This is a genomic window from Bifidobacterium pseudocatenulatum DSM 20438 = JCM 1200 = LMG 10505, from assembly GCF_001025215.1.
In the GTDB taxonomy this organism is placed as follows: Bacteria; Actinomycetota; Actinomycetes; order Actinomycetales; family Bifidobacteriaceae; genus Bifidobacterium; species Bifidobacterium pseudocatenulatum.
Map to the genome: position 1 here is coordinate 864,387 of NZ_AP012330.1, position 57,671 is coordinate 922,057.

At 55.8% G+C, this 57,671-nt stretch carries 47 protein-coding genes and 1 tRNA gene (2 of these 48 cut by a window edge); 34 read left to right on the forward strand and 14 right to left on the reverse strand.

The annotated features are described in order from the left end of the window. Positions 1-1,227: the 3' portion of a DEAD/DEAH box helicase gene (locus BBPC_RS03565; protein ID WP_004221483.1), read on the forward strand. 846 nt of this gene lie to the left of the window's left edge; the window shows 1,227 of its 2,073 coding nt (coding positions 847-2,073); its start codon lies beyond the left edge, outside the window; it ends in the stop codon at positions 1,225-1,227. Between the two features lie 141 nt (positions 1,228-1,368). Here BBPC_RS03565 and BBPC_RS03570 read toward each other — a convergent pair whose 3' ends face one another. Both BBPC_RS03570 and BBPC_RS03575 read right to left on the reverse strand, forming a co-directional pair. Next, positions 1,369-2,157 carry an ABC transporter permease gene (locus BBPC_RS03570; RefSeq protein WP_004221485.1) on the reverse strand — a complete coding sequence of 263 codons (789 nt, stop codon included), beginning with the start codon at positions 2,155-2,157 and terminating at the stop codon, positions 1,369-1,371. Continuing rightward, entirely contained in the window at positions 2,154-2,951 is a 798-nt protein-coding gene (locus BBPC_RS03575; protein ID WP_004221486.1) for an ABC transporter ATP-binding protein, read from the reverse strand. The genes BBPC_RS03570 and BBPC_RS03575 overlap by 4 nt, the downstream gene beginning before the upstream one ends. A gap of 76 nt (positions 2,952-3,027) precedes the next feature. On the opposite strand from BBPC_RS03575, the gene BBPC_RS03580 reads away from it, so the two are divergent. The 4 genes from BBPC_RS03580 to gndA all read left to right on the forward strand — a co-directional run bounded on the left by BBPC_RS03580 (position 3,028) and on the right by gndA (position 8,960). Further along, the gene (locus BBPC_RS03580) at positions 3,028-3,297 is read left to right on the forward strand and encodes a histidine kinase dimerization/phospho-acceptor domain-containing protein (RefSeq protein ID WP_152595396.1); all 270 of its coding nucleotides are present in this window, start codon (positions 3,028-3,030) and stop codon (positions 3,295-3,297) included. 138 nt (positions 3,298-3,435) lie between these two features. After that, positions 3,436-4,839: an alpha/beta hydrolase gene (locus tag BBPC_RS03585; RefSeq protein WP_033523991.1), complete on the forward strand. Its 1,404-nt coding sequence runs from the start codon at positions 3,436-3,438 to the stop codon at positions 4,837-4,839. Positions 4,840-4,863: 24 nt separating this feature from the next. Beyond that, positions 4,864-7,410, forward strand: a complete 2,547-nt coding sequence (locus BBPC_RS03590) for a bifunctional lysylphosphatidylglycerol flippase/synthetase MprF (RefSeq protein ID WP_033523992.1) — start codon at positions 4,864-4,866, stop codon at positions 7,408-7,410. Positions 7,411-7,511: 101 nt separating this feature from the next. Next, positions 7,512-8,960, forward strand: coding sequence for an NADP-dependent phosphogluconate dehydrogenase (gndA, locus tag BBPC_RS03595; RefSeq protein ID WP_033523993.1), 1,449 nt, complete (start codon positions 7,512-7,514; stop codon positions 8,958-8,960). 134 nt (positions 8,961-9,094) lie between these two features. On the opposite strand, the gene BBPC_RS03600 is transcribed toward gndA, so the two are convergent. After that, a complete protein-coding gene (locus BBPC_RS03600; protein WP_004221501.1) occupies positions 9,095-9,892 on the reverse strand; it encodes an SDR family NAD(P)-dependent oxidoreductase in 798 nt (265 codons plus the stop codon). 357 nt (positions 9,893-10,249) lie between these two features. Here BBPC_RS03600 and BBPC_RS03605 point away from each other — a divergent pair, with 357 nt between their 5' ends. The 6 genes from BBPC_RS03605 (at position 10,250) to dtd (ending at position 17,457) form a co-directional block, all read left to right on the forward strand. Next, positions 10,250-11,431, forward strand: coding sequence for a MalY/PatB family protein (locus BBPC_RS03605; RefSeq protein WP_004221506.1), 1,182 nt, complete (start codon positions 10,250-10,252; stop codon positions 11,429-11,431). Between the two features lie 131 nt (positions 11,432-11,562). Next, the gene (gene zwf / locus BBPC_RS03610; protein WP_370622439.1) at positions 11,563-13,134 is read left to right on the forward strand and encodes a glucose-6-phosphate dehydrogenase; all 1,572 of its coding nucleotides are present in this window, start codon (positions 11,563-11,565) and stop codon (positions 13,132-13,134) included. Continuing rightward, on the forward strand, positions 13,131-14,087 hold the full coding sequence (locus BBPC_RS03615) for a glucose-6-phosphate dehydrogenase assembly protein OpcA (RefSeq protein WP_022245526.1): 957 nt from the start codon (positions 13,131-13,133) through the stop codon (positions 14,085-14,087). Before zwf ends, BBPC_RS03615 begins: the two co-directional genes overlap by 4 nt. A gap of 43 nt (positions 14,088-14,130) precedes the next feature. Beyond that, on the forward strand, positions 14,131-14,922 hold the full coding sequence (gene pgl, locus BBPC_RS03620; protein ID WP_033524079.1) for a 6-phosphogluconolactonase: 792 nt from the start codon (positions 14,131-14,133) through the stop codon (positions 14,920-14,922). 213 nt (positions 14,923-15,135) lie between these two features. Then, the gene (locus tag BBPC_RS03625) at positions 15,136-16,866 is read left to right on the forward strand and encodes an MFS transporter (protein ID WP_033523995.1); all 1,731 of its coding nucleotides are present in this window, start codon (positions 15,136-15,138) and stop codon (positions 16,864-16,866) included. 120 nt (positions 16,867-16,986) lie between these two features. Continuing rightward, on the forward strand, positions 16,987-17,457 hold the full coding sequence (dtd, locus tag BBPC_RS03630) for a D-aminoacyl-tRNA deacylase (protein ID WP_004221516.1): 471 nt from the start codon (positions 16,987-16,989) through the stop codon (positions 17,455-17,457). Between the two features lie 102 nt (positions 17,458-17,559). Here the strand turns inward: dtd and BBPC_RS03635 are convergent, their stop codons facing one another. Then, positions 17,560-18,402 (reverse strand): DUF3737 family protein, encoded by an 843-nt coding sequence (locus tag BBPC_RS03635; RefSeq protein WP_004221518.1) that lies wholly within the window; start codon positions 18,400-18,402, stop codon positions 17,560-17,562. 255 nt (positions 18,403-18,657) lie between these two features. Here BBPC_RS03635 and BBPC_RS03640 point away from each other — a divergent pair, with 255 nt between their 5' ends. The 4 genes from BBPC_RS03640 to BBPC_RS03655 all read left to right on the forward strand — a co-directional run bounded on the left by BBPC_RS03640 (position 18,658) and on the right by BBPC_RS03655 (position 22,628). Continuing rightward, entirely contained in the window at positions 18,658-19,461 is an 804-nt protein-coding gene (locus BBPC_RS03640; protein ID WP_004221519.1) for an AzlC family ABC transporter permease, read from the forward strand. Beyond that, positions 19,458-19,793, forward strand: a complete 336-nt coding sequence (locus tag BBPC_RS03645; RefSeq protein ID WP_004221521.1) for a branched-chain amino acid transporter permease — start codon at positions 19,458-19,460, stop codon at positions 19,791-19,793. Before BBPC_RS03640 ends, BBPC_RS03645 begins: the two co-directional genes overlap by 4 nt. A gap of 199 nt (positions 19,794-19,992) precedes the next feature. Further along, positions 19,993-22,401 carry a carbon starvation CstA family protein gene (locus tag BBPC_RS03650; RefSeq protein WP_004221523.1) on the forward strand — a complete coding sequence of 803 codons (2,409 nt, stop codon included), beginning with the start codon at positions 19,993-19,995 and terminating at the stop codon, positions 22,399-22,401. A gap of 17 nt (positions 22,402-22,418) precedes the next feature. Continuing rightward, positions 22,419-22,628 (forward strand): CstA-like transporter-associated (seleno)protein, encoded by a 210-nt coding sequence (locus BBPC_RS03655; RefSeq protein WP_033524080.1) that lies wholly within the window; start codon positions 22,419-22,421, stop codon positions 22,626-22,628. 140 nt (positions 22,629-22,768) lie between these two features. Here the strand turns inward: BBPC_RS03655 and BBPC_RS03660 are convergent, their stop codons facing one another. After that, positions 22,769-24,004 (reverse strand): glycoside hydrolase family 3 N-terminal domain-containing protein, encoded by a 1,236-nt coding sequence (locus BBPC_RS03660; protein ID WP_167335618.1) that lies wholly within the window; start codon positions 24,002-24,004, stop codon positions 22,769-22,771. Between the two features lie 139 nt (positions 24,005-24,143). Here BBPC_RS03660 and BBPC_RS03665 point away from each other — a divergent pair, with 139 nt between their 5' ends. From BBPC_RS03665 to BBPC_RS03725, 13 genes are all read left to right on the forward strand, one after another. Continuing rightward, positions 24,144-27,410 carry a UPF0182 family membrane protein gene (locus BBPC_RS03665; RefSeq protein WP_004221528.1) on the forward strand — a complete coding sequence of 1,089 codons (3,267 nt, stop codon included), beginning with the start codon at positions 24,144-24,146 and terminating at the stop codon, positions 27,408-27,410. Between the two features lie 106 nt (positions 27,411-27,516). Then, the gene (locus BBPC_RS03670) at positions 27,517-28,029 is read left to right on the forward strand and encodes a GNAT family N-acetyltransferase (RefSeq protein WP_033524082.1); all 513 of its coding nucleotides are present in this window, start codon (positions 27,517-27,519) and stop codon (positions 28,027-28,029) included. Between the two features lie 87 nt (positions 28,030-28,116). After that, positions 28,117-28,716 carry an aminoacyl-tRNA hydrolase gene (pth, locus tag BBPC_RS03675; protein ID WP_003835284.1) on the forward strand — a complete coding sequence of 200 codons (600 nt, stop codon included), beginning with the start codon at positions 28,117-28,119 and terminating at the stop codon, positions 28,714-28,716. Further along, a complete protein-coding gene (gene mfd, locus BBPC_RS03680; protein WP_004221530.1) occupies positions 28,706-32,254 on the forward strand; it encodes a transcription-repair coupling factor in 3,549 nt (1,182 codons plus the stop codon). The genes pth and mfd overlap by 11 nt, the downstream gene beginning before the upstream one ends. Positions 32,255-32,391: 137 nt before the next feature. Further along, on the forward strand, positions 32,392-33,690 hold the full coding sequence (eno, locus tag BBPC_RS03685; protein WP_004221531.1) for a phosphopyruvate hydratase: 1,299 nt from the start codon (positions 32,392-32,394) through the stop codon (positions 33,688-33,690). Between the two features lie 78 nt (positions 33,691-33,768). Further along, complete coding sequence (locus BBPC_RS03690; protein WP_004221533.1) at positions 33,769-34,332, forward strand: FtsB family cell division protein; 564 nt, start codon at positions 33,769-33,771, stop codon at positions 34,330-34,332. A gap of 8 nt (positions 34,333-34,340) precedes the next feature. Further along, complete coding sequence (locus BBPC_RS03695; RefSeq protein WP_004221534.1) at positions 34,341-34,907, forward strand: DUF501 domain-containing protein; 567 nt, start codon at positions 34,341-34,343, stop codon at positions 34,905-34,907. 27 nt (positions 34,908-34,934) lie between these two features. After that, positions 34,935-35,930, forward strand: coding sequence for a Ppx/GppA phosphatase family protein (locus BBPC_RS03700; protein WP_022245536.1), 996 nt, complete (start codon positions 34,935-34,937; stop codon positions 35,928-35,930). 40 nt (positions 35,931-35,970) lie between these two features. Beyond that, positions 35,971-36,050, forward strand: a tRNA-Leu gene (locus tag BBPC_RS03705). Positions 36,051-36,153: 103 nt separating this feature from the next. Next, the gene (locus BBPC_RS03710; RefSeq protein WP_004221539.1) at positions 36,154-36,729 is read left to right on the forward strand and encodes a hypothetical protein; all 576 of its coding nucleotides are present in this window, start codon (positions 36,154-36,156) and stop codon (positions 36,727-36,729) included. Positions 36,730-36,762: 33 nt separating this feature from the next. Beyond that, positions 36,763-38,223, forward strand: a complete 1,461-nt coding sequence (locus tag BBPC_RS03715; protein WP_004221541.1) for an L-serine ammonia-lyase — start codon at positions 36,763-36,765, stop codon at positions 38,221-38,223. A gap of 51 nt (positions 38,224-38,274) precedes the next feature. Continuing rightward, the gene (locus tag BBPC_RS03720) at positions 38,275-38,682 is read left to right on the forward strand and encodes an FKBP-type peptidyl-prolyl cis-trans isomerase (protein WP_022245539.1); all 408 of its coding nucleotides are present in this window, start codon (positions 38,275-38,277) and stop codon (positions 38,680-38,682) included. Between the two features lie 42 nt (positions 38,683-38,724). Further along, the gene (locus BBPC_RS03725) at positions 38,725-39,204 is read left to right on the forward strand and encodes a GreA/GreB family elongation factor (protein ID WP_003835271.1); all 480 of its coding nucleotides are present in this window, start codon (positions 38,725-38,727) and stop codon (positions 39,202-39,204) included. A 125-nt stretch (positions 39,205-39,329) separates the two neighbouring features. On the opposite strand, the gene trhA is transcribed toward BBPC_RS03725, so the two are convergent. Then, positions 39,330-40,217, reverse strand: coding sequence for a PAQR family membrane homeostasis protein TrhA (gene trhA / locus BBPC_RS03730; protein WP_004221544.1), 888 nt, complete (start codon positions 40,215-40,217; stop codon positions 39,330-39,332). Positions 40,218-40,349: 132 nt separating this feature from the next. On the opposite strand from trhA, the gene BBPC_RS03735 reads away from it, so the two are divergent. After that, the gene (locus BBPC_RS03735; protein WP_033523997.1) at positions 40,350-41,837 is read left to right on the forward strand and encodes a sensor histidine kinase; all 1,488 of its coding nucleotides are present in this window, start codon (positions 40,350-40,352) and stop codon (positions 41,835-41,837) included. 102 nt (positions 41,838-41,939) lie between these two features. On the opposite strand, the gene BBPC_RS03740 is transcribed toward BBPC_RS03735, so the two are convergent. The 4 genes from BBPC_RS03740 to BBPC_RS03760 all read right to left on the reverse strand — a co-directional run bounded on the left by BBPC_RS03740 (position 41,940) and on the right by BBPC_RS03760 (position 47,118). Next, on the reverse strand, positions 41,940-42,218 hold the full coding sequence (locus BBPC_RS03740) for a WhiB family transcriptional regulator (protein ID WP_003835265.1): 279 nt from the start codon (positions 42,216-42,218) through the stop codon (positions 41,940-41,942). A 105-nt stretch (positions 42,219-42,323) separates the two neighbouring features. Beyond that, entirely contained in the window at positions 42,324-44,099 is a 1,776-nt protein-coding gene (locus BBPC_RS03745; protein ID WP_004221547.1) for an FtsK/SpoIIIE domain-containing protein, read from the reverse strand. 84 nt (positions 44,100-44,183) lie between these two features. Then, positions 44,184-45,614, reverse strand: a complete 1,431-nt coding sequence (locus BBPC_RS03750; protein WP_193345776.1) for an LCP family protein — start codon at positions 45,612-45,614, stop codon at positions 44,184-44,186. A 73-nt stretch (positions 45,615-45,687) separates the two neighbouring features. Beyond that, complete coding sequence (locus tag BBPC_RS03760; RefSeq protein ID WP_047749730.1) at positions 45,688-47,118, reverse strand: LCP family protein; 1,431 nt, start codon at positions 47,116-47,118, stop codon at positions 45,688-45,690. A gap of 263 nt (positions 47,119-47,381) precedes the next feature. On the opposite strand from BBPC_RS03760, the gene BBPC_RS03765 reads away from it, so the two are divergent. From BBPC_RS03765 to BBPC_RS03775, 3 genes are read left to right on the forward strand one after another with little or no spacing between them, the layout of a single operon-like run. Then, the gene (locus BBPC_RS03765; RefSeq protein ID WP_004221555.1) at positions 47,382-47,681 is read left to right on the forward strand and encodes a WhiB family transcriptional regulator; all 300 of its coding nucleotides are present in this window, start codon (positions 47,382-47,384) and stop codon (positions 47,679-47,681) included. A 33-nt stretch (positions 47,682-47,714) separates the two neighbouring features. Continuing rightward, positions 47,715-50,816 carry a glycosyltransferase family 2 protein gene (locus BBPC_RS03770; RefSeq protein WP_004221558.1) on the forward strand — a complete coding sequence of 1,034 codons (3,102 nt, stop codon included), beginning with the start codon at positions 47,715-47,717 and terminating at the stop codon, positions 50,814-50,816. Further along, positions 50,813-52,345 carry a DUF5719 family protein gene (locus BBPC_RS03775; RefSeq protein WP_033524000.1) on the forward strand — a complete coding sequence of 511 codons (1,533 nt, stop codon included), beginning with the start codon at positions 50,813-50,815 and terminating at the stop codon, positions 52,343-52,345. Before BBPC_RS03770 ends, BBPC_RS03775 begins: the two co-directional genes overlap by 4 nt. Here BBPC_RS03775 and BBPC_RS03780 read toward each other — a convergent pair whose 3' ends face one another. After that, complete coding sequence (locus BBPC_RS03780) at positions 52,346-52,774, reverse strand: metallopeptidase family protein (protein WP_072043551.1); 429 nt, start codon at positions 52,772-52,774, stop codon at positions 52,346-52,348. A gap of 78 nt (positions 52,775-52,852) precedes the next feature. On the opposite strand from BBPC_RS03780, the gene BBPC_RS03785 reads away from it, so the two are divergent. Both BBPC_RS03785 and BBPC_RS03790 read left to right on the forward strand, forming a co-directional pair. Beyond that, on the forward strand, positions 52,853-53,659 hold the full coding sequence (locus BBPC_RS03785) for an HAD-IIB family hydrolase (protein WP_022245547.1): 807 nt from the start codon (positions 52,853-52,855) through the stop codon (positions 53,657-53,659). 47 nt (positions 53,660-53,706) lie between these two features. Then, positions 53,707-54,429: a ComF family protein gene (locus tag BBPC_RS03790; RefSeq protein ID WP_226557254.1), complete on the forward strand. Its 723-nt coding sequence runs from the start codon at positions 53,707-53,709 to the stop codon at positions 54,427-54,429. Between the two features lie 13 nt (positions 54,430-54,442). Here the strand turns inward: BBPC_RS03790 and BBPC_RS03795 are convergent, their stop codons facing one another. The 3 genes in view from BBPC_RS03795 to glgB are tightly spaced (at most 19 nt apart) and all read right to left on the reverse strand, a layout consistent with a single transcriptional unit that may run on beyond the window. Beyond that, complete coding sequence (locus BBPC_RS03795) at positions 54,443-55,519, reverse strand: sensor histidine kinase (protein ID WP_033524001.1); 1,077 nt, start codon at positions 55,517-55,519, stop codon at positions 54,443-54,445. 19 nt (positions 55,520-55,538) lie between these two features. Then, positions 55,539-56,267: a response regulator transcription factor gene (locus BBPC_RS03800; RefSeq protein WP_004221573.1), complete on the reverse strand. Its 729-nt coding sequence runs from the start codon at positions 56,265-56,267 to the stop codon at positions 55,539-55,541. Positions 56,268-56,282: 15 nt separating this feature from the next. After that, positions 56,283-57,671, reverse strand: partial view of a 1,4-alpha-glucan branching protein GlgB gene (glgB, locus tag BBPC_RS03805; protein WP_004221574.1) — the 3' portion only. It continues 867 nt past the right edge of the window; 1,389 of the gene's 2,256 nt are visible here — the last part of the coding sequence; its start codon lies off the right edge, out of view; the stop codon is at positions 56,283-56,285.

A 57,671-nucleotide genomic window follows, 5' to 3' on the forward strand; every position in this document is an offset into this window, starting at 1 on the left:
CACGAGCTGGTGCGCACCCTCGCTTCCGGCAAGGGCCGTCGCATTCTGTTCACCCGTACCAAATTCCAGACGCAGAAGCTTGCCAAGGATTTAACGCAGAACGGCATTCCTGCGGCCGAATTGCACGGCAACCTGAGCCAGAACCAGCGTGACCGCAATCTGGCCGCCTTCAACTCCGGCGATGTGAACGTTATGGTGGCCACCGATGTGGCCGCGCGAGGCATCGATGTTTCCGGTGTGGAACTCGTAGTGCAGGTCGAACCGCCGGAAGATCCGAAATCCTTCCTGCATCGTTCCGGACGAACCGCGCGAGCCGGTCATTCCGGTGACGTGGTGACCATCATTCTGCCGAACCAGCGCCGCAGAACCCGTCGCATGATGCGTGAGGCCGGACTGACGGTCGAACCGATCGACGTGACCCCTGATTCGCCGGAAGTGTTGGAGCTCGTTGGCGAAGTGGCCGAGCCGGTGTTCGGCTGGACGCTTGAGCAGTCGCAGCCGGTAGGAAATCCGCGCCGCAGGAAGAATGGCAAGGGGGATGCCGACGGCGAACGTTCCGGCAGGCCGAACCGTTCCGGCGGGCGTAACAAGGATCGCGGCAAAGACAAGGGCGGCAAGCCGTTTAAGTCCGAACGTAAGGATCGTCGTGATCGCGACCAGCGTGAGGAGCGTAACGACAGCGCGAAGAAGTTCGAGCCGAAGAAGAACCGTGCGGAACGCCGTGCCGCCAAGTTCGAAGGTCGTGACAATCGTGAATTCGAAGCGCGTGAACATCGTTGGGAACATCCTGAAATTCAGGAGGAACGCCGCGAACAGCACGAGGAAAAGCGCAACAACAAACGTCGTGAAAAGTACACGCGCCTGCATGAGCAGCAGCGCAGCGACAATGAACAGCGCGAAACAACGAACAAGCGTAGGAACGACGGTGATTACGGCAATACCGACAATCGCAGGAAGCCGGGAAAAAAGAAGTCCGGACAGCTTGCGAAAAAGCAGGGTGCGCCAAGCAAGAAGCAGCGCAAGTCTGAAGCCCGTGCCGAGCGTCGATATGACGACGATCGTCGGTCCAAAGGCAAGAAGCATGACGAGCGTTCCTCGGACGCGAAACGCTATGACCGTCATACGGAAGTCAAGCGTGGCGGCCGTGGCGAACGTCACGACAAGCATGCAGGGCAGTCACGGCATCGCCATGCGAACATCAGGAAAGCGCCATTCCGTATGCGTTGATCGCTGAAAAGCAAAATCAAAGTTTGCGTAGCTGGCAAACAATAGAAAACGGTGTCCGCCAAAATCTATGAACTTTTGGCGGACACCGTTTTCTATTAAATCTGATCATCTATTAATTTGCTTGGCTATATGAAAAGTTGCTCAGCCTGTAATCGGATTGTATTGGTCGTCTGCAGTGAAGCACTTACGGTACGCCATCACCATAATGAGACTGTCAGCCAGAAGCGTCAACGCTGCGATGGCGGCGAGAATCAGGAACTGGTATTTCGCAGCATCGATAGGATTGCCGCCGGCGATGATCTGACCGGCCATCATGCCAGGCACCGTCACAATGCCGCTGGAAGCCAGCGAGGCGGTAGTCGGCAGCAAACCCAAACGAATCGACGAGACGATGGACGGGCGTGCGGCCTCCCAAGCGGTCGCACCCAATGCCAGCAGCGTATCCACTTCGTCACGGCGTTCCTTCATGCTTTCGAAGAACCGGCTCAATCCAACCGCCAAAGCGGACACGGTATTGCCAAGCAGCATGCCGGTCAACGGTACCACCAATTGCGGCGCATACCACGGTTGCGGGCGAATGATCAATTCGGTGACCAACGAAATCATAATGAGCATGGTGATGACCAAGCTCAAAAACACGGGACCGGCCAAGCCCCTCGGCACACCCTTGGCACGGGACAGGGTGATTTGCACGGCCGCGATCAGCATGAACATCACCAGCAGCAGCACCAGCCATGGATTGTTCGACTTGATGACGAACTCCATAATGAAACCCATGGCGCACAATTGCAGCAACGCGCGGCACGCCGACCATAGCAGTGTCTTGCCAATACCCATGCGCATCGCTTCGGAAATGCCCGCGGCCACGGCAACCATAACCAATGCGATAAGCAGACCCCAAATATCAATGGAATAGTAATTGCCGCTCATGCCTGCGCTCCTTGCATCGAATCGGACTGTGCCGCGAAATCATTGGAATCATTGGTTGCTGTGGTTCGCGGAGCATTCGCACTTTGCAATACGCCATTGGCCAGTGTAAGAATACGCGTGGCACGTCCATCCGGTGGGCGATGACGAATACGGATCACCGTCATGCCCCGCTCTGCGGCCTGAGCCATGATGGACGCCACCTTATCGGCGTTCTCATCATCCAAACCGGCGTCAACCTCGTCGGCAAGCAGCACTTTTGGCGAAGTAAGCAAGGTGCGCGCCAAACTCACGCGGGCGGCCTGGCCTCCAGACAAGTCATGCGGAGCACGCCCCAAATCAATATCCGCGCAGCCAATGGCGTCAAGCGTGGCTCGAATGCGATCATCCGGCAGTAGATCGGCGGGTTTGAGAGACTTGCCGGACGACCATTTCTTGCCGAATCCTTGCTTGCCTTCGCCCGCACGAATAGCCAATGTGAACGGTAGACGAATCGCCTCGGCCACACTCGAACCGATCAATACTGGCTTCTGCGGCAAATACGCCACCTGACTACGCCACTGCTGCGGTGTGAATTCGCTGGCAGAGCGCCCTTCAAGCTGAAAATCGCCGTTCGCATTCGGATTCAATCGTGCGAAAGCGGTAAGCAGACTACTCTTGCCTGATCCGGAAGGGCCAACCAAATCCACAATCTCACCAAGCTTCATATCAACGGATAATCCGCTGAGAATCGTGCGTTGCTCACCATCGACAGGCACGACACAGGAAACATTCGAAGCCGAAAAAACATACTGCATAATCCAACACCATACCGCTTGACTGCCGGTCGGAAGCATTGGATGCGTTTCTTAGTGTCTTCTAAGCTGGATCACATTGCATGGGAATATTGCATCTGCCAGTCACGAATTGAAAACACTGCTCGCCATCCTCTATACAAGAGCCGATCTTATTGAATTCCGCCATAAGCGAGATAAGTCCATCGACGAGCCGTTGAATGAGCTGAGATTCGATGTGGACCGCATGAACATGATCATCTCCAATCTGCTCGACGTGGTGCAGGCAGACAATCCGGAAAACACCGTCAATGCGGCACATGATGGCGTTCGAGGCGTGATCGGCAAAGGCAAGAACGCTACCGAATAGCATCATTCATTCAGCTTGCTCACAGTATTTTTCGTTGATATTCCAAGGAAAATCAGCCTCAAGGATGAGGTCGTGCCAACGTTTCGTGGACTACAACTGGCACGTTGGAAGTGAAAAATATGAAAGCAAGAAGTGAGCATGCGTGCATGGTTGGTGAACATAAGTTTGGTGGATGGCTGGTTTCCGGCAACGTTGTTTTCGATAACCGCGGTGCTGGCGGCGATACTGCTGGGTATTGCGATATGGGAGATGGTTGGCGGAAGCTGTGGCGGTGGTAAACGTGCAATTGCCGTAGTTGCGTGTCCGATGGTGATTGCGGTTATTGCCGGCATTGTCGGATTGGTGATTGCCTGGTTGCTGTCGGACGTGTTTGTGGTGTTCGGTGTTGAGCTGGGCCCGCGTGTGATCGCGTGGGCTGGTTGCAGTTGCGCGATCATCGGTTTTGCGGTCAGCCATGCGATGCTGCATAGGGGAGTGTTGCGTGCCGTCGCCGTAATACTGGTGGTATGCGCAGTGTTTTCCACCGCCACCGGCATCGATCAGGCGTATGGAGAATATGCCACCATCGGATCATTGTTCGGCCAAGACGCCTATAACGAAGCCGACCTGACGGGAATGGCGAAACGCAACGATTTGATTAGCGTCACGCAATGGAGGCAGGAAGCGGCAGACGGTAGCATCAGCGATATTCCCGCACATGGCGAAGTCAGTAAAGTAAATATTCCAGCCACAACATCGCATTTCGAAGCGCGACAGGCGCTGGTATATCTGCCGCCGGCAGCGCTTGTCACAGCCAAACACAAGCCGGCGTTGCCGGTCATACTGATGATGAGCGGCCAGCCGGGCTCTCCGGGGCGCGTGTTTGCCGCGGGCGGCATTCAAACCATGATGGACGATTACGCGCAGCATCATGGCGGACTCGCACCCATTGTTATTGCGGCCGACCAGTTGGGAGACGATTCGCATAACACCCTATGCGTGGATTCGCCGGTGTACGGCAAGGCGTTGACCTACTTGACGAAAGACGTGGTCGACTGGGTGAAAACCAATCTTCCTGCGGCACGGCAAGCACAAGATTGGGCGATCGCAGGTTTTTCACAGGGGGCCACATGTTCGCTGCAAATCGGTGCGAACCATCCGAATTTGTTCAGCACCATCATCCCCACCGGCAGCGAACTCAAACCGACCAATGGCAGTGAAAGCAGTATGATCAGCCGGTTCTTTCACGGCGATCGCACCGCATATGAGAAGCAGATTCCCATCAACGCCATTCGCAACCATGCGCCTTCGAACCAGACGCTTGTGATCGGCGCGGGGGAGCGTGATCGCGAGTCTGTGCGCAATGTCGAACTCATCGCACCGGTTGCTCAACAGGAGGGCATGCATGTTACGGCAGTCGAATCGCTCGGCAATGCGCATGACTGGCATGCCGTGCGAGACACGTTGCGGTATGGGCTTGTCGTATTCGGTTATAACACGGGACTGAGTGATGCTAAGCCGAAATTGGCTGACTATCCGAATCTTAAACGCATTTCAATCTGAATCATCGAACGGAAGTACTGTATTATGACGCAATCGCAGGAATCAACAGTGAAACCATTATTTGGCTTTCGTGCGCTTATGGCCGATCTTGCCGACTGGATTCGTGAGCATCGCATGACCTTGGGGTTTGTGCTGTTCATCACGCTGTTCAATGTCGGCATGCAGCTCGTATGCGGCATTAGACATACGCAATTTCCGCCGCAATTGTCGCGCGTGAGTTTTGACGCGCTCGCGCATGGGCGCTGGTATACCGCGCCGATTTCACTGCTGTCGGTGCCTCAGTTGGGTCGTCTGCTGATCGACATTCCACTGATACTCATCGCATTCGGCTTATGCGAAACGGTGATTGGAAAGGCGAAGACGGCATGGGTGTCGCTGATCACCACGCTTGGCGGCATAGCGCTCGGTATGGGATTATGCTCGCTGTTCGCAGGCAAAAGTCCGCAATGGCATGCGATTTCGCATGATGGTGCGATTTTGGGGCCGCTGGTTGTTGTGGTGGGCACGCTGATGTGTGCCAGCGCGTTCACCGCCATGCTGTGGCGTCGGCGTATTCGTGTGATCGGCTATAGCGTGGTGCTGATCCTGTTCCTGTATCGTGGTGAAGCCGGCGATTACTGTTTGCTGGCGTCGGCGTTGCTTGGCCATGTGCTTGGCTATTTGATGGCTTCCGAGAGTCAAGGTGATGTGTATAGGCATGGTGCCTTGTATGAGATGCGCAGGCTGATTGGTATGGCTGCCGGCGTACAGGCGGTCGGTTCGCTGGTTGCCGTTTCCTCAAGACAATCATTCGGATTGCTCTCCATGTTCGGCTTGCTGACAGGTTCCACGGAATTCGACACGGAACAAGTGTTGGATTGCCTCAACGGTTCCTCGCATGCCAACTGTTTCGCGCAATATCGTATGATGCGATTCACCATGCCCGGAAACTGGCTGGTGTCGTTGATGCCGACGCTGATGCTGCTGTTGATCGCATGGGGTCTGTATCGCGGACGCCGTATTGCCGCAGCGTTGAGCGTGCTGTTCAATGCGTGCACAGTGGTGCTTGCGATGCTGTTTTATGTGGTGCTTCCGCTGCAATATGTTGGCGATTCGCAGGCTGATGCGTTGCCTGCGTTGGCTCGTCATGGTGCGTTTCATGCGATGTTTTCCACTATGGCATTGCCGTTGATTTTTATCGTTATCGTCATTGCGTTCCGTCAGTGTTTTACGATTCGCACTAGAAGTGAGATTATGTTGCGTGCTGCGGCAGGTGCATTGTCGGCTTTTCTGTTGTTGGGATTGATGTATGCCGGATATGGGCTTGCCTCTCCCGACGATTTCAATGAAAGTCCGCAATTGATCGCATTGCTTGCCGATTATGTGCAGCGATTGCTACCAATTGGTCTGTTGAGTGGTATCGAACCTGAGTTTGTGCCCGTCGGCCGAATTTCCTTGCTGGTATATCAGTGCGTCGGTCCGGTGTTTTGGATTATTGCATTGCTTTGCGCTTGGGATTGTCTGCGAGATCGTTCCATGGTGAATGATGCTTCACGTCATCGCGTTGATGAAATCATTCCTCTTGGCGGCGAATCCATGTCGTTCATGACTACTTGGGAAGGCAATGACTATTGGTTTTCCGCAACCGGACGTTCCGCGATCGCCTATCGAGTGTCTTACGGCATCGCATTGACCGTGACCGGACCATTCGGAGATCCCAGCGAATATGCGGATGATCTCATTGATTTCGCAACATTCTGCGCACGGCATTCTTGGACGCCCGTGTTCTACAGTGTGCACGAATCGCAGCGAGCCGAACTCACCAAAGCCGGATGGGATTCGCTTGACGTCGGTACGGAAATGGTCGTCAATCCCAACGAATGGCAGACCCGAGGCAAGAAATGGCAGGACGTGCGCACCGCCATCAACAAAGCCAAACGAGACGGCATCACCGACGTGCTCACCACTTTCAAGGAGGCACCCTTCTCAGTACAAACGCAGATTCGTGAGATCTCCGCACAGTGGGCCGGCAAAAAGGCCCTGCCGGAAATGGGATTCACCTTGGGAGGCGTCGACGAACTGATCGACTCCCGGGTGCGCCTACTCTACGCGGTTGACGGCAATGGCAAAGTCCTTGGCGTAACCAGCTGGCTGCCCACCTATCGTGACGGTACGATCATCGGTTGGACGCTTGACTTCATGAGGCATCGCACCGACAGCGTCAACGGCATCATGGAATTCCTGATTGCACGCATGGCTGAACGACTACGCGACGAAGGCAACGTGGAATTCATGAGCTTATCGGCGGCGCCGCTGGCCGGTATGGGATCCAACAAAGGCGAACACGAGGAAAGCGAAGTGTTGCGTCATGCACTGCAAATGGTCGCAGACATCATGGAACCAGCATACGGATTCCACTCACTATTCCGTTTCAAACTGAAATTCCACCCCGATGAAGAGAAAGTGTATATCTGCTATCCCGACGCAGCCAAACTGCCGCAAATATCGCTTGCCGTGGCACAAGCCTACGTGCCGTCGCTCACACCTGCCGAAGCCATGCGATTCGTACGTACGATTGCGCCGCGTGATTGACATGATGTCAGACTTGAGACGGTCCATGGTTCTGGGGTAGCTCGGGTCTACACTAAAGAACGGTTCATAAAGTACTACTTTTCCTGATGGAAGGGGCCAGCATGTCAGCTGAAGCAAACGTCGGCGTAGTCGGTCTTGCCGCAATGGGCGGTAGCCTCGCACGTAACCTCGCACACCACGGCAACAAGGTGGCAGTGTTCAACCGCTCTTACGGCCGTACCGAAAAGCTCATGAACGAACACGGCAACGAAGGCGAATTCTTCCCGGCAAAAACCCTCGAAGAGTTCGTGGACAGCCTCGTCAAGCCGCGTACCGCCATCATCATGGTCAAGGCGGGAGAGCCGACCGACGCCATGATCAACGCGCTCGCCGACCTGATGGAGCCGGGCGACATCATCGTCGACGCAGGCAACGCCTACTTCCCGGACACCATTCGCCGCGAGAAGGAAATCAGCGCTCGCGGACTGCATTTCGTCGGATGCGGTGTGTCCGGCGGTGAGGAAGGCGCTCTGCTTGGACCTTCCATGATGCCGGGTGGCTCCGAAGAATCCTGGAAGACTCTGAAGCCGATTTTTGAATCCATCGCGGCCAAGGCCGAAGGCGAACCGTGCGTCACCCATATCGGTCTCAATGGTGCTGGCCACTTCGTCAAGATGGTGCACAACGGTATTGAGTACTCCGACATGCAGCTCATCGCTGAAAGCTACGATCTGATGCGTCGTGGCCTTGGCATGACTCCGGCTGAGATCGGTGACGTGTTCGAAGAGTGGAACAAGACCGAACTCGACTCCTATCTGATCGAAATCACCGCCGAAGTGCTGCATCAGGCCGACAAGAAGACCGGTGAGCCGCTGGTTGACGTGATCGTCGACCATGCTGGCATGAAGGGCACCGGCACGTGGACCGTGCAGACCGCACTGTCTCTGGCCGTACCGGTCACCGGCATCGCCGAAGCCGTGTTCGCCCGTGGTCTTTCCTCCGAAGCTGATCTACGTGAGGAAGCCGCCAAGCAGGGCTTCAATGGCCCTGACGGCAACCTGAACCTCACCGACGATGAGAAGAAGGCCTTCATCGAAGACATTCGTCAGGCACTCTACGCTTCCAAGATCGTCGCCTACGCCCAGGGCTTCAACGAGATTACCACTGCTGCCGAAGAATATGGCTGGGATATCGATCTGGCTGCCGTGGCACGCATCTGGCGTGGCGGCTGCATCATCCGTGCGAAGTTCCTCAACCGTATTTCCGAAGCGTTCGAATCAGGTGAAGCCAACGTGTCGCTGCTGTTCGCTCCGTACTTCAAGAACGCCATCGAAACCGCCGAAAAGTCTTGGCGTAACGTGGTGGCTCAGGCCGCCGTCAACGGTTTGCCTACTCCGGCGTTCGCTTCCTCGCTGTCGTACTTCGACGGACTGCGTTCCAAGCGCCTGCCCGCCGCCCTGATCCAAGGTCAGCGCGACTATTTCGGCGCTCACACCTACCAGCGTGTGGATCAGCCGGGCGCATTCCACACGCTGTGGGCTGAGCCGGGCCGCGAGGAAATCGAAGCCTGATAGACGTATTTCTGCAACGAATCTAGCGGATTAACAGATGAAAAGAGCCTCACGCTTTATGAAAAGTGTGCGGCTCTTTGTGTTGCGGCAAATATGATCAGCCGCAAGGGAAACTCGTTGAGTTGCCTCCTGAATTATTCGCGATGCTGGTTGCGTGGGTTGCCGCCATTCATGATTGCGGCGACCCGTCGCGTCAGAGCGCGGGGGAGTAGTCGTTCCGCTGCGGCTCCGGCTTTGGTGAGGTAGCCGTGGTAGGCAAGCGTGCGCCCCTGCTTCATCTTCCGATACGCGTAGGTGGCAAGCTGGTAGGCGGTGGCCGGTTTGGTCAGCGTGAAGAAATTCATGCCATGCATGTTCGCGGCCTTGGCGAACCCTGTGGATGTCGGTCCGGGGCATACGCAGGTCACACTCACACCGGTATCTCGCAATTCGTACGACACCGCTTCCGAAAGCGATCGTACGAACGCTTTCGACGCGAAATATATCGCCATATATGGGCCTGCCATCATTGAAGCAACAGAAGAGATGTTCAATATGCGTCCGTGACCCTGCTCGCGCATATCACGACCATAACGGTACGTAAGTTCAGCCAACGCGGCCATGTTGAGCTGCATCATCTCATGCTGGCGATGCCAGTCGGCGTCGAGAAAACCCGTCCAATCCGCAAAACCGGCGTTATTGACGAGATGATCCACTTCAAAACCTTGCGAAACTGTGTAATCATGCAACTGTTGCGGTGCGTCAGACTCGCTTAGATCAAGCGCAACCGTCTCCACATGCACGCCATAGCGATGTTCCAGCGTGCGCTTCACGTCATCAAGTTTGCCTTGACTGCGTGCCGTAATGATGAGATCATGCCTGTCGGCCGCAAACAATGCCGCCATCTCACGCCCAATGCCACTCGAAGCCCCCGTTATCAACGCATATGCCATAAAACCACCTTTCTTAAGTATTGATGTTCATGGTAGTCAATACGCATGCAATAACGCCATTTGCAACGCAATGGTCCGGAACTTTTCGACTGGGCTGGCTGATTGACAGTTTTCATGCACTTCTCGCATGGAAAGTAATACATCATTTACATTAGTTATTTTGGTTTGGTTCGTTCACAATGGGTGCGTCAGCATGAATGTGAAAGAACCAGTATGGAATGTTCGAAAGGCCATGTTTTTGAACTCATACAACAGGGCGGCCCGACCGACAAAGTCATTACAATGCATGTCGTGAAACCGGGATCATTCACAGCTTGCATTTGACTTCGTCCACTTGAAGTTCTTAAGTTTGATGGCATGACTTACGATTTCGACACTCCCGTAGACCGATCCGGCACGTATTCGCTCAAGTGGGAAGAGGCAGGAGATGCGCTGCCCATGTGGGTGGCGGATATGGAATTTCAAACCGCTCCACAGATTCGAGCCGCACTGCAGCAGCGTCTTGACCACGGTATTTTCGGATATTCCATCGTCCCTCCTGAATGGAATCAGGCATACGTTGACTGGTGGCACCGTAGGCATAATCTTGATATCGACCCGGAATCGCTCGTATTCAGCACCGGCGTGGTGCCGGCAATCTCCAGCATGGTACGAAAACTCACCACAGCAAACGAAAACGTGCTTATCCAAACTCCGGTCTACAACATTTTCTTCAATTCGATTATCAATAATGGATGCCGCGTGCTTGAATCACCGTTGGAATACGACGGTTCCGGACATTACTCCATCAACTGGGCCGATCTGGAATCCAAGTTGGCCGATCCGCAAACCACGCTGATGATCCTGTGCAATCCACACAATCCCGTAGGCCGAATCTGGGATCGCGACACCCTCGCACGCATAGGTGAGCTTTGCTGGAACCATCATGTGACCGTAATCAGCGACGAAATTCATTGTGATCTTACCGATCCGGGATATGATTACGTGCCCTTTGCCTCGGTGAATGAGCAGTGCGCAATGAACTCCGTGACCTGCATGGCACCGACCAAAACGTTCAATATCGCCGGTCTTAACACGGCTGCCGTAATGATTCCAAATCCCGTGCTGAGGCATAAGGTATGGCGTGCGCTCAACACGGACGAAGTGGCCGAACCGAACGCCTTCGCCATGACGGCCACGCTCGCTGCCTTCAACGAGAGCGAGCCTTGGCTTGAGGAATTGCGCGCATACTTGGCAGGCAACAAAGCCGAAGCACGAGCCATGATCAACGAATACAATGCTGCCGCGGCACCGGAACGACGCATCGCCCTGATTGAAAGCCATGCCACCTACTTGTTGTGGGTCGATTGTTCGAAACTGACGCACGATACCGCTCTGTTGTGCGAACATCTCAAGCGCAATCATCAGGTGATGTTCTCCGAAGGTGCCGAGTATGGCGGCAACGGGCATGATTTCATTCGCATCAACGTGGCCTGCCCGCGAAGCACCATGCAAGAAGGATTCAATCGTCTGTTCGCCGGATTACGTGATTTTCGGTGAATTAATATAAGACCATCGGCTGTGATATTGCTCACAGCCGCTAGGAAACGGCTGGTTTTGTGGGTTTTCACAAAATATGGAAAGGACGTTTTTCGGATGGGCACCGCCGTCCGTGACCTGTTGGCGATACTATGAGGCATATGACTGAAACTGTTTCATCCGTACTTGGCACGCCTGAAGAGTGGACGAATCCGCTGCGCGATCCGCGCGATCTTCGACTTCCACGTATTGCAGGCCCGTGCAGTATTGTGATTTTCGGCGTGACCGGCGATCTGTCACGCAAGAAGCTGCTTCCCGCCATTTATGATCTGGCTAATCGTGGCCTATTGCCGCCAAGCTTCGGTTTGACGGGTTTTGCACGTCGTGATTGGACCGAGGATCATTTCAAGGATTTCGTGAAGGAGAACGTGCAGGCGCACTGCCGCACGCCATTCAAGGAGGCGACCTGGAAGCAGCTCGCCGACGGTATTCGTTTTGTGCAGGGCACGTTCGATGATCCGAAGGCGTTCGAACGATTGTCGAACACTGTTGCCGAGCTTGACCGTGATCGTGGCACGCGAGGTAACCATGCGTTCTACATGTCGGTGCCGCCGCGCGCGTTCCCGCAGGTTTCCCGACAGTTGGCGGATTGCGGTCTGGCGAAGTCCGACAAGGGCGCTTGGCGTCGTGTGATCATCGAGAAACCGTTCGGGCATGATCTGGCCAGCGCTAAGGAGCTGGATCGTGTGGTTTCCGAGGTGTTCGACCCATCGAGTGTGTTCCGTATCGATCATTATCTCGGTAAGGAGACGGTGCAGAATATTCTGGCGCTTCGTTTCGCGAACGCCATGTATGAGCCGATTTGGAACAATAATTACGTCGACCATGTGCAGATTACCCACGCCGAGGATATCGGCGTGGCCGGTCGTGCCGGATACTATGACGGCATCGGTGCCGCACGCGACATCATCCAGAACCACCTGCTGCAGCTCATGGCATTGACGGCCATGGAGGAGCCGGTCTCCTTCTCCGCCGCTGATCTGACGGCTGAAAAGACGAAGGTGCTGTCCGCAGTGCGCTTGCCGAAGGATCTGGCGGCGCATACGGCCCGCGGACAGTATGCCGCCGGATGGCAGGGTTCTCATGAGGTTGTCGGCTATTTGGATGAGAAGGGCATTAATCCGGCTTCAACCACAGAGACTTACGCAGCGATCCGACTGGATGTCGATACGCGCCGTTGGGCCGGCGTGCCGTTCTACCTGCGTACGGGCAAACGTTTGGGCAAGCGTGTCACGGAGATTGCCGTGGTGTTCAAGCGTGCCCCGCATCTGCCGTTCGAGTCGACCGCAACGAAGGAGCTCGGCAAGAATGCGATCGTGATCCGCGTGCAGCCCGATGAGGGTGTGACCATGCGGTTCGGCGCGAAGGTGCCGGGTGGCACGTCGATGGAGGTCCGTGACGTGTCGATGGACTTCGGTTACGGCCGTTCGTTCACCGAATCGTCTCCGGAAGCCTATGAACGTCTGATTCTTGACGTATTGCTGGGCGATCCGCCACTGTTCCCAACCACACGCGAAGTGGAATTGAGCTGGCAGATCCTCGATCCGATCGAAGAGTTCTGGTCCACGCTTGGCCAGCCGCAGCCGTATCGTTCCGGAACGTGGGGCCCTCAGGAAGCCGTTGAAATGCTGGCCCGCGATGGACACCGTTGGAGGATGCCGTGATCATTACCATGAAGAACACCGAAACCCGTGAGATTTCGGCGAAAATCGATGAATTGCACGAGGAGCGTGGCGAAGCGGCTCTGGGTCGCGTGCTCACACTGCTGATCTCCACGAATGAGACGTCGCTGGAGCATGATCTCGCCGTGGCGAACAACGCCAGCCGTGAGCATCCCTGCCGTGTGATCGCAATCGCGCCGAATTCACGTAGGGTGGATGCCGCTGCCGATGATGGCAAGCCGCACACCTTTCTCGACGCGGAAGTGCGATTCGGTTCCGACGCTGGCGCGGGCGAAATCATCGTGTTGCGTCCGATTGGTGGGCTGGTTCACCACCCTGATACATTGGTGATTCCGCTATTGGTGCCGGACGCTCCGGTGGTGGCTTGGTGGCCGAACGAAGCTCCGGCGAATCTGTCAAACGATTTGCTGGGTTCCATGGCGCGCAGCCGTATCACCGATGCCATGCATTCCTCGAATCCGATGCGGACCATGGATGATCTGCGCCGCAACTGGTCGTCGAAGAATGTGGACATGTCGTGGACTCGCTTGACTGTTTGGCGCGCAATGCTCGCTTCGATGCTTGACCAGCCGCCGCATCTTCCAGTAAGCGGCGTGCGTGTGACCGGACCAAAGAACTTCCTGCCGTTGAATCTGCTGGCCGCATGGCTTCGTCTTCGTCTGAACGTGCCTGTTGTGGTGGAAGACGATCCGAATGCAACCGCCGTGACCGGCGTGTATCTGACCCGTTCCGATGGCGTGCTGAGTTTGGAACGCCCATCCACCGACGATGGCATCGCCGTATTGAACGTTCCAGGGCAGTCCCCGCAAACCATGAGCGTTCCCGCACGAACCATCGAGGAATGCTTGAGTGAGGAATTGGGTCGACTCTATCCGGACGAGATCTATGCGGAAGTCGTGACTCAAGGCTGGGATCTTATCAATTCGAAGCACTGAATCGATTCTCCGAAACAATAAAGGAACAATGCAGGAAAAGCATATGGCAGAACGCACCACCGTTGTATATCCCAATCCTCAGATTCTGGCTGAAGCCGTGGCCGCACGTACGCTGTTGACCATCACCGATCTTCTGTCGGAACCGAATCGCACTCGCGTTGACATTGCCGTGACCGGTGGAACCGACGGCAATCGAGTGTTCGACGCCATGAACGCGAGCCCATTGAACGATGCCGTGGACTGGAGCCGCGTGCACGTATGGTGGGGCGACGAACGATTCGTGGCCGCCGATGACGATGATCGCAACGCCAAGCAGGCGCGTGAGGCATGGTATGGCAAACTGGTTGCCGACGGCCGTATGCCGGCAGGCAACATTCATGCGATGCCGTCCGATGAGCGTAACTTGGAAAGCGTCGCGGCAGCCTCACCCGAACAGACTGATGCGGTGCTGGCTGAAGCCGCCGCGCAATACCAGCGTGAACTCATTGAACAGTTGGGTGAGAATCCAGCTTTGGACATCGCCATGTTCGGTATGGGACCGGACGCGCATTTCGCATCCCTGTTCCCCGACCATGGCGAGTCGGAGATCGACGATCCGCATGTGCTTGTCGCCGGTGTGCGCGATTCACCGAAGCCGCCGCCACTGCGCCTGACGCTGACCGTGCCGATGATCGCACGATCGAAGCACACGTGGGTGTTCACATCTGAAGTACGCAAGGCGGATGCGGTTGCTGCAGCATTCGCGCAACGCAACAATCCGCATGCGCCAAGCTCTTATGCCGATGGTGAGGAACTGCTGTGGCTTATCGACAAAGGTGCCGCCTCCAGATTGTGATGCAAGAACCGGGACTATGGAATCCCGATAGCCGGGTTCCGTTGGTTCCGTGACGGGCACGTCACCTAAGTCTCTGCCTGTCATGGATTACTCCCATGGCTAAACATCAAGGCTGAATCGTTTGGATGAGTGAGCGCGCAACGCCATGCGTGTAGTATGGCGGCAGTCAAACATGACAGACCCTGCATTATGACTATGAGAGGAAACGGCATCATGGAACAGCCATCTAAGTTCCAACATCAGCTTCAGCCCGATATGCCATCGTCTTCCACGATGTCCACGTCACCTCATCCGGAACAAACTCCGCCATGGGGCGCGCTATGGGTGTTGGCTTTGGGACTGGCCATGATTGTGCTGGACAGCTCAATCGTCAACGTCTCCATCCCCACCATTATCGACGATATCGGCATCGACCTGACCGACGCCCAGTGGGTCACATCACTGTACAACATCGTACTCGCCGCGCTGCTGCTTCCCTTCGGCAAGCTTGGTGACGCCAAAGGACGCAAACTGGTATTCCCAATTGGAACTGTGATTTTCGTGGCAAGTTCATTGCTCGCCGCCACATCGCAGGACGCTGGCATGCTGCTCACCGCTCGCGCGTTGCAGGGCATCGGTGGCGCGATGATCATGCCGAACACCCTGTCCACGGTGTCCGCCACGTTCCGTGGCAAGTATCGCGCTGCGGCTTTCGGAGTCTGGGGCGCGGTAATGAGTTCAGCCGCCGCTCTCGGACCGTTGCTCGGCGGCGTGCTTACCGAGACCTTGGGGTGGCGATGGATTTTCCTGGTGAACCTTCCGCTAGGCATCATCATTTTTGTGGCAACCATTCCTTTGGTGCCAAAGACCGGTGGCCATACCTCGAACATCACTTCCTCAACCGCTTCTTCTACCATTCGATTCCAAAGCATTGATGTGGACATTCCAGGCGTGGTGCTGTCCGCACTGACTTCTGCCCTGCTCGTATTCGGACTTATCGAAGGCGAGACCTACGGCTGGTGGAAGCAGACTTCCACTCAGTTGAAGATGGGTGGTCTGACATGGAACCACGGCTGGCTGTCGCCGGTGCCGATTTGTCTGGTCGCCGGTATGCTCCTGCTGGTCGTCTTCATAACCGTAGAACTTGCACGAGGCAAAGCCGGGCGACCGGTGATGCTGGACATGACCCTGTTCCGCATCAAGACATTCTCGTGGGGCAATCTGTCGGCTGCGGCCATCGCCGCCGGCGAGTTCGCGCTGGTGTTCGCGCTTCCGCTGTATCTCATCAACGCGCGCGGACTCGACACGCTACAGGCCGGTGCGATGCTGGCCGTGATGGGATTGGGCTCTATTATCGCCGGTAGTCAGGCACATATGCTGGCCTCCAAATTCACTCCGGTCGACGTGGTCCAACTTGGCTTGGTGATTGAGATCATCGCGGTAGCCGTGATTGCAGTCCTCATGCCGGTGGAATTCGCAGTGTGGTGGCAGCTTCTTCCTTTGACCGCCTACGGCTGCGGCTTAGGGCTCGCTTCCGCGCAGCTGACCAGCGTGGTGCTGTCCGAAGTGCCGATTCCCCAGTCCGGTGAAGGATCGGCCACCCAGTCCACCGTCCGTCAGCTTGGCACCGCCATGGGCTCGGCCATCTCAGGCGCGGCATTGACCATGGCCATCAATGGGACGTTGCCGGCACGACTTGAATCCCTTGGACTGCCCGCTAAAGTCGGCGATGGACTGGCCAAGGCGGTCAGCAGCTCGGCTGGCGGTGTAATTGGCTCGTTCCGCAGCGGAGATGGATCGGCGGCCCAATTCGGTGACGAAGCGCCGAAAATCGCCGATGCGATGACTTCCGGGTTCATTGAGGGCAACCGTTGGACACTTTTGGTGGCAGGCTGCATGCTGCTCATCGGTTTGCTGGCTTCGGTCGCTGTGCGACGCGCGGCATCAACGCATAGCACACACTGACAAACATGAGGCAGGGACGATCTGCTGAATGGTTTTGGTGGGCCAGCAGCTCAACGGCGAAAAGTTCTACTGAAGCCGGCCGATACCAAGGCGAAACTGATCGCGCGGTAAGGTGGGGTTATGAAAGTAGTAGTGCAACGAGTGAGCCAAGCCAGCGTTGACGTTGTCAACGAACTGGGCACCATCGACCCCACCTTCGAACCGCAGCAGATCGGATCCGGATTCATGCTGCTCGTAGGCGTAACCGATGAGGATGGTGAGGAGCAGATTTCTTGGCTTGCCCACAAAATCCTCAACCTGCGGGTTTTCGAAGACGAGCAAGGCAAAATGAACCGTTCCATCAAAGACATCGGCGGTGAAATCCTGTCCATTTCACAGTTCACGTTGTTTGCCGACGTGAGGAAAGGCAACCGTCCAAGCTTCGTCAAAGCGGGCAAGCCGGAACATGCCAACATTACTTGGATCAAATTCAACGAAGCGCTGCGATCCGGCGGTGTGCCAGTACGCGAAGGCCGCTTCGGAGCGCACATGCGCGTTGGACTGATCAACGACGGTCCGGTAACCATCGCCATTGATACCGACAATCTGTAATCAATAGTAAAGCGACGATTGCTTGGTGATATAAAAAATATTTGAGGAGCTGTGATATAATTTGCAGCTCCTCAAATATTGTTTTTTGATTGACAATGATGTTTACCTGTTGTCGGTAATTATCGTCACCTTGTTCGGATCAATCTTCATTGGGTCAAGAGTCAATTCCTTGATGACATCCGCACGAATCGTGCCGGACGAAGGATTGAATACACTATCGATAGTGCTGTGAATATCGGCATCCACATTCGAATATTCGAAAGCAAGCGTCGTATTGATTAGACGGCAATTACGTAATACGAGATTATCCACATAGCACAAACCCTGCAGACTTTCGATCGTACAGTTCTCAAACGTGACATTACGGGAATTCCAAGCCAAATACTCGCCGGAAATGAATGAATCACGTACTGTCACATTCTCGCAATTCCAGAAGCAATCCTTGGAAATCAATCGAGAATTTGTGATTTCAATATTACGTGCGCCATCAAATGGATAATTGCCAACCAAACGCAGATTATAGGCTTTAATATCGGAACAATTCATCGCCAGATAATCGCCACGAGCACTCACATTTTCCAGTGAAACGTTCGAACAAGCCCATAATGTTTCCTCGGCATTGACGAAATCAACATTCCTCAACGCAACATCATGGCACCGGCGGAAATTCTTCGGCGCTTCAAACGTGCAATCCTCAACACGAATGGTATTCGTATACCACACGCCCGCGCGTGCCATCTCGAACCATGTGCAATCCTTTGCCAAAATATCCGAGCAATACCACAGCGGATACTTCCATTTGAACGAACTCGACTTAAGCTCAATATCATGCGCATGCTTCAACGGTGATTCGCCATCATCGAAAATCGTGTCGATATATCGCTTGCCTGATGCTTGGAATTCGGCGCGTTCGCCGGTCAGTAACGCCTGACGAACCTCGTGCATGTCACTCACTGATAACTCTCCTTGAAAACGTTCTGTTGCCAAGATAGAAAGTTCAAGTACTTGAAGTCAAACGCATGCCCATGTTTCGCTGGCGGGCGAAGCGGATGAGCGATGGAACGCGTTATAAGCAATGTCGATATGCGTGCGGGTGTTTGCGAAACATGACTGTCGGTACCATGAATTGAACGATTAGACAATTGGGTGGTTACAAGGCATTGTGGTCGCGAACGGGCTTGCCACGTATGGCAGGGAGGAATGCGGATGAGCCAGCGGAATGGGGGAGTGAAGACGCGTGCGTTCAAAGCCGCGTTCCCCAAAGTGCTGCCGATTTGCATCAGCTTCTTCTTTCTGGCCATGTCGTACGGAGTGCTTATGGGAACCCGCGGGTTTTCGTTCCTGTGGCCGTTGTACATGAGCGCGTTCATCTACACCGGTTCCATGGAATTCGTTACGGTGAATCTGCTGGTTTCCGCATTCAATCCGTTCGCCACGCTTATGTTGGCGCTGATGATGGGAACAAGGCACCTGTTTTACGGACTGTCCATGCTGGGGCGTTTCAAGAACATGGGGGCGAAAAAACCGTATTTGATTTACGCCATGTGTGATGAGACGTTCGCGGTCAACAACAGCGCGCAAATACCGGCGGATGTTGACCGCGGCTGGTTCTATTTCTTCGTGTCGCTGCTGAATCAGGTTTCCTGGGTGGCTGGAGCGACGCTCGGAGGCATTGTCGGCTGGCGATTGACGTTCGACACCACCGGTTTGGATTTCGTGATGACCGCATTGTTTGTGGTTATTTTCGTGGATCAATGGTTGACAACGAAACGCAAAAGCCATATGGCGGCGTTGACGGGCACTGTGGTGCCGGTGATTTGCATGGCGCTGTTCGGTGCTGACAATTTCATGATCCCGTCGTTGATTGCCATGCTGGTGATGTTCATTATGTTGCGTCCGTATTTGGATGATTTGAAACCTGATAATGTTGGGAAACGTGATGATGCTGATGGTGCGGTCGAATCCGCTGCGGATCGTAACGAAGTAGGGGAGGCGCGGTCATGATCATGACCACATGGCAGGGCGTCGTCACTGTACTGATGGCGGTGCTTGGCACCATCATCACCCGTTTTCTGCCGTTCGTGCTCTTTCCCGAGTCAAAGAAACCGCCGCACATCATCGACTATCTTGGCAACGTGCTTCCGTATGCTATGACCGGACTGCTGGTGGTGTATTCGCTGAAAAACGTCAATCCTTTTGCTGGAAGCCACGGCATTCCCGAAGCGATCGCCATCGCCGCGATCGTCGTGCTGCACGTATGGAAACGCAACATGCTGCTCTCGATCGCCGGCGGCACCGTCGTGTATATGGCATTACTTCAGCTTGTTTTTGCATGATTGTCTGTTTTGTAGGATTGCCCAAATCTGAAGTGAGTTTTATAGGGATTTTCCACAGTTGTTATTGCTGATATCCCATATCGTGAGAAGAAATGCGTTGATGCGATTGACGCGCCTACTCTTTTTCTTTAGCCAATAAGGAGCTGTGTTGAGCGGCTCTGGCTGTATAGAAGAGTTATATCTAACGAGAGAGAACAATATGACTAGTGCAGCAAGCACTGCCAATGCCGCGGTTCCAGCGCCCGGCAAACTGGAGTTCAAGGATGATTACACGCCTGAGGAAGCGGAACGCGTCATCCGCAATTCGAAGGGGCTCCCTGTCGGTGTGAAGCCGAAGATGGTGTGGACGTGGCCGAAGGCCCTGCTGTGGGCCGTCATTGCCATTGTGTGCGCTATTGGTTGGGCTATTCTGGCGGTTTCCCGTGGCGAGCAGATCAGCGCCATCTGGTTCGTGGTTGTGGCATTGTGCTCCTACGCGATCGCTTACCGTTTCTACGCGTACTATATTCAGATCAAGATCATGCGTACCGACGATGCGAACGCGACGCCGGCCGAGCGCGTGCATGACGGCGCCAACTTCGAACGTGCCGACCGTCGCGTGCTGTTCGGCCAGCATTTCGCCGGCATTTCCGGTGCGGGCCCGCTTGTTGGTCCTATTCTGGCCGCCCAAATGGGTTATCTGCCGTCCGTGATGTGGATCATTCTCGGTGTGATTTTCGCCGGCGCCGTGCAGGATATGCTCATGCTGTGGATCTCCGCCAAGCGTCGCGGCCGTTCCTTCGGTCAGATGGCAACCGACGAAATGGGCAAGTTCGGCGGCACTATCCTGTCGATCTTCCTGATCGTGATGACCGCCATCGCCATGGCATTCCTTGCGCTCGTGGCCATCAAGGCCATGGCTTCCTCGCCGTGGGCCGTGTTCTCTATTGGTATGACCATTCCGATCGCCTTGATCATGGGCTGCTTCCAGCGTTTCCTGCATCGTAGCGTTATCGAAACCACGGTGCTCGGCTTCGTGCTGCTCGTGATCGACATCATCGCTGGCGGTTGGATCTCCAGCGTTCCGGCAATCGCCGACGTGTTCACGTTGAACGCCAAGGAACTGGTTATCGCACTGGTGATCTACTCCTTCGCCGCCGCCGCGTTGCCGCACTGGCTGCTCGTCACCCCGCGTGACTACCTGTCCACGCTGATGAAGATCGGCACGCTTGTGCTGCTCGTGCTTGGCATTCTCATCGCCAATCCGTCCGTGCAGATGCCGGCTCTGACTGAATTCGCGTCCACCTCCACGGGACCGACCTTCGCAGGCGACCTGTTCCCGTTCCTGTTCATCACCATCGCGTGCGGCGCTCTTTCCGGCTTCCACGGCGCAGTGAGCTCCGGCCTGACCCCGAAGGCTGTGGAGAAGGAAAACCAGATCCGCATGATCGGCTACGGTTCCATGCTGGTTGAATCCTTCACCGCCGTGATCGCACTGATTACAGCCATCACCATTTCCCAGGGCATCTACTTCTCCACGAACATGTCCGCCTCGCAGATCTCCACCGCTTCCGGCGTGACCCTGACCGCCACTTCCACTCCTGACGAGCGGGCTGAGGCCGCGGTCAAGGCCGTGGATTCGATGAAGGTTTCCGACATTGAAGGCAACCAGATGAAGGTCACTTGGGATTCTGTCGACGAGAACGGCAATGCCAAGACCTATGAAGGCGCCGACGCTTTGAAGCAGGCCGCTTCCGACATTGGCGAGAACACCATCGTTTCCCGCACCGGCGGCGCCACCACGTTCGCTATGGGTATGGCCAACTTCCTCAAGTCCTACCTCGGCGGTCATGACTCCATGGCCTTCTGGTACCACTTCGCCATCATGTTCGAAGCGTTGTTCATCCTCACCACCGTTGACAACGGCACCCGCGTGGCCCGTTATCAGATTGGTGAGTTGCTGGGCAACGTGCGCAAGCTGAAGAAGTTCGCTGATCCGACGTGGAAACCGGGCAACATCATCACCACACTGATCGCAACCGCCCTGTGGGGTGGCCTGCTGTGGGTCGGCGTGTGCGATACGAATGGTGGTATCAACGCCATGATGCCTATTTTCGGTATTTCCAACCAGCTGCTTGCCGCCGCATGCTTCATGCTGGTCACCGTTTGCGTGGCCAAGCTTGGCTATAAGAAGTACCTGTGGATTCCTGTTGTTCCTCTCGTTTGGGATGTGGCCGTGACCTTCACCGCCGACTTCCAGAAGATCGTCGGACCGATCAGTTACTTCGCCACCGCTTCCAAGTATCAGACGCTGATCGATGGTGGCACTTTGGAAGGCGAAGCGTTGGTCAACGCCAAGGCCGCACTCTCCAATGCGTACCTTGACGGCGTGCTCTCCGTGTTCTTCATGGTCATGATGGGAGTCTTCCTGGTCGTCGGCATCTACCAGACCGTGAAGATTCTTGCCAAGGGCAAGTTCGGTGTGGAAACCACGTCTGAGGAGCCGTTCGTGGAATCCGAATGGTTCGCACCGTCCAGCCTGATCGCCACCAAGCTCGAAAAGAAGGTGCAGCGCGAATACGCGGCCAAGAGCTATGAGCTGGCGCAGAAGGAACAGGCAGCAGCCTGATGCAGGGATTCACCACCATGGTCAGACGAATCTGGTCCGCATTATTGAAAGCCAAGGCCGGATTCGTCTGGTATGTGCGCGAATTCAGCGGAGAAGCGAAATACGACCACTATCTGGAGCATTTCGCAAGCGAACATCCCTGCGAAACCCCGCTGACCGAACGCGAATACTGGCGCATGCGAGAGGAATACGATCGCAAGCATCCCAACACCAGTTGCTGTTGCTGAAACTAACGGCCATACATAAACAATCCCCGTCTTTCATTTCGGAAGACGGGGATTGTTTTTCTTATATTTATGTTGCTTGCTTGCGATTATTCCTATACCGAAGATATTCGATTGCATGTTCCGCAATCAATATTTCGCAATCAAGAAGCGAGTCCCATGCTGTATTTCAATGTCATCACACGAATCGCGGACTGCGTTACTTTGTCTGCAAAAGCGGAATCAGCCGCGGCCTTCGCATTCAAACCATCCAAAACCTGCTGAACATAATCGAAAGCGCCAATGCAGGCAAGATCACCGCCGGCCTCAACCAATCGCACACCCAAATCACTCGGCTGAATGCCACCCAACGCAGTGGCGGACAAAGAATCCGAAGTGATGACACCTTGGAATCCGACCGTATTGCGCAAATAATCCGTTACCAAAGCGCTGGAGAACACGGCGGGATTATTCGGATCAATAGCCTGATAGGTGGCAAGCGACATCATCACCATGGAAGGGTTCGCCTCCAACGTACTGTTGAACGCGCCGATTTCCGCACCGTCCAACGTGGTGGTGGTATCAAGAATGCCGTCGGCGGTGAAATCGGTGTTGCCCGTCACCGAACCCAAACCAGGATAGTGCTTGATGGCGCTGCCTACACCCGAATCCGCCATGCCCTGAATGAACGCCTTGGCATGGTCGGCATTGCCGTCCGCATCAAGACCAAAATCACGATACAGTGCGCCGATCGGGCCATTGGAAGCCCTATCTACCGTTACCGTGCCCACCACCGGCGCCAAATCAACATTGATGCCGGCCGACTTGAGTTGGGAACCCCATACGGCAGCCGATTGCCGTAGCTGGTTGGTCGACATTGAACCCTGATTGGTGGCGGAAGGCATCTGGTCGAACCCATCACCCTGCAGATGCTGCACCAAACCACCTTCCTGATCGGTGGTCATCAGGAGTTGATTATTACCAGGGGCATACGATTGCAAGGTGGATGTGGCGGTGGCCACGCCAGCCGTTCCCGAATTCCAATTGCCGATGATCAACACCGATCCGACATGCTGGTTCACAATGAGATCCTGTAACGAGGAAGGATCGGATCCCGCATACAGGGGTGCCATGACGAGCTGACCGACGCGCTCTGCAAGACTCATGGCATTGACTGCAGCCACAGCTCTGCCATGCGGCGAGTCGTCCACCACGCTTGGCACGTTGGATTTGTCAAGCGCATCATGTGATGCATCGGACTGCTGCGAATTGGATTGCTCGGATTGGTTGGAGCCAGCATTCAAACTCGCGCTGGATGAACACCCAGCGAACGATAGCGGCAGTGCGATGGCGCACAGTGCGGCAGCACAACGAGCGAAATGAACGTGAACTCTCCTCATAGTGTCATTATCTATCACATGCCGGTGATGGCGAATACGATCGCATAAGAAAAGAACGGGTGGATTCGTGTTCGTGAATTGCGTAAACATTAGGCTAGCGGCATAAAGCACGTTCCGTGCCTGTCGATAGGCTATTAGTATGTCTTTTTTTGATATGTTTGGTCCCATGTTCGACCCGGAAAGCGGTCCGAACCGCTCCCAAGGGCAGCGTGCCAATAAATCCGGCAACGATGATCCCATCATTCTCAATGTCGAAACCGATGGTGATAACACCGCCCGGTCTTCGGCGAACATGCCTCCAAGAGGTCCGTCCGGTCCGCGTATCACACGCCAGCCGAACCGTCCGCGCAAATCGTCGAACGGCAACAAGATTCTAATCGGTGTGGTGCTGGCGCTTGCCATCATCATCGGCCTGTTCTTTGGCTTGGCGCAGTTCATCACCGACGTCATGTGGTATGCGCAGCTTGGCTTCCAAAGCGTGATTTGGACGCAGTTGGGTACCAGGGTAGGCCTGTGGGTGGCGTATGCGCTGCTGATCGCCGCGGTCGGATTCCTGTCCGCGTCGCTGGCGATCTGGGCTCGCCCCGATGCTGCCGATGGTTCCACGATTCGTATTAACGGCGACACCATCGAAGTGGGCAAGGGCGTGAGCTCAAAGAATGCACGTCGTGTGGCTGTGGTGATTTCATTGATCGTCGGCTTGATGTTCGGATCGCAGTTTAATGCGAATTGGTCTGAAATCCTGCTGATGTTCAACGCGCAGAGTTTCGGCACCACCGACCCGCAATTCGGCATCGACAATGGTTTCTATGTGTTCGTATTGCCTGGCTTGAAGCTGATCATGTCGGCAGTGTCGTTGCTGCTGCTTGCCGGCATCATCTTCTCCATCGTCACGCATGTGATGATGGGCGGCATCCGAATCACCATGCCAGTGCATGGTCGTGGACTGTTCCACATCACCAAGCGTGCGCGTAGACAGATCGGCATCTGGCTGATGCTCAACATGTTCGCATGGGCGACGAATCAGGTGCTTGGCGTGTTCTCCCACCTCACGCAGGAGGGTAGCCGCATCACCGGTGCCACGTATACCACGGTCAACGCCACGATTCCCGTCACCTTCATCATGGCTGCCATCACCGTCATTCTCGGTGTGATTCTCGGCGTGTGGATCATGAAGTCGCATGCGTTGGAAGGCCAGGCTCCGATTGCGGTGCGTGCTTCCGAAGCGCTTAAAGCGTGGAAGGTGCCGACCGTGGCCATCGCATCCGCCATTGTGGTGAGCTTGGTGCTTACCGTGGCATGGCCGATGCTGCTGCAGCGTTTCCGTGTGAATCCGAACGCGCAGGAAATGGAATCTACCTATATCCAGCGTAATATCGACGCCACCCGTGAAGCATACGGTCTGAACAATGTGAAGACCGAACAGTATCAGGCCACTACGGAAGGCGAGGCTGGTGCGTTGGCTGATTCCGCGGAATCGACCGCGCAGATCCGACTGCTCGATCCGCAGATCGTTTCCCCGACATTCAAGCAGCTGCAGCAATCCAAGCAGTATTACACGTTTGCCGATACTCTTGCCGTCGACAAATATGAGGTCGACGGTGTGAGCCAAGATACGGTGATCGCAGCACGAGAACTTGACCTTGCCGGTCTTGACAATCGTAACTGGGTCAACGACCATACCGTGTACACGCACGGCTATGGTGTGGTGGCCGCCTACGGCAACAAGGTGACGGCCGACGGCCAGCCGAAGTTCTTCGAGGCGGGTATTCCAACCCAAGGCAAGCTCACCGAATCCGAACAGTACGAGCCGCGTATCTACTTCTCGCCGAACGCTTCCGAATATTCGATCGTGGGCGCTCCGGAAGGTACGCAGTCGTGGGAGTTCGATTACCCGACCGGTTCCGAAGGCGCCACCAACACGTTCGGTGGCAATGGCGGCCCGAAGATCGGTAATATCTTCTCCCGACTGCTGTATGCCATCCGTTTCGGCTCCGACCAGATTCTGTTCTCTAACCGTGTGAACTCCGAATCGCAGATTCTCTATGATCGTTCCCCGAAGGAGCGTGTGGCCAAGGTCGCGCCATACCTGACGCTTGACGGCCGTGTGTACCCGGCGGTCGTGGATGGTCGTGTCAAGTGGATCGTCGATGGCTACACCACGTCTGACGCCTACCCGTATTCGCAGATGACCGATCTGGGCGAAGCCTCCAAGGATTCCACTACGGAATCTTCGGCCACGGTGAGTGAGCTGGCTTCGAAGAACGCCAACTACATTCGCAACTCCGTGAAGGCCACCGTCGATGCGTATGACGGTTCCGTGGACCTGTACGTGTGGGACGAATCCGATCCGGTGATCAAGGCATGGCAGAAGATCTTCCCCGGCCAGTACCACCAGTTGTCGGAGATTTCCGGCGATCTGATGAGCCACCTGCGTTACCCGGAAAGCCTGTTCAAGGTGCAGCGAGAACTGTTGACCAAGTACCATGTGTCGAGCGCCAGCCAGTTCTTCTCCGGTGAGGATTTCTGGCAGACTCCAGTCGATCCGACCGAATCCCAGCAGGCTCAGGAACGCGACATTCTGCAGCCGCCGTACTATTTGACGCTGCAGACCGGTGGATCCAACGAACCGGTGTTCTCGTTGACGTCGTCGTATATTCCCGCAGGCACGTCAACTCGAGAGATTTTGACGGGATTCCTGTCTGTCGATTCCGATGCGGGCCACGAAAAAGGCAAGATCGGCGCGAACTATGGCACGCTTCGATTGCAGGAGTTGCCGAAGGATTCCAATGTGCCAGGCCCCGGTCAGGCACAGAACAACTTCAATGCGTCGGCCGACGTGTCGAAGGAACTTAATTTGCTTGAATCCGGTTCCACCAATGTGCAGCGAGGCAATCTGCTTACACTGCCGCTCGGCGGCGGATTGGTGTACGTGCAGCCGGTGTACGTCAAGTCTTCCGGTTCCACCAGTTTCCCGCTGTTGAAGAAGGTGTTGGTGGCCTTCGGCGACCAGGTCGGATTCGCCAACACGTTGGACGAAGCGCTCGATCAGGTGTTCGGCGGCAACTCCGGTGCATCCGCTGGCGATGCTGAAAACGTCGACGGCTCGACCAGTGGCAAGACTGATACGTCCGATACCAACGGCGATGCCTCCACCGATGGTTCTTCCGGAACCGATGGCACGGATTCGTCATCTGGAACAGACTCGGGCAATGACAGCAGTTCCGGCAATACCGGTAGTAGCTCCGGCACGATGAGCAACGGTCTGAAGAGCGCGCTTAACGACGCTTCCCAGGCAATGAAGGATTCCGACGCGGCCATGAAGAAAGGCGATTGGTCCGCTTATGGCGAGGCGCAGAAGAAACTTCAGGAAGCGTTGAACAAGGCGCTCGAACTCGAGCAGTAGTTTCCGCACAAGTTCCGTACGATTGCTGTTTGCATAAGGCGGGAGACTGGTTCCATATGGAGAACCGGTCTTCCGCCTTATGCATATGCCCGGTATGCTCAAAAACATGATCGAGTATTCCTACCGCATCGCAACGCAAAACGACATTCAAGCAATCACCGACATTTACAACGCTGCAGTCATACGAGGTGGATCATCGGCCGATATAACTCCACGCACATACGAACAGCGCAAAGCATGGGTTGAATCGCATCATGATCCGTACGCGGTGTTCGTTACGGAAACGGTAGATGATGACGGAGAGAGGCGGATCATTGGATTCAGCGCGCTTTCCGTTTTCTACGATCGCGCAGGATACGACGGCGTCACCGATCTCGCCTATTATATCGATCCGCAATGGCAGGGCAGGGGAGTCGGTACATACACACTCACCAAACTGCTTGAAGAATGTCGAAAGCGTAATATGCGTAAGGCATGCGGCATTATTTTCGCAGACAATGCCGGTTCGATCGCACTGATGAAACGGTTCGGTTTTACACAGTTTGGCCTCATGCCAACTGCCGCCACCGATTCCACCGGCACCATGCGTGACATGAGTTACTGGTATCTCGACCTGTAAGTACAATCTTTGCGGTTATCAAGACGAGACAACGTGACGCAATATGAACGCGCACAAACGTACGTATGAATGAATGGAACGATTTCAATGGCATCTGATTTCTGGTTGATCGCAGGACTTGGCAATCCGGGATCCAAATACGAAGGCACCCGTCACAATATGGGATTTATGGCGGCCGATCTGTTGGCCGAACGTTGGTCGGTCAACTTTTCCGACCATAAAGGGCTTGCCATGCTCGGCAAAGGCGTGATGAACCTGTCTGGCCGTAACGTCAAATTCTTCCTGGCAAAGCCGCTCACCTACATGAACGAGTCAGGCAATGCGTTGGCTTCCATCAGTGCCTACTATCAGATTGAACCAGACCATATTGTGGTGATTCACGACGACATGGATCTTGATTTCGGACGTATCAAAGTCAAGGCAGGCGGCTCCGCAGGCGGCCATAACGGCATCAAATCAATTGATCGTGCCTTGGGAACGCCAAAGTATGCCCGAGTGCGCATGGGAGTCGGTCATGCGCAACGCGGCGCCCACGCCCACGACAACACGGTGAATTGGGTGCTGGGCGGATTCGGTCCGGATCAGCGCAAGCAGCTTCCGGAATTCCTTGCCGACGGTGCCGACGCGGCGGAAACCATCATCTTCAACGGCCTCGCCAAGGCTCAGGAGCAGTTCAATGGCCGCTGAACCGGTGCAACTGCCGACGTCAGGTTCGCTGGCTGGCATTCTCGACGTACTCGAAACCGATGAGGATTTTCGTGCGCTGATTTCCGATGAGATCGAAGTGCCGGAATCCGACATAGACCCCAGCATCACCGTTGGCGTTCCCGAAGGATTGCGTCCGGCGCTCGCTGCCGGGGCAGCGGGAACACGACCGGTTGTGCTTGTGGTGGCTTCCGGGCGCGAGGCCGAGGAAATGGTTGAGGCGATTCGTTCGTGGTATTCCGGCGATCCAAACGATGTGGCACAGCTTGAAGCGTGGGAAACCTTGCCGCACGAACGTCTTTCGCCTCGCGCCGATACCGTGGCGAGCCGTATGGCGGTGTTCCGCAGACTGATGCACCCTCAAGAGGGAAGCAAGCTGTTTGGCCCCATCAGGATTCTCGTCATGCCGGTGCGTTCCCTGATTCAGCCTGTGGTTGCGGGCTTGGGGGATGTGGAGCCGCTGGTGTTCTCCCAAGGTGAGGAGTTGGCGCTCGATGAGGCGTCGCATCGACTGGTGGAGAATGCGTATACTCGAGTCGACTTGGTGATGGATCGTGGTGAATTCGCAGTGCGAGGCGGCATTATCGACGTGTTTCCTCCAACATTGCCGCATCCGGTTCGTATCGAATTCTTCGGTGACGAAATCGATACCATCAAGGAATTCCATGCATCCGACCAGCGTACGTATGGCAGTGACATTCCGATGGTCTGGGCCACGCCATGCCGTGAGCTGCAGCTGACCGAAAAGGTGCGCGTGCGTGCGAAATCCCTGATCGGCTCCATTCCAAACGCCGAAGACATGCTTGAATCCATTGCCAACGCCATTCCTGTCGAAGGCATGGAATCGTTGCTTCCCGCATTAGTCGATGATATGGAACCGGTGCAGGGCATGCTTCCCAAGCGTGCGTTGGTGATGCTGTCCGATCCGGAAAAATTGCGTCGCGCTGCCGACGATCTTGCCAAAACGGCTAATGAATTCCTTGCAGCCAGTTGGCATGTTGCTGCATCCGGTCATGGTGCCGGTGCTCCAATCACATTCGATCAGGCGAATTTCTACGATTTTGAGGAAACGATTTCCTCACTGGTGTTCTCTAGGCATGACGTATGGAAGCTTACGAGTTTCGGTGTGAACTCCAGTAGGGAAGGCCGCGTTCAGCTCGACGCCACCAATCCTGGAGAATATCGCGGAGATGAGGCCAAGACAGCTTCCGGTATCGAAGGTCTTCTTGATGCCGGCTATGCCGTCACCGTCACTGCAGGAGCGCAAGGCACTCTTGTTCGACTCAAACGTGCCATCAACGAAACGGGAATCGCCAACTTCGACTGCATCAGATCGCGTGCCATCGACGGATTCGTCGATAATGCCGCGAAAGTCGCACTGCTTACCGAACGCGACCTGACCGGACGTACATCGGCCGCGGGACAGGCAAAAACACCTAAACGTCGCCGTAAGGCCATCGACCTTATGGAGCTCAAAGCCGGCGATTACGTGGTGCATGAGCAGCATGGCATCGGCAGGTTCCTCGAAATGCGCCAGCGTACCATCGGAGCGGGCGCCAACCAGACCACACGCGAGTATCTGGTCATCGAATACGCATCCAGCAAGCGCGGCGCACCTGCCGACAAACTGTTCATCCCCACCGACCAGCTTGACCAAGTCAGCAAATACATCGGTGCCGACGCTCCAAAACTCAACAAACTGGGCGGATCCGACTGGGCTGCCACCAAGGCGAAAGCACGTAAGCATGTGCACGAAATCGCCGAAGATCTGGTCAAACTGTATTCGGCACGTCAACGTATGCAGGGGTATGCCTTCAGCAAAGACACCCCTTGGCAGAAAGAACTGGAAGACGCTTTCCCGTACCAAGAAACCGCTGATCAGCTGACCACCATCGACGAAGTCAAATCCGATATGGAAAAGCCCGTGCCGATGGATCGCCTGATTTGCGGCGACGTGGGATTCGGCAAAACCGAAATCGCCGTACGTGCCGCATTCAAGGCGGTGCAGGATTCCAAACAGGTGGCTGTGCTGGTGCCGACCACATTGCTGGTGCAACAGCATTTCGAGACGTTCACCGAACGTTTTGAAGGATTCCCGGTGGAAGTAAGGGCGATGAGCCGTTTCCAAACCACCAAGGAGATCAACGACACCATCGAGGGACTTGAAGACGGTTCCGTCGATGTGGTGATCGGTACGCACAAACTGCTCGGACCGAAGGTCAAATTCAAGGATCTGGGACTGGTCATCATCGATGAGGAGCAGCGTTTCGGCGTCGAACACAAAGAGACGTTGAAGGCGCTGCGTACCAATGTGGATGTGCTGAGTCTGTCGGCAACACCGATTCCGCGAACGCTGGAGATGGCCGTTACAGGCATTCGTGAAATGTCCACGTTGGCCACGCCTCCGGAAGACCGCTTGCCGGTGCTTACCTACGTTGGCGCGTATGAGGATGCTCAGGTCACTGCTGCGGTCAGACGTGAGCTGTTGCGCGGTGGCCAGGTGTTCTACGTGCACAACCGAGTGCAAGACATCGCTTCGGTTGCCGCGAAGATTCACGAGCTGGTGCCGGAATCGCATGTCGGCATCGCCCATGGCAAGATGGGGGAGAAGCAGCTTGACGGTGTGATCCGAGACTTCTGGCATCGCGACATTGATGTGCTCGTATGCACCACCATCATCGAAACCGGTCTTGATATTTCCAATGCGAATACGTTGATCGTCGATCATGCCGACCGTTTCGGCCTAAGCCAGCTTCATCAGTTGCGTGGTCGTGTCGGGCGAGGCCGTGAGCGTGCCTACGCGTACTTCCTATATGATCCAACCAAGCCGATGACCCAGCAGTCGCATGACCGACTGGCCACCATCGCGCAGAACACTGCGCTCGGTTCAGGTTTTGACGTGGCGATGAAGGATCTTGAGCTGCGTGGCACCGGCAATCTGCTGGGCGACGAGCAGAGCGGGCATATCGAGGGTGTTGGTTTCGATCTGTATGTGCGCATGGTGTCCGAGGCCGTCGAGCAGTACAAGGAACCGGAACGTACGGAATCGGTTGCTGTCACCATCGATCTGCCGATCGAAGCGTCCATTCCCGTCAGCTACATCGATTCCGACAAATTGCGATTGGAAGCCTACCGCAAGTTGGCGGGTGCTCGTACGGAAGCCGATCTTGACGAGTTGCGTGATGAGCTTACGGATCGTTACGGCAAGCCTCCGGTCGATTTCGAGGCGCTGTTCGATGTGGCGAGACTTCGGTTCAAGGCAAGGAAGTTGGGCATTACCGAAATCATCGGGCAAGGCCGTAACGTTCGTGTCGCCAAATTCGAGCCACGAGAATCCGTGCAAATGCGCATGGCCAGAATCTACAAGGGCATTCAATACCGTCCGATGACTAAAACATACCTGATTCCCGCGCCGTTCGCAGGTTCGCTGGGATCTGGTCCAATGAGCTCTGATGAAATCGTTGGTTGGACGAACCAATTGCTGGATGACCTTGACTGGAAGCCAACGCCAAAGAAATAGCAGGTGAAGTTCCAGACGCATCCGACACGATTTGTGTGAGCGTTCACACAAATCGTGTCGGATAAGTTTGCCATACGTCCACAAAACGCACTATTCTAGGCAATGTCATCACAACCTAACGTTTATAAGGAGTAGTTGTGGCAGTAATTGAAAGCGTTTACGCGCGTCAGATTCTCGATTCCCGCGGCAACCCGACCGTTGAGGTCGTTCTCGACACCGAAGACGGTGCTCAGGGCCTGGGCCTCGTTCCGTCCGGTGCTTCCACCGGTGAAGCTGAGGCTTGGGAGCGTCGCGATGGCGACAAGTCCGTGTATCAGGGCAAGGGTGTTCTCAATGCCGTCAAGGCCGTGAACGAAGAGATCGCTCCGAAGGTCATCGGCATGGATGCTTCCGACCAGCGCGCTCTCGATGAGGTCATGATCGAGCTCGACGGCACCCCGAACAAGGGTCGTCTGGGCGCCAACGCCATCCTCGGCGTGTCCCTGGCTGCTCTGTACGCCTCCGCTGAGTCCGCGGGCCAGCCGCTGTACCGCTACATCGGCGGCACCAACGGCCACATCCTGCCGGTTCCGAACATGAACATCATGAACGGTGGCGCTCACGCTGACTTCGCCACCGACATTCAGGAGTACATGATCTCCCCGTACGGCTTCGACACCTACAGCGAGGCTCTGCGTGCAGGCGTTGAGGTCTACCACACCCTGAAGAACGTCCTGAAGAAGGAAGGCCTGGCCACTGGCCTCGGCGACGAGGGTGGCTTCGCTCCGAAGATGAAGTCCAACAAGGACTCCCTGAACTACATCATGGACGCCATCTCCGCCGCCGGCTACGAGCCGGGCAAGCAGATCGGCATCTCCCTCGACGTGGCTTCCTCCGAGTTCTACAACAAGGAGACCGGCAAGTACCACTTCGAAGGCGACGATCGTGAAGCCGGCTACATGCTCGACTTCTACGAGAACCTCATCAACGAGTACCCGATCGTCTCCATTGAGGATCCGTTCCAGGAAGAAGGCTGGGAAGACTGGGCTGCCATCACCGCCAAGCTCGGCGATCGTCTGCAGTTCGTCGGCGACGACCTGCTGGTCACCAACCCGGCACGTCTGGCTAAGGGCATCGAGCTCGGCGCCGCCAACTCCCTGCTGGTCAAGCTGAACCAGATCGGTACCGTCACCGAGACCCTCGACGCCATCGAGCTGGCCACCAAGAACGGCTTCACCTCCATGGTTTCCCACCGTTCCGGCGAGACCCCGGACACCACCATCTCCGACTTGGCTGTGGCAAAGAACACCGGCCAGATCAAGACCGGTGCTCCGGCTCGTGGCGAGCGTATTGCCAAGTACAACCGCCTGCTCGAGATCGAGGAGGAGCTCGGCTCCACCGCTCAGTATGCTGGCTACAGCGCTTTCAAGGCCTGCAAGAAGTACATCGCCAAGTGAGCGTAAGCGCATCGAATATGCGCTGATGTAGAGTGCCCGTCGTGTTCCTCGTCGAACGCGGCGGGTATTTTCATTGCTATGAGTTCAAAGTCACGCAAGAAAGCATCCAGAAGGGGCAGCGCTGGCCCCATCGCGTTCTTTGTGGCGGTATTTATCGTGGCTTTGGGATCCATCCAGCTGGCGTCGACGTTCCATACCTATGCGCTGAATATGGCTGAATTGAATGGCTTGAAGAAGCAGGAAGCTGCGCTGATAGCGCAAAAGCAGGAACTGGAAAACGACATTGCGCGTTGGGATGACAAAGCTTACGTTACAGCGCAGGCAAGGGATCGTCTGGGATTCGTATTTCCAGGAGAACAGGCGATTCGTGTGGAACATCCCGAAGCGGTGACCGGCGAAACCACAGAAGATGCAAAAAAGACGGATGAATCGCAGAAAACCGTACTGCCTTGGTACAAGGAGATGGCGTATTCGTTCAAACAAGCCGACCAATCGGACGAAGTGAAATCGAAATCGAGGGAAACGTCCGAAAGTACGTCAACCGGTGAATCGGATGCGAATGGAACAAGCCAGGAATCCGGTGGCCAGCAGCAGACTTCACAAGACAACAACCAACAGCAATCAGGAGATCAGCAGGAGTGACACAGGGTATGACAATCAGCGAACAGGCCAAAACCTTGGCGAAGAAGGTTCTCGACCAGCCTGCCACCGAGCATGATATTGCTGTGGTCGAGCGTCAGCTGGGTCGTTACCCGCGTGGCATGGTGGCTGTCGGAGCACGTTGCGTGTGCGGCAGGCCTTTGGCTGTGGTCACGCGTCCGCTGCTGCCGGGAGGTGTGCCTTTCCCTACCACTTGCTATTTGACTGGCCCGGAAGCGGTGAAAGCCATCTCCCACATCGAAGCCGAAGGCAAGATGAAGGAGTACAACGATCTTTTGGCTGAAGATGACGATCTGAAAGCCGCCTACGAGCGTGCGCACGAACTGTATTTGGCGTTCCGGCATGAAATCGCCGTTGCTATGGAAGACAGCGAAGAGCATATCGAAGGCACCAGTGCCGGCGGCATGCCTGTTCGCATCAAGTGTCTGCACGCCTTGCTGGCGCAAACGCTGGTGATGGGTGAGGGCGCCAATCCGATCGGAGACATGGCATTGGAGGCGATTCGTCATGAATTCGACCCCAATGTATGCCGTTGCACGGTGGAAAACGAAGACTGAACCATATTCAGACAGAAAGAAGAAGCAATGAAATCCGTTACTGTTGCCGGCATTGATTGCGGTACGAACTCGATTCGTCTGAAGGTCTCCCGAGTCAGCGAAGACGGCGTTGAAGATATTGTTCCGCGTATTCTTCGTGTGATTCGCCTCGGTCAGGATGTTGATAAGACGCATCGTTTCGCCGATGAGGCATTGGAACGTGCCTACGCCGCTGCCCGCGAATTCGCCGAGGTGCTGAAAAAGCATCCGGTGGATGGCGTTCGTTTCGTTGCCACTTCGGCCACTCGTGATGCTGAGAACCGTGAGGAATTCGAAGACACTATCGAGCAGATCCTCGGCGTGCGTCCGGAAGTCATTCCCGGTACGGAAGAGGCTGATCTAAGCTTCCTTGGTGCCACGAGCGTGGTTCGTCGCGACGTCGAAGCTCCGTATCTGGTGGTTGATTTGGGTGGCGGCTCTACGGAATTGGTGCTTGGCGGCGATGGCGTAAGCCATCCGAACACGCAGGTGCAGGCCGCGTTCTCCATGAACATTGGCTCGGTGCGTATGACCGAACGCCACTTGAAGAACGATCCGCCTACCGAAGCGCAGATTCAAGAGGCCATTGCCGACATCGACGAGCATATCGATGAAGCGTTCAAAACGGTTCCTGCAGGCAAAACCCGCACTATCATCGGCGTGTCTGGCACAGTGACTACCATGACCGCTCTGGCCATGGGATTGACCGAATACGACCATTCCGCGGTGGATGGTGCCAGCTGCTCGCTGGAAGACGCTTATGCGGTCGATAACAAGTTCCTTACGATGCCGCGCGAAGAGCGCCTGACCTACAAAACCATTCACCCGGGTCGTGTTGACGTGGTCGGCGGCGGTGCACTGGTGTGGAATCGTGTGCTCGCCAAAGTCAGCGAAGCGGCCTATGCCGACCATGGTCAGCATATCGACTCCTTCATGGCCAGCGAGCACGGTTTGCTTGATGGCATTGTGTTGGATTACGGCACGCGATTGCTTGCCGAACGTTAACGTGGCATAATGACTTGGGCGTCGGCTTGTTCGATGCCTTGCCGCCATGGCGAAACTGGTATACGCAACCGACTTAAAATCGGTCTCTTCGGATTGCGGGTTCGATTCCCGCTGGCGGCACCGAATGACGTTGTGAAATATTGCTGGATAGCACGTACGAAACAATCCGTTATTACACTGGCGGCATTGATAACCCCAAGTAGCCGACTGGAACGGAAAAAGTATGACATCGAAAGATATCAAGCCAGTAATCGAACAGCCCGATACGGAAATTCCGCTGATGCTCTCCCAAGCGATTATCGTCGCAGGAGTTTTGGCTGTGGGCGAACTGGCTTGTTCTCCGCTGTATTTCTCGTTGTTGAAGGCGTCGTTGGCATTGATTCCATGGGCTATGGAAGCGGTGTTCATGGCAGTGGCGTTCACGTTCGTTGTGGGCTTTGCGTTGCTGTGGTGCGCCGAATCGTTTACGATCAAAATGCGTGAACGGTTTCGACCGTTCGCATATGCGATTGTTGGACTTATCGGTTACGGCGTGTGGAGTCTGCTGGTGTTCTCCGCCACCATCAATTCCGTGCTTGCCATGGTGGGGGAGAGTGTGCTCACCAATGGCCAGATTGGTGCGATTGCGTTGAATGGCGCAGCGCTTGGTTTCGTCGCCTTCCTGTTCGCCAAGTTACTTGACGTTAAACTCGGCAATCGTAAAACCACGGCCATTATCATGCTGGTGGTGGAAGTTACGGCCGCCATCATTGGTTTGATCATTATGATTCTCATGTTCCGTGCATTGTATGCAGCCTGAGCAAGGCACCTGAGAAGCAAGGCGACGATTGGTATGTTCAGTATTCTCGAAATGTTCAAGATAGGCGTTGGACCAAGTTCCTCACATACTGTTGGTCCGATGGTGGCGGCATGCAAATTTGTCGAATCACTTGAACATACGGGAACGCTTGGCCGTGTGAGCCGTGTGCGTACGGTACTGTATGGATCTCTTGCGTTGACGGGTTTGGGGCACGGTACCGATCGCGCGACTGTGGCAGGTCTGGAAGGTAACATGCCGCAAACCGTCGATACGGACCATGTGAACATCATTCGTCATGAATGCGAGTCGAGTGGGGAACTGCTGCTGGCCGGTAAGCATCGCATCGATTTCGACTATGCGCATGATGTGGTGATGGACGTGTGGCATCGCTTGGCCGCGCACCCTAATGGCATGCGTTTCCAAGCATTTGACCAGCAGAACAATCTTGTTGACGAACAGGTCTGGTATTCCATCGGTGGAGGCTTCGTACGGCAAGGCAATGCCGAGGATCTGATGATCGGCATTCATGAGCGTCCGCCGATCGGAACGTCTTTCGCCGATCAGCAGAGTGATTCCTCACTTGATGACGGCTCGGATGTGCCATATCCATTCACGTCATGCGACGATCTCATTGCATTATGCGAGAAGCACCATATGAGTATCGCCGACATTGTGTGGGCCAACGAAACGGCCATGCAGTCGGCGGTGCAGGTTCGCAGCGAACTGGATAACGTGTGGCGGGTGATGCGTCGTTGCGTACAGCACGGATGCCATACGTCGCAGACCGTGTTGCCCGGCGGTTTGAATGCGCCCCGCAGGGCACCGAAAATGTATGCAAGGCTTGCCTCGAACAGTGATGTGCTTGCGCGAGACAAGAAACGCGCGGATGCGGTGCTCGAATCGTCGGATGCGGCATGGGTGGATTTGTTCGCTTTGGCGGTGTCGGAGGAAAACGCCGGCGGTGGGCGAATCGTCACCGCACCGACCAACGGTGCTGCAGGAATCATTCCGGCAGTGCTTCACTATTACTGGCATTTCGTTGACCATGCGAACGAAGAGGGTGTTATTACCTTCCTGCTCACTGCAGGCGCGGTAGGATACCTGTTTAAACGCAATGCCTCCATTTCCGGTGCGGAAGTCGGATGCCAGGGAGAAGTCGGTACGGCATGTTCGATGGCTGCGGCCGGTTTGTGCGCGGTGATGGGCGGTACTCCACAGCAAGTGGAGAACGCTGCGGAAATCGGCATCGAGCATAATCTGGGGCTGACCTGTGATCCCGTGGGAGGTTTAGTACAGATTCCATGCATCGAACGCAACGCCATGGCTGCGAACACTGCCATCAACGCGGTTCGTATGGCCATGCTGGGAGATGGAACGCATATCGTGACCCTCGATCAGGCCATTAAAACCATGAAAGACACGGGCGAAGACATGATGTCCAAGTATAAAGAAACCTCAAAAGGTGGTTTGGCGGTCAATGTCGTTGAATGCTAGCGGTGGTTGGTGCTAGTCTAGGTGGCATTGTGCTTTTCAAGGAGGTTCACCATGGCATCTCAAATGCCCGTTGTCAATGTTGAGTTCGGCGATCGCCCGACCATCGAATTCCCGTCTGAGACCGCTCCGGCAGGTCTGAAGGTTGTGGAGCTGCTCGAGGGCAATGGCCCGATGGTTCGCCGCGGCGACACCGTCACCGTTAACTATCACGGTGTGGTCTGGGGCAAAGACACCCCGTTCGATTCCAGCTTCGACCGTCACCAGCCGGCCAGCTTCGGCATCGGTGTCGGCCAGGTCATCAAGGGTTGGGACCAGACCGTTCCGGGGCACAACGTCGGTTCCCGCTTGGTGGTATCCATTCCGCCGGAGTATGGCTATGGTTCCCGTGGCGTTCCGCAGGCCGGCATCGGCGGCGAAGACACCCTGGTGTTCGTGATCGACATCATCTCCACCCGCTGAAACTAAGCGGCATAGAGTAATTTCCAAGGTCAAGGAGGCAACATGGCCGAAGAAAAAACGCTTCTGCTGACGCAGGAAGCTTATGACAAGATGAAGGAAGAGCTCGCTTGGCGCGAAGGCGAGTATCGCGACGAAATCCTTTCCAAGGTTTCCGCGGCACGCGCCGAGGGCGATTTGAGCGAAAACGGCGGCTATCAGGCCGCTCGTGAGGCTCAGCGAGTAAATCAGGGCCGCATCGAGGAACTGACCGTCAAGCTGCGCAACGCGAAGATTCTGACCGCGCCCAAGGCCGGCGAAGTCGGCGACGGTTCTTTGGTGACGCTGGATGTCAACGGACGTGAAATGGTCTACGTGCTTGGCACGCGTGACCTGTCCATCGCCACGGACTACAGCATCATCAGCCCGGAATCCCCGATCGGCGCGGCCATCAACGGCGCTCACGAGGGAGACACGGTGTCGTATACGGCTCCGAACGGACGTGAGATTTCCGTGACCATCAAGGAAGCCAAGCCGCTCGCCTGAGTGATGTTCGTCATAAGCTGAATCTGATATTCCAGCGATATAAATACAAGGCTGGTTCACGAATACAACGGATGAACCAGCCTTTTCGTATATTTCGTCAAACTGCAATCAGATATGATCTGAACTTACGGCCATAGCTGCACGATCACCATGTAGATCGCCACCATATGGCATGCGTAACCGGCAACGGTGCCGCAGTGGAAAATCTCATGGAAGCCGAACACCTTCGGCCATGGATCGGGCTTACGTAGCGCGTATACGATGGCTCCGGCGATATAGCAGGCTCCGCCTGCGGCCAACAGCACCACAACCGCCGGACCGGCATATGGCGAAATCCAGAACAATCCCATGAATGCCACTCCGGAAACACCGAAAATAATATACACAATCACGTAAAGCCAGCGTGGGGCGCTGATCCAGATGACGTGAATGATGAGCGCCACGGTAGTGCAGATCCACATGCCCGCGATGATTGAATTGCGCCAGAACGGTTCGAGTGCAAAGGAGACCGGCGTATAAGTGCCTGCGATCAGCAGGAAGATATTCATATGGTCGATGCGTCGTAGCACATCCGTGACGCGAGGTGACCAATCGCCCAAATGGTAGCAGGCGGAATTGCCGAACAATACCAGCGAACACGTCATGAACACGGCGCAGGCCCACTTCAAACCGGTACCGTGTGCCAGGCAGATCAGCACGATGCCGGCCGCCAATGCCAGAGGAGTGGCCACGGCATGAATCCAGCCGCGCATCGCCGGCTTGGGGCGACCATGCACGTCAAGACGAATCTTACGTTCGATCTCCGTCGGAGTGATGCCTTCTATTTTCGCGGCACGAGCTTCGCCCTTGGCTATAGCCATTTTCGCCTTGCCGTCGGCCTTCTTGCGGATGTTCTCGGCCTTGTTGCGTGCCTTCACGCGAATAATATCGGCCTTGGCTTGAAGGGCCTGTTCGCGTGCCTCGGCGATGATCGCTCGTTTTTCCTCGATCTCTACGTCTGTGGGTTTCGCCATCTGTGTGCCTCCACTGTAAGTTACGGAACCGTAACCTACGTTACCGTAACTCATGGATATGTCAATATTGCTTTTCCTGCAATATGCGTCGTGTCGTGCAAAACCTCTGGTGTGATGCGTATGATGGAGCGCATGGCTGATTTCTCACATATCTTGACGACCCGTCCCGATTTCGATGACGAAGATCGTGAATGGCTGCATCATCTGGTCGCCGACTGGCAGGTGATCGCCGACCTGAGTTTTGCTGATCTGCTGCTCATTCTGCAAAATGGCGAGGGCAAATACATTATTGCCGAACAGTGTCGTCCATCCACGGTGATGAGCCTGAGGGCCGACGATGTGGTCGGCGACGTTGTCGAGGAGGAAATGAGCGCTGAATTGGATGCCGCGATGGCTTCCGAATCGGTGTTCCGTTCCACGGTGCTCCGCACTGTGGGCGAGTCCACGGTGTGCAATGTGTATGCGCCGGTGCGTCATAATGGCAAGACGCTGGGCTTGGTGGTACGTGAGACGAATATGGCCACCCGGGAGTCGAACGGACGTTACGAATCCGAAAGCATCAGCGCAGGTAAGCAGCTGTATGAGATGATTCCTCGCGGTCAGTTCCCATATCGTAATCCGATTATGAACCAGCGTCACAATGCGCGTGTGGCGGACGGCTTCATCGTGCTCACCGTCGAAGGTATCGTGCGATATGCTTCGCCGAATGCCATCAGCTGCTTCCGACGTTTGGGATCGGTCAGCACCATGCAGGGGGAGTATCTGAGCGAAATCGGCACCAAATTGCTGCGCGAGAACGATCCCGTGCTGGAAACCTTGCCTCTGGTGCTCAGTGGCAAAGCCGCCGTCGATTCCGAACTCGATGCCAACAAGTCCGCGGTGTCCATGCGTTCGCTGCCGTTGATGGATGCCAATGGCCGCGTTGGCGCTGTTGTGCTATGTCGCGACGTGACTGAGCTTCGCCGTCGTGAAAAGGAACTGCAGACCAAGGATGCGACGATTTCCGAAATCCACCATCGCGTCAAGAACAACCTTCAGGCGGTTTCCGCATTGCTGCGACTGCAGGCACGTAAGACCAAGTCCGAAGAGGTCAAGAAAGAGCTGAAAGAGGCGCAGCGTCGTGTACAAACCATCGCCATGGTCCATGAAGGCTTGAGCCAGACCGCCGATGAAATCGTCGATTACGACAAGGTCATTTCCAGCCTGTTGAAGATGGCGGTGGATTTGGCCACCATGCGTGACCAGCATATCGACATCGACTTCATCGGCAGATTCGGCATGATGCCGGCGCAGGATGCCACGCCGTTGTCATTGGTGCTGACCGAGCTGATCACCAATTCCGTGGAACATGGCTTCGAAGGTCGCAAAGAAGGTCATATCACGATTTCCGTGGGACGCGGCGGCAACAACCTCAATGTTGTGGTCGAAGACGATGGCACGGGCTTGGCCAATGAGGAGCATGATGGTATGGCACGTTCCTCCGGATCCGGTTTGGGAACGCAGATCATCAGCACGTTCGTCAACAACGATTTCGGAGGCACGGTCCGTTGGGAGCCCCGTCGTGGCGGTGGCACCCGAGTAGTGCTCGATATGAAGCTGCGTGCGGCGCAGGAACGATAGGAAAGATACGAAAATGTCCGGTTGACCAGGGGAAGTCAACCGGACATTTTCGTTGTAAGTCGCTATTCGCAGAGCGTATGCAATGATGGATCTTTGAAAATTTCAGATCTGCATCTGCATGGCTTGGGAGCGGCGGGCACGCATGGCACGGCGCTTGAGCGCACGACGTTCGTCTTCGCTCAAACCGCCCCAAACACCGTAATCCTGATTGGTGTCAAGCGCGCACTTCAGGCACGCGTCAATCACCTTGCAGGTGCGGCAGACGGCCTTGGCCTCTTCGATCTGCTGATAGGCGGCGCCTGTATTGCCGACCGGGAAAAACAGCTCCGGATCCTTGTCGCGGCATGCGGCCTTGGCGCGCCAGTCAAAAGCACTGCTCATATAATCGCCTTCCTCTTGCCATGTACGGCATGTAAGTCCGTTACTCAGATAACCACGAATCGCGCGACTTTTCAAGAGTCTTCGCGAAAAGAATCCCACGAATCGTTAAAAACCTTGGAATTCCACGCACTGAATAGGGCATGCTTTGGCCTGTTGCATGAGCACGCCACGACCTGGGAGGGTATAGTCGTCGGCTGCGAACCCGTCCAGAATTGCGCCGGGAATGCCGAGCATCAGATCGTTGGAACGTTCTCCGCAGGGGAACGCCACACGAGTCGGACATCGGTCCAGCAGTGCGGAAATAGGTTTTTCCACCGCGGCAATCACTGTGATATTGGGATTGACCAACGCCTCACGCAATTCGTTCGCTTCAGGCGCAGAGGAAAAGGGATTAAGCGCTTCGTCCGCATCATCCACAATCCAGATGGTTCGCTTATGCGACGGTAAGGGTTTGCCGTCATCCGTCACCATGCCATGTTCGGTTTTGCGTGTGAAACGAATATTGGCGCAACCCGTGTCATATAGCCAGCGTGCGCAATGCAACAGTAGATTGGTTTTGCCGCTGCCGTAGGCACCGATGATGGCGATATTCTGTTGGCTCACGTCAAGAATGGCGGTATACACCAATACGCCATCGTCGGCAAGCGCAAAGGGAACGTTATGCCATGACTGGTTTGATGGGATGGAAAGATCGGATTGCGTTGCATGTTGCGTGAGAGGCTCGGAAAACAGGAGATCGGGGCGTTTGCAGGCGTGGAATCGTGCGGCCGTTCCAATATTACGGACAAGTCGGTTGACATCGCGGACCGCGCTGCATAGGAAAGGTGTGGTGTGTTGTCCGTCATTGCAATAGGCTGCACCGGGAATGCTGGGAGGAATCAGCGCTGCGTCACGTATGCCGATCAATTCGTTCGACTGCATTTGGTCTGTAACCCGTAAGCATATGCTCAGCGAGATATTGGCTTTCATGTCGGCATGGACTTGGCCCATGGGATATTGCGTGCAGACGATCAGATGCATGCCAAGGGAACGGCCAAGTGACGCAAGACGATTCAGCCGTTGCATATAGTCGGGCAGACGGTCTCGAAGCGCATGGAATTCATCGATGACCACAACCAGTCGTGCCGGAGGCCGGACCAATTGGTCGAATCTGGAAACACGTTCGGCGCTGACCAGAGCCTCACGACGCACCAATTCCTGTTCAATGGCATTCAACGCGCGAATCGCGTGGAACAAATCAAGATCGCAGACATTGCCAACGGTGTGGGGAAGATGTTCCAAAGCGTTGAATGTCGATCCTCCTTTGAAATCCAAAAACACAAAATGCAGATCATCAGGGCTGTATTGCATGGCGAGCGACAAGCACCAACTGATGAGCAATTCCGATTTTCCCGAACCCGTGGTGCCTGCTACCATGGCATGCGGTCCTGATCGTTGCAGATCCGTGCGAAACAAGCCATGCTCCGTGACTCCTATAGGGCAGGATGATGTGGAGGAAAGCCATGTTCGTGTGATGGTGCGCCAAGGCAGCGCGTCCTCGTCCAGAGCGTAGAATCGCTCGAAACACATATGGGGCATTGCGGCGAACGGCGAATGGCTGTTTTGCCTTGCGGTCTCCACCACCTTTGCATAGGTGGTGGAGACCGGTTCGTCATGCTGCTGCTTCTGATTGGAACGCAACGCCATGGATGCCAGAGACAACGCGCTGCTGATGAGTCCAGGAGCAAGCATGGCCACATATAGCCATTGCCGTTGCGCGCTCATTATGACAAGCATGACGAGCTGTGCCAGCACAGGTGCGGACCAACTGATGAGCATCAGCCGGTCTTCATTGAATCCATCGGTATGCTTGCGTTTGTTCTTGCCCTTCATACCCGCCATAGTGGGCAATGCGGATGAGCGGGTGCAAGCTGAAACCAGGGTTGTGGTCGGAGGATGAGTTATCCACATCCTCCGACCGGAATATCAGCCCTGCTGTTCGGCAAGCGTGCCTACAGTGCCAGCCCGATGGGTCCCCTTAGCCAATTCGGAGAACAATTCGAGGTTCTTCTCCTCATCCAACAGCACGCTTGAGCCGACACCATCAACGTAGTAGTCGGGATCGGTCCAATAAACGCTTCCCGAAATGCCTTGATCCCCAGAAGCGCTTTTGAACGCCAAAGCCATGCGCATCAGCGATGAGGTCGAAGCTTTCTCATCCACGGTCACGGAGCTTAACGCCGCTTCCGCGACTTTTTTGACCTTGCCGAAGTTCAGAAGCGTATCCTTGGATGCGCCCTTTTTCACTATGGCGTTGATGACCTGGCGCTGACGGGCCGCACGCCCGAAATCGCCTTGCGCGTCGGCGTAACGCATACGAGAGAACGCAAGCGCGGTGGTGCCGTCGGCGGTATGGCAGCCGGCAGTCCAGTTCAACTGGGAGTACGGATCGCTTACATCCTGGTCGTAGCATAATTCGACGCCTCCTAAAGCGTCGACCACTTTGACCAGGCCGCCGAACTGCACCATTGCCACGTGGTTGATTTTTTGCCCGGTGATGTCTTCGACTTCGTTAACCAGTTGTTTGCCGTTGTACAGTTGGGCGACGGCGTTGATTTTCATGTAACTCTGGTCGATTTCCACCAAGGAATCACGCGGAATGGAAATCAGTGAGGAAGGTCCGGATTTCGGTTTGGTGAGTACCAGAATGGTGTCTGTTCTGAAACCGGTCACGTCGCCAGCGTCACCAACGGTGCCTTCGCGTTCGTCGGAACCGAGGATCAGCCAGCTTTCGCCAGCGGTATCGGCTTTGTTCGTCAACCAAGACTGTTTGTTGAGCTGTCCATCCACCCAATTCCATGCGGAGAATATCGACAGTCCCAAGGCGAGAATCACAGCAAGGAAAAACGCGAGAATGACCCGCCCCATATGTCGTTTTCTGTGGGGGAGCACGGCTTTCGCAGTGGATTGGAATCCTGTTGTGCTATTGCCGGACAAAGGTTGTCTGGGCGTGTTCTGTCGCGTTGTTCGTGGCATGCCAGTGGGTATGGAGGAGGATCCTCGTACCTGCTGAGACGCACGGTGATTGTTCGGAGCTGAAGCAGGAGCAAACGATGCAGGAGACGATGATGCCGACTTACGTGGTCTGCTGGTGGAGTTTGCGGCAGGACGGAAACTCTGTGGAACGCTGGAACCGGATGGAGTTACGGATGATGGTTGCGCTGTACGCCTGCTGGCGTGCGGGGCACTTGAGCGCGCTGGCTGTGCGGCAGGCGAAAAACTTGGAATTGACGGAGAGCCGGATTGAGAAGGAATTGTGGATTTGTGAGGCTGTGATTCCGTCTTCTTCCGTCCTGCGGACGGGATGAAGCTCGGTGGTGCGGGCATGGGGTCCTTGCCGCCGTTCTCTTCACTCATACAAATATCCTCCAAAAAGAAATCCGTTCCTACACCATTTACACCGTGCAGGAACGGATTCGGTGAAAGCGGTCTAGTTCTTTGCGGGAACGGCACAAACCGTCGCGTTGAGGTAACGGTCGGCAAGCCCGATGTACTGCCCGGTAAGAGCGTCATGAATGGAACCATCTTCAGGGTCGACCGTGCCGCCGGTGTTCGGATCGATCAGCGTGCCATCGGCCTGCGTGATCAGACCAGTGACCGGATCGGGTGTTGGCGCGGCTTCCTGGGAACCCGTGTTGTCAGTGCCCGTATTATCCGTATTGTCAGTGCCATCCGTCGAATTATCGGAAGAACCGTCGGAATTGCCTGCGGTATTGGCATCCGTGTTCGCGTCGGATTCGTCGGAACCATAAATCGGCTTGTCCGCGCGCATCTTCTCCCATAGCGTCTCCGCCTCATCGGTCCAGACCGAACGATTCGGGTCCGACGGCGCGGATACTACCGGAACGGTCTGCGAATACAGGCTGGACAGATTGAAATCCTTGAGGCTCATGGCAAGACCTGCAAGCGCTGCGGTATCGGCCATGCCTTGCGAGATATAGAGTGATTGCAAGGCTGATTTCGCTAGCTGGTAGAGCTGTGCGGTGTCAGTAAAGAGGTTCTTGCTGAGCGCTTCGTTCATCAACTGTTTGATGAGGTATTGCTGTCTGGTTGTTCGTGATGTGTCGGATCCGTCTCCCAGACCATGGCGGGTTCGTGCGTACTGCGTTGCCTGGTGTCCGTCCAGATGGTGCAGGCCCTTGGTGAGTTGCAGGCTGGTGTAGGGGTCGTCGACGTCCTGTGGGATGCACAGGTCGACTCCGCCTACGGCATTGATCATTTTGACCAGTCCTGCGAAATCCACGACGATGAAGTTTTGAATGTTCAGTCCGGTGAGGCTGTTCACTGCATTCAGGGTGCAGCTTGCGGCTGAAGCGAGATCGCCGCCGGTCTGGTATGCGTTCGCGAAAATCGAGTTGAACATCACATTGTATTGCGCGGGAATCGTGCCGTTGGTCGTTTCGCACTGCGGTATGTCCACTAGGGAGTCGCGCGGAATGGAAACGAGATTGATTTTGGTGCGGTCCGCGGAAATCTGCGCCACCATTGTGGTGTCGGCCTGATGGTTGCCTACCACGTCGTCGAAGTTGCCTCCGACGGACTGGTTCTCTTCGCCATCGCGGGAATCCTGCCCGATAAGTACGAATTCGATGGGTTTGCCGGAGTTGGGATCGATGATCGAGGTGTTGGCGTCAAGTGAGCCTTGTCCGATGATTTCGACCGAATGGTCTTTGATGATGCCATTCACATCCAGCCATGTTGCGGCCGCTGCGGTTCCCGAGAACACCAGCATCGCCGCGATGACCGAAGCGACTATCGTCCTCGCACGATGCTGCACTCGATAGCCAAGGCTGTGACGCGGCTTTGCGTCTCGCAGTCCATTGACGTTAGGAAGCTTATCGCCGGCTGGTGATGTGGTCACGGTATCGCCTTCCTGTTTATACAAAAGATCACGCCATATCTCAACGCGTTCTAGAACATACCACTACTCTGTCATGGGATTATAGAGATGTTCCCCGATTTTCACGGATTCTGCTTCAGGCCCCCGTCGTTCTTGGAGGTACCATGTACCATATTTTTCTCGAATTATAGTGATTGACACGGCGGAAAACTTGACAAAAAGAAATTGCATGTGTGTAATTTAACACGACTAAAAGTGCGCATACGTATAGCAGGGGAGGACGCATGTGGGGCGTGATCGACGAGTCCTCCGATAATCCGCTTGCGGAACTGTGGGGTCTGTTCAAAAGCGATGATGATGTTTCCTGGCAGCATAGGGCTTTATGTTCTCAGACTGATCCGGAAGCGTTCTTTCCTGAAAAGGGCGGATCAACCAGGGATGCCAAGCGAGTGTGCGCCCAGTGCGAGGTTCGTGAGCAATGCCTGAAATGGGCCATCGAGCATGATGAGCGTTTCGGCATTTGGGGTGGCATGAGCGAACGTGAGCGCCGTCGGTATAAGAAGGAACACAAGGAACGGGCATAACGCACGGCACACCCTGTGCGTACACTTGAAATTATGAATTCTAACGCCAGCAGCGATATCCAGGGAATTGTGACCGATCTGCTCAACAGCAGGCCGTACTCCCATCGGCAGGATGCCGATTCATCCGTGGCTGCGGTGATTACCGCGCAAAGCGATCTGCGTTTTTTCTCATCCACTTTTGCCGCGGTGCTCGCACAGCGTGTGCTTCCAGGCACTATTATCGTTGCGGATTGCACCAATCAGGTTGAGCAGCCTATGCAGATGACGTTTAGCGTTATCCCGTCGCCTGCCGGTGTGCTTACGGAAGTTCCCGAAAGCAAGACCATACGTGTCATTCTCGTAGGAGTGAAGGGTGCCTCTTCATTCATGAATGCCGTGGCTCGTGCAATGCAACAGATCGATCTTGACGACCGGGTCGGTGCTCTGTGGACATTGCATGACGATTCCAGGCCGGCCGATGAGTCATGCCTTGAGGTGTTGCTCGATGCTTGGAAAAACACGCCGACTGCGTCTTTGCTTGGCGCGAAACAGTTGGATTGGCAGGCGGAAAGCCTGCATAACGTCGGTTTGTATGCGGGGCACCACAATGTCACGTCTCTGGTGGTGGACGGTGAGCCGGATCAGGAACAGTATGATGGCCGGCAGGATGTGTTGGCTGTGTCGCTTTCCGGCGCGCTGGTTCCATTGGCCACCTTGCGTACTTGGAAGGGTGCCGATCCATGGTTCGGCACGTTCGCCGAATCCACGGACCTGTGCAGGCGCATCTGCCTGGGCGGTGGCCGTGTGGTGGTGGTCCCGCAGGCGCGAATCGCCCATAGGAGGGCAAGATTTGAAGGCGTGCGTTCCAAAAACGGCCAACCTGTTGAAGATGAGGAAGGCCGCGTCGATCCGTACCTTGCGGTACGCGAGGCGAATACGAAATACGCGTATACGGACGTGCATCGTTCTTGGTGGCCGCTGCTGTGGATCTGGTCGATACTGAAGGCGTTGGGACTGGCCGTGCTGTGCCTGACGCGCAAACAGCCATACCATGCCTGTTGCGAATTGGCCCTGCCTTGGCGTTCGTTGCTCCACTTGCCGGGCGCATGGAGGGCCCGTGCCCGATTGCGTGAGCAGAGTAGGGTCTCCTTGAAGGCATTGGCCGCATTGCAGACGACTCGTCAGCAGATCGGCCAATGGAACGATCGCAAGCGTGCGTTTCTTGACCAGCGTGGCACTGTGATCCTCAGCCCTCTTGCCAAGGCGCATCTGCGTAAAAGGCTCATGCGCAGGTGGGGGCTTGCCATCGCATCGGCGGTGATCGCGTTCGCATGGATCGTCTTCCTATATTGGAATGTGCTTCGGAGCGTGTTCTCCGGCGCGTCGATATATTCTCAAACGTTGCTGCCGACCGATGCCAGTTTCAGCCAGTTGGTGCATGCCGCCACCACGTCGTGGGCGTATACCGCGGGAACGGGAATCAGCGCCCCGAGCGCGCCTTGGCTGCTGGTGCTCATGGTGGTTTCCGTATTCACGGCTGGCCATGTTGCGACCGCAGTCGCCGTGGTGTTCTTCTTGTCCGCTCCTTTGATGGTGCTGTCGTTCTGGGCTTTGGCTGGAATCTTTACTCGGTCCGACACGGTGCGTTGCGTGATCGCGTTGGCATGGTTCGCCATCGCATTGTCGATGAACGTGTACAGCGATGCCGACGTGACGATGATGACGGTCATGGTGTTTCTTCCTGCGGCCTTCGCGTTTTCTTTCCGAGCCGTAGGCATGTACCGTACGGAAGATCTGGTCAATCCGCAGGCTTCCGTGCAGGCCGCGGCGCTTGCGGCATTGTGCTTTATTCCCGTCGTCGCGGCCGAACCGCAATTGCTGCTGCCGCTGATGTTGTCGTTCCTTGTGTTCCTGATGCTTGTACGCTCCCATAGAACGACGCTGCTGCTGATTCCGCTGCCGGCCGCTTCCGTATGCGCGCCCACATTGGTCAACACGGTACGTTTCGCAGGAGCAGGTACGTGGCGTCAGATTTTTGGCAGTGTGATATTGCCGTCGTCTGCGCATGATGGGCATCCGATGATCGCAAATCTTTCGGATATTGTTTCCCGTGCGTTCGGCGTTGCCGTATCCGGCGAGATTTGGCAGTATGTGGCTGCTGCAATGTTGGCATTGATTGTGCTTCTTGCCGCGGTATCGCTGTTCCTGCCATTCGTGCTTCGCGTGTCGCGTATGATGTGGGTCGTGGCGATCGCGGGTCTTGCCACGTCGCTGCTTTCCGCCGCGGTTGTGGTTGCGGTCGATGCGGATGGCGCCGTGGCCGGTTCCGTGCTTCCCGGCGTTTCATTCACGATGATGGGACTGCTGTCTTGCGTGTGCATGGTCGCAGGCGGTGCGGTGCAACGTTTCGTCATGCTGTGGCAGAGGCCCACCGGCGATGTCGAAGTTGAGAGGAATGGCGCTTCTACTGGCATTATTGCCGGGCGTGCGGCACGAATCGTGCTGGTCATGCTGATTGCGGCGTCGGTTGTGGCGAGTGCCGGTTTTGATTATGTCGCCAGAGACCATAACACGGTTTCGACCAGTGATTCCGGTTTGCCGATTGTTGCTTCCGACTATCTTGCGCAGGATGAGGCGAGGCGTGTGCTCGCAGTACGCGCGGATAGTGCCGGTTCCATCAGCTACAATGTGATGCGCACCCGCCGAGGTGATTTGATCGACAGCTCTCCGGCACAGCGTGTCGAAGTGGCGTTCGGACGTTCCGATGATGCGAACAAGGCCATCGCCAAGGATTGCGCGCAGCTGTTGTCGAACGCTGATTCCGACGCCGTCGCCGATTTGAGCGAGTTGGGATTCGGAGGCATCTATGTGGTGCGCTCCGGCGAAGACAAGGCGCAAAAGGAGATAACCGATCAGTTGAGTTCCAATATCAGCGCTTCCGATGGCACGCAGAATGTCGTAAGCACTGATGCGGGAACATACTATCGTCTCACCATCCAAGATACGGCCAAGCAGCATATCGACCGCAAGGGATATCGACAGGCTGAATCGAGTGTGTGGCGTCAGGCATGGCTGTGGTGCATGGGTATTGTTCTCGCAGCGTATTGCTTGGTTGCGCTTCCGCGCATGAGGCGTCACGGTCAGGAGGAAGCATGAGCAAACATTCCCGTTCCAAAACGGTTTGGCGTGTAATTCTGGCCATAGTGTCGGTGTTGGTCATTGTCGCACTGGCGACCGTGGCCGTAATCTACCGCCCGACTTGGATTCATGCGGATTCGCCGGTAACGCAGCGTTCATCCGTATCCCGCACCGTCAGTCCGCGTCAGCTGGAAACATATTGTCCAGCACGAATGACGATAGCTGATACTGATGTGTATGGAGACAGCGAATATCAAGCGTCCAACGGCAATATCATGTCGTCGGCGCGTTATGCGTCCTTCGGTTCGGTGTTCCGCTCTTCCGTAGGGCTTCTCGGAGCTGATGAAGCCACTTCGTCATTGGTGTTGAACAAGGATGATGCCGGATCGGATGATGATATTTTCATGGCGTCCGGCACGGTCGATGACGGAGCCCAATTGCAGAATACCCGATTGCTGTCGGCTTCCGATGGAACGGGAGCGGCCTCTTCGGTGATGTCTTGGGCTACTGAGGGAGATTTGAAAGGCGTTTCCGCTGCTTCCTGCGTCGTTCCGGCTTTGAAGCAGTCGCTGATGGTGTCGGGCACCAAAACAGGCATGACCCAGCAGCTGGTCGTGGCCAATCCGTCGGCTAAGGCCACGTCGGTGAACATCAAGGTTTGGGGATCCGACAAGTCGGGTGCTTTGGCATTGTCTACCGGTTCGACGTTGACGGTTGGCGCGGGCAAGGAATCTGTGCTGAACCTTGCCGCAGCAGCTTCCGGGCAGGATGCTTTGTACGTTACCGTGTCCAGCGTGGACACGCCCGTTGCGGCCGTGGTGCGCACCATAGCCATGGATGGTCTGGTTGCAAAAGGATCGGATTATGCGGTTCCCAATACTGTTGCCGCAAAAACATTGGCGATTGACGGACTCACGGAAGGCGATGCCGTCAACCTGTATGTGTATCCGTCTCGGCAGGCCGACGTCACCGTATCTTGGACGGATGACCAAGGTCTGAAGAAAACCAATCAGCAGACGCTCGAATCGAATCGCGTTTCGGTCATCGACCTGGGTTCGGTTCCCAAGTCGGCGACCGGACTTACCATCAGCGCCAGCGAGCCGGTATCCGTCGCCGCGAAGATCACCAATGATGGCGATGATGACCAGGCTGATTTCGCCTTGGTCAACGCTTCAGTGCCGATGAGCGTCTCCGCCATGGCCGTGCCCGACCATGCCACGGCTCAAGTGGGCATCACCAACATATCGGGCGATGAGCGCACGGCAACATTGACGTCCTATAACAGTGTCGGAGATACTGTTGACCAGCGCGAGATTGCTCTCCAATCCGGCGCTTCGACAACGGTTGATCTGGCGGATATCAACGATGGAGACGTTGCCGCCGTAAGCTTTGCCGATCCGGACCAATCAATGGTGTGGAACATCCGTATCAGCCAAAAAGACGTATCGGATGCGAAACTGGCCGGAGTGTCGATTATCGGCGCAACGGATCTGAAGGAAGCCCGCGAGCAGGTGCTGGCCAACCAGAACATGACCGTCGTGCGTTGATCACATACCCCAATCGGGGTCGATCTCTTCGGGACGGCGTCCATACAGTTCCGCCAAGCGCAACACCACTTCGTCGCGGATGGCGAATTGCAGGTCCATACGGCTTCGCGCATGCGATTGCAAAGGCATACGGTACAGCACGACGCGCGGCGGAATGCCATGTTCCGCGGGGAAAGACTGCGAGCCCAAGTGCGCAGTGGCCTCCCAAGGTGCCGGGTCGGATGGCGGAACGTCCTCGACCGCAAACTGTACCGGTGCCACCAGTTCGGGCCATGCATCGTTGAGCCTACGGATCTGAGCCACCAGCATGTCGTCGAACATACCGCTTCTTGTACGATAACGTGGAAGTCTGGTACCGAACATGGGAGTGCGGGTCCCACGACCATGACGGTTTCTATACACTGTTGATTCCCAAGGCAATTGATACATGGCTTCTACCATATCAGGGCCTTGCGCGAATCATGCGATAGCATATTGTTCATTGCATCGACACAGGAGGAAACGATCATGACGGATATTTCCGTGCCCTGTTGGAACGACGTGGATATCGAGGAATTGTGCAATGGAGTACGCCTTATCGCCTTCGATCTCGACAACACGTTGGCAAGGTCGAAAAAGCCAATGAAGGACGACATGGCCGAATGCTTCTCCGCATTGACATCGTTGATTGATGTCGCGGTGATCACCGGTGGCAAGTATGCATTGCTGAAAAGTCAGGTGGTGGAACGGTTGACAGGTCAAGCCAATCGGTCGCATCTGCATCTTATGCCGACCAGCGGCACCCGATATTACCGTTGGGGCGGATCGGATTGGGCGCCGGTCTTCGCCCATGACCTCAGCGCGGATGATCGTGCGAAAGCTTACGAATCGTTGGAACGCAATGCGCGCGAACAGGGTATCTGGCTCACGCACGTTTGGGGTGAACGTATCGAGGATCGTGGCAGCCAGATCACATTCTCCGCATTAGGGCAGCTTGCGCCCATCGAAGCCAAGGAGGCGTGGGATCCAACCAACGAGAAGAAGAATCGTCTGGCACGAGCGGTTGCCGCCGATCTACCGCATTTGGAGGTACGGCCGGGCGGCGCCAGCAGCGTCGATATCTCCGAAAAAAACGTCGACAAGTCGTTCGCTGTTCGAGAATTGGCCGATATTCTCGGCATTACGGTGGCGCAGATTGTTTTTGTGGGAGACCGTATGGATCCGGACGGTAACGATTATCCCGCGGCAAAGGCAGGCACCAGGGCGGTGAAGGTTACCTGTCCGAACGATACCGTGAAATTGTGCGGTGGAATCATCGCCAGTCTATCGCGATAGAACCTGTTGGGAGGTTTCGCATGAACTCAATGGCGAGGGCATGCTCGATGGTGGTTAATCTGCTGTTTCCCCGGGGCTGCGCCGGGTGCGACAAACCGGATGAAGTGCTATGCGAAGCTTGCAGGGCATTGTTTTCCCAGCCGACCGCACAGTCGTTTGACGGTGTGGCGATGCAACGCTGGTTCGCATGCGGATGGTACCGTGGCACGGTCAGAAAGGCGGTTCTCGCGTGGAAGGATCACGGCGACGAGGAATGTGACCGTGCGTTCGCCGATGCGATATGCGCCCTTGCAAAAGCGTCTGGCGTTATTGACTTCGTTCGTGATAGGCATGGTTCATGCCATGATGTTGTTGTGGTTCCCGCGCCTTCGTCTCCCGCTTCAATACGTCGTCGCGGACGTAAACATATGATGCCGATCGCCAAACATCTGGCAGGTTTTCTACGGGAGGAAACAGGCTGCGAGGTGACGGTGCGTGACGCGTTGGAGAACAGGGGGGTCAAAGGGAAATCAGTGCAGACCAGCGGTGCGGCGCAACGGTCGCAACGTTTGAAGGGGCATGTTTCGGTGCGTCCTTCGGTTTCCTTGCGCAATACGATGGTGATTCTGGTGGATGATATTGTCACGACCGGTGCGACCATGCGCAGTTGCGTCGAAACGATGCGGAAGGAGGGTGCCACGGTCGTGACCGTGCTTGCTTTGGCTCACACTCCGGCGGGAACGCAGAAGGTTGGCCCAACGCAAGCATGGTCACGCACGCAAGTGCAGTGACGTGAGAAATCCTCTATTCGTCATCCGTAACATGGTATTTCGGCAGAATGATTTCAAAATCGGCTCCACGCGGGTCATCGACGACCCTCACCGAACCACCGTGCAACTGGGCGGCCCAACGTGCGATGGACAATCCCAAGCCGGTTCCGCCCGATTCGGTGCCCGGACCTGTTTTTCCTTTGACGAAACGGCGGAAAATGTCGGAACGCGCCTCTTGTGGAATCTGCGATCCGAAATTGACGACATTGGTGACGATGGTGCCGAAATCCTTGTTTTCGTGTGCTTCGATAAGCACCGTGGTATTGTCCGCGGAATGCTTGAGCGCGTTCGCGATGATATTGGTGAACAGTTGGCGCAGGCGGTCCTGATCGCCTGCCATCTCGATATCGTCGGGCACATGCATTTCGATGTCATGCGCATGCCCGGCATCGGCGATTTCCAAAGGTTCCACGGTTTCGTCAAGAAAATCGGCGAAATTGAACATTTCGATTTGCAGGCTTGCCGCGCCGGCTTCCATGCGGGAAAGATCAAGAAGGAACGCGATCAGATCGGACAGGCGGTGCGTCTGATTGAGGATGCTTTCCAGATTTGATGGCGTAGGGTCGATCACGCCATCCGCCATGTTTTCGACCATGGCTTGAAGCGCTGATACGGGCGTGCGTAATTCGTGGCTTACGTTGGCTACCATGTCCCGGCGCATCTGGTCGGCATGCTGAAGCTCTTCCGCCATTTCGTTGAAGGTGAGGGCGAGCTGGCCGACTTCATCGCGACTATTGGAGTCGACATGGACGCGCACGGTGTAATCGCCTTCCGCCATCGCTTCGGCGGCGTCGCGCATTTGGCGCAGGGGAGAGGTGAGTCCTCTGGAGAAGAAATATGTGATTCCTAAAGCCACGGCGAGGGTAATGGGCATGGCGATCCATACGCTGAGCCCTACTTTGAGCAGGAACCACGCCATGATGAACGCAATGGCGGTGGAGATGGTGATCAGAACGCTCAATTCAATTTTGAGCGATGAGAACAAACCAATAGGACGTTCGGTTTCCAATGGATTCACCGAACGCCCTGGTTTTGTATCGGTAGTACGCATACCACCGAATTTTAGCGCATTAGTCTTGGACTTCTGGCGGTTCGAACGCGTAACCGACGCCATGCACGGTACGAATGGTCTTCGAACCGAGCTTATGGCGCAATGCCTTGACGTGCGAATCGACGGTGCGAGTGCCGGAAGCATCCACCCAATCCCACACTTCCTCGAGCAGTTTCTCGCGAGTGAGCACGGACTTCGGCTTGCGGGCCAGCGTGGCCAGCAAATCGAATTCCGTAGGGGTCAGGTGCACCTGCTTGCCATTGACGGTGACGATACGTTGCGCGGGATCGATGACCAAGGAGCCGAAATCGAGAAGCTTCTCGTTTTCGGAGTTTTTGGCGATGACCTTGGCACGATCTACACGGCGCAGCAACGCCTTGCAACGGGCGATGAGTTCGCGCATGGAGAACGGCTTGGTCATGTAGTCATCGGCTCCGGCACCGAGGCCGATGACCTTATCGGCCTCGTCGTCTCGTGCCGTCAGGATCAGCACTGGCACAGGGCGCTCCGCCACGATGCGTTTCGTGGCCTCAAGACCATCCATCACGGGCAACATGATGTCCATGATGACCAGATCCGGACGCAACGTAGTCGCGGCCTGAACCGCACTGGCGCCGTCGGATGCCACGCGCGCCGTCCAGCCTTCCGCTGTGATGCGCTGCGCGATGGCAGTGGCCAGTGTCGGCTCGTCTTCGACCACCAGAACGGTGCGTGGAGCCGTTGTGGGTTGTGCTGATGAGTTGAGCATAGCTTTCCGCCTTTCTCAGAGTTCCGGCTTCAAGAATACTGCGCCCAGTGCCGGAACGGTGATTTTCGCGGACCAATCACGTGAATGGTATTCGCCTTCGATCGCTTCGACCGTGCCATTGTGAATGCCGGAACCGCCGTAGATCTCATCATCCGTGGTCAGCACTTCGGTCCATTTGCCGCCCTTGGTGAGCGGTACCTGATAGTCGGTCCATGCCTCGCCGGAGAAGTTCACCACAACCACCATTTGCTCTCCGTCCTTGCCGATACGCACGAAGCTGAGCGTGTTGTGATCGGCGTCATCGCTGGTGAGCCACTGGAAGCCGGCCGGGTCGAAGTCTTGGCTCCAAAGTGCAGGGGAAGCCTTGTACAGCGTGTTCAAATCCGCGACAAGCTTTTGCACACCCTGGTGGTCCGGCCATTCAAGCGCGGCCCAATCCACGGAACCATCATGATCCCACTCGCCGTACTGGGCGATCTCATTGCCCATGAAGGTGAGGTTCTTGCCCGGGTGGGCCCACTGGTAGGCGAACAGCGCGCGGACACCGGCATACTTCTGCCAATCATTGCCCGGCATCTTGCCGAACATGGATCCCTTGCCGTACACAACCTCATCGTGGCTGATCGGCAGCACATAATGCTCCGAATAGGCGTACACCATGGAGAACGTGATCTCGTTGTGGTGCCACTTGCGGTTAATCGGCTCCTCATGCAGATACTGCAGGGTGTCGTGCATCCAACCCATGTTCCACTTGAGGCCGAATCCCAAACCACCGGCGTCGGTCGGCGCGGTGATGCCTGGGTAAGCCGTGGATTCCTCGGCGATCATCATGATGCCCGGATTGTTCTTGTATGCCGTGGCGTTGGCTTCCTTGAGGAAGTCGATGGCTTCGAGATTCTCGCGGCCGCCGTAGATGTTCGGATGCCACTGGCCGGCCTCACGGCTGTAGTCCAGGTACAGCATCGAGGAGACCGCGTCCACACGAAGCGCGTCGATATGGAACTCATCCAGCCAGAAGCAGGCGTTGGCCACCAGGAAGTTACGGACCTCGCGACGTCCGAAATTGAACACGTACGTGCCCCAATCCGGGTGCTCGCCACGAGTCGGATCCGGATCCTCATACAACGGCGTGCCGTCGAAGCGGCCCAGTGCGAACGCATCCTTCGGGAAGTGGGCCGGAACCCAATCCATGATCACACCGATGCCGGCCTCGTGCAATTTCTCAACAAGATACTTGAAATCGTCGGGGCCACCCAAACGCGAATCGATCGCGTAGTAGCCGGTCACCTGATAACCCCAAGATCCTGCGAACGGATGTTCCGCCAACGGCATGAACTCCACGTGCGTGAAGCCTTCCTTCTGCACGTAGGGAACCAGCTTGTCGGCAAGCTCACGGTAGTCGTT

What these genes read in the sequence shown, in the direction of transcription:
- BBPC_RS03570 (WP_004221485.1), bottom strand. Translation starts at nt 2,157, where the DNA reads ATGAGCGGCAATTACTATTCCATTGATATTTGGGGTCTGCTTATCGCA.
- BBPC_RS03575 (WP_004221486.1), bottom strand. Translation starts at nt 2,951, where the DNA reads ATGCAGTATGTTTTTTCGGCTTCGAATGTTTCCTGTGTCGTGCCTGTC.
- BBPC_RS03585 (WP_033523991.1), top strand. Translation starts at nt 3,436, where the DNA reads ATGCGTGCATGGTTGGTGAACATAAGTTTGGTGGATGGCTGGTTTCCG.
- BBPC_RS03590 (WP_033523992.1), top strand. Translation starts at nt 4,864, where the DNA reads ATGACGCAATCGCAGGAATCAACAGTGAAACCATTATTTGGCTTTCGT.
- gndA (WP_033523993.1), top strand. Translation starts at nt 7,512, where the DNA reads ATGTCAGCTGAAGCAAACGTCGGCGTAGTCGGTCTTGCCGCAATGGGC.
- BBPC_RS03600 (WP_004221501.1), bottom strand. Translation starts at nt 9,892, where the DNA reads ATGGCATATGCGTTGATAACGGGGGCTTCGAGTGGCATTGGGCGTGAG.
- BBPC_RS03605 (WP_004221506.1), top strand. Translation starts at nt 10,250, where the DNA reads ATGACTTACGATTTCGACACTCCCGTAGACCGATCCGGCACGTATTCG.
- zwf (WP_370622439.1), top strand. Translation starts at nt 11,563, where the DNA reads ATGAGGCATATGACTGAAACTGTTTCATCCGTACTTGGCACGCCTGAA.
- pgl (WP_033524079.1), top strand. Translation starts at nt 14,131, where the DNA reads ATGGCAGAACGCACCACCGTTGTATATCCCAATCCTCAGATTCTGGCT.
- BBPC_RS03625 (WP_033523995.1), top strand. Translation starts at nt 15,136, where the DNA reads ATGGAACAGCCATCTAAGTTCCAACATCAGCTTCAGCCCGATATGCCA.
- dtd (WP_004221516.1), top strand. Translation starts at nt 16,987, where the DNA reads ATGAAAGTAGTAGTGCAACGAGTGAGCCAAGCCAGCGTTGACGTTGTC.
- BBPC_RS03635 (WP_004221518.1), bottom strand. Translation starts at nt 18,402, where the DNA reads ATGCACGAGGTTCGTCAGGCGTTACTGACCGGCGAACGCGCCGAATTC.
- BBPC_RS03640 (WP_004221519.1), top strand. Translation starts at nt 18,658, where the DNA reads ATGCGGATGAGCCAGCGGAATGGGGGAGTGAAGACGCGTGCGTTCAAA.
- BBPC_RS03645 (WP_004221521.1), top strand. Translation starts at nt 19,458, where the DNA reads ATGATCATGACCACATGGCAGGGCGTCGTCACTGTACTGATGGCGGTG.
- BBPC_RS03650 (WP_004221523.1), top strand. Translation starts at nt 19,993, where the DNA reads ATGACTAGTGCAGCAAGCACTGCCAATGCCGCGGTTCCAGCGCCCGGC.
- BBPC_RS03655 (WP_033524080.1), top strand. Translation starts at nt 22,419, where the DNA reads ATGGTCAGACGAATCTGGTCCGCATTATTGAAAGCCAAGGCCGGATTC.
- BBPC_RS03660 (WP_167335618.1), bottom strand. Translation starts at nt 24,004, where the DNA reads ATGAGGAGAGTTCACGTTCATTTCGCTCGTTGTGCTGCCGCACTGTGC.
- BBPC_RS03665 (WP_004221528.1), top strand. Translation starts at nt 24,144, where the DNA reads ATGTCTTTTTTTGATATGTTTGGTCCCATGTTCGACCCGGAAAGCGGT.
- BBPC_RS03670 (WP_033524082.1), top strand. Translation starts at nt 27,517, where the DNA reads ATGATCGAGTATTCCTACCGCATCGCAACGCAAAACGACATTCAAGCA.
- pth (WP_003835284.1), top strand. Translation starts at nt 28,117, where the DNA reads ATGGCATCTGATTTCTGGTTGATCGCAGGACTTGGCAATCCGGGATCC.
- mfd (WP_004221530.1), top strand. Translation starts at nt 28,706, where the DNA reads ATGGCCGCTGAACCGGTGCAACTGCCGACGTCAGGTTCGCTGGCTGGC.
- BBPC_RS03690 (WP_004221533.1), top strand. Translation starts at nt 33,769, where the DNA reads ATGAGTTCAAAGTCACGCAAGAAAGCATCCAGAAGGGGCAGCGCTGGC.
- BBPC_RS03695 (WP_004221534.1), top strand. Translation starts at nt 34,341, where the DNA reads ATGACAATCAGCGAACAGGCCAAAACCTTGGCGAAGAAGGTTCTCGAC.
- BBPC_RS03700 (WP_022245536.1), top strand. Translation starts at nt 34,935, where the DNA reads ATGAAATCCGTTACTGTTGCCGGCATTGATTGCGGTACGAACTCGATT.
- BBPC_RS03710 (WP_004221539.1), top strand. Translation starts at nt 36,154, where the DNA reads ATGACATCGAAAGATATCAAGCCAGTAATCGAACAGCCCGATACGGAA.
- BBPC_RS03715 (WP_004221541.1), top strand. Translation starts at nt 36,763, where the DNA reads ATGTTCAGTATTCTCGAAATGTTCAAGATAGGCGTTGGACCAAGTTCC.
- BBPC_RS03720 (WP_022245539.1), top strand. Translation starts at nt 38,275, where the DNA reads ATGGCATCTCAAATGCCCGTTGTCAATGTTGAGTTCGGCGATCGCCCG.
- BBPC_RS03725 (WP_003835271.1), top strand. Translation starts at nt 38,725, where the DNA reads ATGGCCGAAGAAAAAACGCTTCTGCTGACGCAGGAAGCTTATGACAAG.
- trhA (WP_004221544.1), bottom strand. Translation starts at nt 40,217, where the DNA reads ATGGCGAAACCCACAGACGTAGAGATCGAGGAAAAACGAGCGATCATC.
- BBPC_RS03735 (WP_033523997.1), top strand. Translation starts at nt 40,350, where the DNA reads ATGGCTGATTTCTCACATATCTTGACGACCCGTCCCGATTTCGATGAC.
- BBPC_RS03740 (WP_003835265.1), bottom strand. Translation starts at nt 42,218, where the DNA reads ATGAGCAGTGCTTTTGACTGGCGCGCCAAGGCCGCATGCCGCGACAAG.
- BBPC_RS03745 (WP_004221547.1), bottom strand. Translation starts at nt 44,099, where the DNA reads ATGGCGGGTATGAAGGGCAAGAACAAACGCAAGCATACCGATGGATTC.
- BBPC_RS03750 (WP_193345776.1), bottom strand. Translation starts at nt 45,614, where the DNA reads ATGAGTGAAGAGAACGGCGGCAAGGACCCCATGCCCGCACCACCGAGC.
- BBPC_RS03765 (WP_004221555.1), top strand. Translation starts at nt 47,382, where the DNA reads ATGTGGGGCGTGATCGACGAGTCCTCCGATAATCCGCTTGCGGAACTG.
- BBPC_RS03770 (WP_004221558.1), top strand. Translation starts at nt 47,715, where the DNA reads ATGAATTCTAACGCCAGCAGCGATATCCAGGGAATTGTGACCGATCTG.
- BBPC_RS03775 (WP_033524000.1), top strand. Translation starts at nt 50,813, where the DNA reads ATGAGCAAACATTCCCGTTCCAAAACGGTTTGGCGTGTAATTCTGGCC.
- BBPC_RS03780 (WP_072043551.1), bottom strand. Translation starts at nt 52,774, where the DNA reads ATGTATCAATTGCCTTGGGAATCAACAGTGTATAGAAACCGTCATGGT.
- BBPC_RS03785 (WP_022245547.1), top strand. Translation starts at nt 52,853, where the DNA reads ATGACGGATATTTCCGTGCCCTGTTGGAACGACGTGGATATCGAGGAA.
- BBPC_RS03790 (WP_226557254.1), top strand. Translation starts at nt 53,707, where the DNA reads ATGGTGGTTAATCTGCTGTTTCCCCGGGGCTGCGCCGGGTGCGACAAA.
- BBPC_RS03795 (WP_033524001.1), bottom strand. Translation starts at nt 55,519, where the DNA reads ATGCGTACTACCGATACAAAACCAGGGCGTTCGGTGAATCCATTGGAA.
- BBPC_RS03800 (WP_004221573.1), bottom strand. Translation starts at nt 56,267, where the DNA reads ATGCTCAACTCATCAGCACAACCCACAACGGCTCCACGCACCGTTCTG.